Raw genomic sequence first — 57,671 nt, 5'->3', positions numbered from 1 at the left:
AGCGTTTCGGCGGGTTCATCGGCAACTTCATGGGCGACGGTCTGCTGATCTACTTTGGCTATCCTCTGGCCAATGAAGATGACCCGCAGCGCGCAATTCGGGCCAGCCTCAGCATCATCGCTGCCGTCGAGGCATTGAACAATGAACGCTCAGCACCTGTTGCTTGGCTGACCGTCCGGATTGGCATCAACACTGGGTTGGTGGTGACCGCAGATATCGGATCAGGCGAGCAACGAGAGAAAATGGCGATTGTTGGAGATACGCCCAACATCGCGGCTCGACTTCAGAGTCTGGCCGAACCCGGCACGGTTTTGATTGGCAACAAGACTCACCGTTTGGTTGAAGGCCTTTTTGTCTGTGATCCACTGGGACCAAGGGAACTCAAAGGGTTTTCCGTCCCCATGGACGTCTACCGTGTGCTCCAAAGTACCGACGCAAGAAGCCGCTTTGAGGTAACGCTGCAGCGCGGTTTGACACCGATCGCTGGCCGAACCGAAGAGATCGGCCTGTTGGTGAGTCGCTGGCAACAAGCTAAGGCCAAAGAGGGTCAGTTGGTGCTTATCTCGGGCGAACCCGGCGTAGGCAAATCCCGTGTTGTAGAGGCCCTTCAATCGTTTGTCGCCGAAGACGGTGGCCCGATGGTCAATCTTGTCTGCTCTAGTTACCGCAAAGACACGCCGTTTTATCCAGTCATCGATTTTCTGGAAAGAGCGCTCGGGGCCCAGATCAGCAGCAAGCCTGAGAAGGTACTCGATAATCTAGATGTGTTTCTTTCTGATCTGGGCTTAGGGACCGATTCAAACGCGTCTCTCATTGCCTCTATGCTGAGCCTGCCCACAGCAGGGCGGTATCAGACTGTGTCGATGACACTGGAAGATCAAAAGAAAAGCATCCTGAAAACTCTGGTCACAATCGCCAAAGCGCTTTCCGCGCAGGCACCGCTTTTGATCGTGGTGGAAGACCTGCAATGGGCGGACCATTCCACGCGGGAATTCCTTGATCTGTTGGTTGATGAGGTCAGGACCCGGCCCGTTCTTCTTGTTTCTGCGTTCCGCGCTGATTTTGAACCGCCTTGGTCACGCGATCCCAATGTGACAATTCTCAGGCTCAGACGCCTGAGCCGCCCCGAAAGCATTGACCTCATTGATGGCGTGACCCGAGGCCGTGCGCTTCCTGCTGAGGTCCGTGACCACATTCTGGATAAAACGGACGGTATCCCGCTCTTTATTGAGGAACTGACCAAACTGGTTCTTGAAATGGACCTATTGGAGTTGCGTGATGACAAGTATGTATTGACCGGACCACTCCGCGCCACGGCCATTCCCGACTCCTTGCAGGATTCCTTGACGGCGCGCCTGGATCATCTCGCGGCATCAAAAGAGGTCGCTCAACTGGCGTCGGTTGTCGGTAGAACCTTCGGCCATACGCTGCTTCTGGCCGTGTCTCAGATGAGTGAGAAAGTGCTCGATGTAGCGCTGACACGCTTGGTTGTCGCCGAGTTGCTTTACCGCCGGGGCCTGGCGCCTGATGTGGTGTATGAATTCAAGCACGCGCTGGTACGTGATGCCGCATATCAAGGACTGTTGCGGAGTAAGCGCCTGCAATTGCACGAAGAAATCGCAGGGATCGTCGAAGACAAGTTCCCACAAATGGCTGAGCGGAGCCCGGAATTGCTGGCCTATCATTACCGTGAAGCTGGCGATGTTGAAAAGGCCATTCCCTATTTCTTCAAAGCGGGGGATGAGGCCGCTGGCCGGTATGCCTCCGCTGAGGCGTCAGCGCATTACCAATCTGCGCGCGACATGGCAAAAGCGATGGGCGACCCTGAGAAATCTGCACGCTGCCAGATCAAGGCCATTCTGAAACTCGCCAACGTCGCCTTCACCCGTGATCAACTAGAGAACAACCTAGGCAATCTGGATCAAGCGAATGAGCTGGCAGAAAAGATTGGGCACCGGGTTCGCCTGTGCCAAATCCGCTATTGGATTGGCCGGACATACTATGTGATGGGACGCTTCAAGCTGGCCACGGATTATGCGCGCATGGCGCTCGATATTGCGGATACGCTAGGGGGCGATGACAGGATAAAGACAGGCCCGGTCAATTTGCTGGCGCGTGTGCATTGCCTGTTGGGTGAACCGGTTGATGCGATTAGCTACGCAACACGCAGCGTCAAGCAGATGCACGAGGCGGGCGACAGCTTGGAAGAAGCGGCCGTATCTGGCGTGCTGGCCTTTGCCCACGCGCAACACGGCGAACACGCCGAGGCACTGGCGGCTGCAAACCACGGTGTGGAGCTGGCCGAGCAAGTCGGCCATTTGCCGACAACAGCGGCCTGTTTCATGTTCCGCGGTGTGGTCAATGGATGGTTTGGCAAATTGGCGGATGCTGACCTTGATTTTGAACAGGGGCTTTATGTTTGCGAAAAATCTGGCGATGTTTTCCGCAAGTACTTGACCTTGGGGTGGCAAGGCGAAGCGCGTCTGATCGCCGGAGACATCCAAGCCGCACGCAACAGTCTTGAGCAATGTCTGACCCTTGGAAATGGGTTGGGAACGGTGTTTCACCGCGGTGCTTTTGAGGCGTTCCTTGCAAAGGCGATGCTGGAACAAGGCGATGTGGACGCAGCCTTAACAACAAGCGAAGCAGCGGTTGCGACCGCGACCCAATCTAGTGAAACATGGCCGCTCTCGATTGCGTTGCGGATAGAAGCCGAAATTCAGTTAGGGCTCGCGAAACCCGACCTGAAACGCGCGCAACAATCGATCGAAACCGCGATCAAAATTCAACAAAAACGCCAATGTGGATGTGATCTGGCCTGGTCGCATCTGATACAGGGTCACGTTTTGGCAGCCGAAGGCGAGCTTGAAGCCGCAGATGCGCTGTATGCAAAGACGGTTCTTAGGTTCAACGGTTTTGGGATCGAGCGCGGTGCCAAACTGGCCGAGGAAGCGCGTGCATCGCTGGGGCTTCATAAATAAAGTTGATGGTGCGAGCGCATGACGCTTTGTTCTGGCATTCGCGTGTTCCGGGCTAAACTGTTCTGGTGACCGACGACGTTTCCCAAGTTTACCCAAAAGGAGCATACGGCAGCGTATGTAGTTTCGAAGCCGACGATTGTTTGCCGCGATAGATCCCAGATGCCACTAGGCACCACACACTCGATAGCGGAACTTGCAGCCCTCGTATCATGACCGCCAAAGCGCGTTTCGTTCGTGCTGTGCGATGCTGTGAGATAGTCCCGAAAACTGCGCGATGAGGTGTTTTTCCAGCCGGCGTACCGCAGGCGTCGCTTGCTGGCCGTTACGTGTCAGCAGCCCAAGATCACGCGCAGGGTGTTTGATCCGGATCGACAGCGGATGTAGTTTTTTCGTATGCCTTTGCATGAACACCACTGAATGGGGCAAGATGGTGATGGCTTGTGACCCCTCTAGAACATTGAGGATTGAAGTCAGCGATCCGCCGGAGAAACTAACCTTAATATCGCTGATCCCAATCTCGTCTAAAACCCGGCGTAAATCAGCGTGCAAGGGGCTGTCCGCAGGTGGTGCGATCCAGGGGTAGGGCGCAATATCATCAAGTATCAGGGATTTTTTGCGCGCAAGTGGATGGGCTGAACTGCATGCAATCACATTTCGGCCGGGCAGCAGTTTTCGAAAACTAAAACCTTCGGGAACCTGATCTGTGGTGACAGGGCAGATTGCGATATCAATCTGATCGAGGCTCAATTCATTCAAAAGTGCGTCAAGATATCCATAGGATTGATCGACCCGCAAATCAGGAAATTCTGCCTGAAAGCTCGCAATGGTCTGGGAAATCACACCGTCCATGAACACGGGCGATCCAGCGACCCGCAAAATGCCCGCTTGGCCCTTTGAATGGCTAAGCGCCGTTCTTCCCGCAGCCTCAGACGCCGACGCAATGACACGACCCTCAACCGCTAGAGCTCGGCCAAGAGCCGTGGGTTGCAAGGGACGTTTGCCCTTTTCAAAAAGCGGCGCGCCGATCCGTGCCTCTAATAGGGCCAGCGACCGCGAGAGACTTGGTTGGGACTTGCCCAGCCGTGCAGCGCCTTCGGTTAAACCGCCCGCGTCGACGATGGCAGTTAGGATTTGGAGGTGTCTTGGATCAATTAGCATAACAATAGGTTATATTATGAGCTGAAATCTCAATCAACATGGCAAATAACTTTGATACCCTTCAATTGAGGGAGAAGAAGGTCTGCTTTCACCAGATAGCGCCTTTCAACCGCGGCATGATTAAGCACGTGGCACTCCTGTCGGTTTAAACCCTAGGGGGACGCTTGATGGCAGATATCACAATTGACGTATTGATCATTGGAACCGGGCCAGCCGGGTCTGCATCCGCTGCTCTTTTATCGACTTACGGCATCGAGAATATGGTCCTCAACCGCTACCGCTGGCTCGCCAATACGCCGCGCGCGCATATTACCAATCAACGCACCATGGAGGTGCTGCGCGACCTCGGCCGTGACGTCGAAGGCGAAGCCTATCTTCATGCCACAGAGCAAGAGTTGATGGGCGAAAACGTCTTTTGTGAAAGCCTCGCGGGCGAAGAGATCGGGCGCATGAAAAGCTGGGGCACGCATCCGCTGTCAAAGGCCGAACATATCATGAGCAGCCCGACGCTGATGAATGATTTGCCCCAAACCTTTATGGAGCCCATTTTGTTCAAGACGGCATGCAGCCGTGGCACACAGGCGCGGATGAGCACGGAATACAAATCTCACGTGCAAGACAACAGTGGGGTCACGACAACCTGTCTGGACCGCCTGACAGGCAAAGAAGTAACAATCCGCTCTAAATACCTGATTGGGGCCGATGGCGGCAATTCTCTGGTTGCAGAGCATGAAAACCTACCGATTGAAGGCAAGATGGCTGTTGGCGGCTCGATGAATATTCTGTTTCGGGCAGACCTTTCCAAATACGTCGCACACCGGCCAAGCGTGCTCTACTGGGTGATGCAACCTGGCGCGAATGTCGGTGGCATTGGCATGGGTTTGGTGCGGATGATCCGGCCTTGGAACGAATGGCTAATCGTTTGGGGCTACGACATAAATCAACCCGCCCCTGAGGTTGACGAAAAGATGGCCACAGATGTGGCGCGCCAATTGGTTGGCGATCCAGAGCTTGAGATTGAATTGATCAGCGCCAATACTTGGACTGTAAATGACGCCTATGCGACCCAGCTGTCCAAGGGGCGCGTCTTTATCATGGGGGACGCAGCGCACCGCCATCCGCCGTCGAATGGGCTTGGGTCAAACACATCTATTCAGGATGCCTTCAACCTATGTTGGAAGCTGGCGTCGGTGCTAAAAGGGCAGGCGGGTGAGGGGTTGCTTGAAAGCTACGATCTTGAGCGCGCGCCCATCGCCAAACAAATAGTCACCCGCGCCAATCAGTCCATCAGTGAATTTGGGCCGATTTTTGAAGCGCTCGGCATGACTGGCGGCAGCGACATTGCGACCATCAAGGCCAATATGGATGCGCGCTGCGGAACTGGGCCTGAGGCTGAGACGCAGCGTGCCGCCCTAAATGCCGCGATTGCGTTCAAGAAATACGAATTTGATGCCCATGGCGTTGAAATGAACCAGCGGTACCGCTCGGACGCCATTGTTACGGATCGCCAGATTGAACCCGATTTCGCCCTAGATTCCGATTTGCACTATCAGCCCACCACGTGGCCAGGCGCGCGCATTCCCCATTCTTGGATCTTTGATGCCCAAGGTGGAAAACACTCAACACTGGATCTGTCGGGTAATGGCAAGTTCACATTGCTGACTGGTCTTGGGGGGGAAGCGTGGTGTGACGCAGCAAAGGCCGTTGGAGTAGAACTGGGCCTTGAAATTGTCTGCCATCTGATTGGTCCACGCCAAGAGTTTGTTGACCACACAGGCGATTGGGCGCGCGCGCGCGACGTCAGCGATTCAGGCTGCATTCTGGTTCGGCCAGACCAACATGTGTGTTGGCGCCATGACACCGTTGTGGCGGATCCAGCAGCTGAATTGGCGCGCGCACTCAAAACTATTCTGGCGCTTTAGGGGAATTGTGATGGGCGACAGACCCCAAGGGTATTTCACCGAAGAAAATTCCACAGATGTGGTTACATCGCAGATTGCGGACACCACTGAGCCGCGACTGGCTGAGGTGATGGGGGCGATCACGCGCCACCTCCATGCCGCAGTGAAAGAAATCGAACCAACCCAAGAAGAGTGGCTTCAAGCAATCAAATTCCTGACGAAGACGGGCCATAAATCCGACGATTGGCGGCAGGAGTTCATTCTGTTGTCCGATATCATGGGCGTGTCGATGCTCGTCGATGCCATCAACAACCGCAAACCGTCAGGCGCATCAGAAAGTACGGTTCTGGGTCCATTTCATGTCCCCGATGTTCCTCAATCGCCGATGGGGGCCAACATCTGTCTGGATGGCAAAGGTCATCCGATGCTGATCAAGGGGCGGATTTTGGACATTGAGGGCGCACCTATCGACGGCTGCAAAATCGACGTTTGGCAAACCAATGATGATGGATTCTATGACGTTCAACAAAAAGGCATTCAACCAGACTTCAACTTGCGAGGTGTCTTTCAAACGGGTGCCGACGGTGTTTATCACTTCTGGGGCGCTAAACCGCGGTTCTATCCGATCCCTGATGATGGTCCGGTTGGGCAGTTGCTAGGCGCGCTTGGCAGGCATCCATTCCGGCCTGCGCATTTGCATTACATCCTAGAGGCTCAAGGGTTTGAAACGCTGGTCACTCATATTTTTGACCCCGATGATGAATACATCCACTCAGATGCCGTGTTCGGCGTGAAAGAGAGCTTGCTTGCGAAATTTGATCTGATCAAAGATCCAAAGCGGATCGCTGCAGAACAGGCAGACGGGCCGTTCTACGAAGTCATCCATGATTTTGTATTGGCGGATACGGCTTGAAACGTTTTTGCAGAGCTCAGGCCTGCGCCATCAATTTGACGATGTGCTGGGAGGTGTTGAGCAGTGCGGTTTCGACCTTTGGGCGTATCGCCTCGAACCGGGTTGTCGGCACCGGGACGGAGATTGCATGAACGTCTCCTGCATAATCGCGAAAGGCAAAACCGATCGCCGAGATGCCCGGTGTGTGCTGGTCCAGATCAAACGCCAATCCGATGTCACGGACCAAGCCAAGGGTGCCCATGAACCGAACCAAATCGCCCTCCATCCCGCGGCGATCCCATTCGTCTTTTATCAGCTGTTCGGCCTTTGCGGGTTCCAGCATCGCCAAGCAGGCCTTTCCATTCGCCGTTGTTGTCAGCGGAAAAACTTCACCCACAGAAGACACCGTGCGCAGCCTATGCGTGCCCGGCACCTGGTCAAGAAAGATCATTCCAGCGCCGCGCATCACAGACAGATCCGCCGTCTCTCCGGTGTCTTGGGTCAATTCCATAAGCAACAGCCGACAGGTTTCGACAATATTGTAACGGGTTGCTTCAGCCAGCGCAGAAACTTCAGGACCGAGCCGAAATCCGCGGCCACTGGGGTCCGCGATGACCAATCGCTCGGCCTGCAGCGCGCCGACGATTCTTTGTACCGTCGAGCGCGGCAGCGCCACGATGTCGGAAATCTGTCCAAGGCTCAGCCCCGATTGATCAAGCTTGAGCGCGCGCAAGACATCAGCCGCACGCGCAATCACCTGAATGCCGGATCGGTTCGATTTGTCCAAAGTATCAGCCATTTAACAGGTACCTTTGTCTTGGATAGATGGGGGCCTTTGATCCATAAAACCACATATGCCAGTGTATCGCAATGTGGGTCACATAAATCGCATTGCGGTTTTTCATTGACGCAACACCAAATGACATGCCCCACTACAGGCAACAACAGACATTTGGGAGGAACGCGACATGGTTGAAATCCGTGGGATCGAATTTCAGGGCAACTTGGACAATGACATGGGGCTGGAGTTTGTGAACCTCAGCCATAGGTTTGGATATCAATGTCCAAACTGGCCCTATTTCGACGACGTTGCCATCGAACGAAAGCACTACATGGCCAAGTCTGGCGTATTAAGCCAGACGATCACCACGACCATGCACGTGACCACACACATCGATGCCCCAGCGCATGTTGTGCAAGGCACACCCTTCATTGACGAGGTGCCATTGCCGCATTTCTTTGGGTCGGGGCTTGTTGTCTCAATTCCTAAGAAGAAGTGGGAAAAAATTACTGGCGAGGATCTTGAGAAAGCCTGTGGTCACGCGATCCGTAAGGGTGATGTTCTGATCATCAACACCGGTTGGCACAAGCAATATGAAGACGGTGACTATTTCGCCTATTGCCCTGGCCTCGTGCCGTCGGCGGCGCATTGGATGGTCGAAAAAGGCGTGAAGGTTGTCGGCCATGACACGCAAGCCAACGACCACCCGTTGGCAACGGCGATCGGACCACAACGTAACGGGCCGATCATGCCACATCTTGAAAAAGAGTATCTGGAATGGTCTGGCGGCGTGCCGTGGGACGTTGATTTCCCTGAGTGGGAGCCAGTTCATAACATCCTATTCTCAAACGGTATCTTGGGTATCGAAAACGTTGGTGGGGACTTGGATTCCGTCACGGGTAAGCGGGTTACTTTCGCATTTTTCCCATGGAATTGGGACCGCGGCGATGGCTGCATCATCCGCCTGGTTGCGATGAGTGACAAGAAGCAGGCCTACCGGATTGAACCCGGAGAGGCGTTCTGATGCATCTCAAGCGCTTTGCCCAAGCAGACACCTATGATGCCCCAAACCATTGGGGTGTCACAGGATTGCGGTTGCAGGGCTTCGAAGATGGTGGTCCCGAAAATCAGTGGGTGGGGTTCAGTCAATTCCTGCCCGGTGGTGGTGCCGGTCCCGATAGCACTCCATTCGAGAAAGTTTATGTCGTTCTTGAAGGCGAGATGTCGGTGGAGGTTGATGGCGTTGAAACGGTCTTGGGACCGATGGACAGCTGCACAATTCCGCCCGGAGAAGAGCGCCGAATTGAGAACAAAACCAATCACATTTGCAAAATGCTTGTCGTGATCCCCTATCCGGGCGGAAAGCGGCCGGAGGTAACACCATGAGCAGTCTTGATAATCCGATGGCCATGTTTGATGTCGCTGGAAAAGTGGCGCTGATTACGGGTGCGTCAGGGGCCTTTGGCGCGGTTGCGGCACGGTGCTTGTCTGGTGCCGGATGCAAAGTTGTTTTGGCGGCGGGGAATGCCGATACCATGGCCGAGGTTGCCGCCACCTGCAAAGGTCAGACGCACCAAATCAACGCACGCCCCTCAGATGAGGCAGCTTGTGACGCAATGGTCGCGGATGCCGTCGCGGCCTTTGGCTCTATTGATATTCTGGTTGTGGCCTCTGGCATGAACAAAGTGGCGAAGATCGACGACATGGCCCCAGAGACATTCGAAGGGGTGATGGACGCCAATGTCACCCAAAGCTGGCTGATCGCCCGCGCCGTGACCAAACAAATGAAAAGCCAAGGTGGCGGAGGGAAGATCGTCTTGGTTTCCTCGGCACGTGGGCTTTTGGGTCATCCGGCAGGCTACACTGCTTATTGTGCGTCCAAGGCAGCCGTAGATGGCTTAACCAAAGCACTGGGCTGCGAATTGGGACCGTCGGGCATCACCGTGAATGCCATTGCGCCGACCGTTTTCCGCTCTCCGCTGACCGCATGGATGTTTGAGGAAACCGAGGAGGCAACAGCCGTCCGCAACGGATTTTTGGCGCGCGTCCCCAAGGGGCGGCTAGGGGAGCCAGAAGATTTGGCTGGGCCGCTGTTATTCTTGGCATCCAAAGCATCTGATTTCTACACCGGCCATATTCTATATGCCGATGGCGGATACACCGCAGGATGAGCAGCCAGCGTCCCATCGCAGTGATTGGTGCAGGCCTCATGGGCCACGGCATTGCATTGACGTTTGCGCGTGCCGGTCACCAGGTAAACCTGACTGATCCGACCAAAGACGTGCTTGCCACGGCCAAGGCGCGCATCACGCAAAGCCTCGAATTGCTCGGCGCGCAATCTAGCGAGATCGAGCAAAGCGTTGCACGGATTGCCCTGTTTTCCGATTTGCCGGACGCGGTAACAGATGCTTCCGTTGTTTTTGAGGCCGCGCCAGAAAAGCTTGAGCTCAAGCAGAGCATTTTTTCGCAACTCGAAGAACACGCGCCCGCAGATGCCATTTTGGCGTCAAATACATCGGTCATCCAAATCAGCAAGATCATGGGCAACCTCAAGACGCGCCACCGTGCGCTTGGTACGCATTGGTGGAACCCGCCTCATATGATCCCGCTGGTTGAGGTCGTCAAAACTCAGTGGACTGACCCGGATACAGCGCAGCAGATGCATGATCTGCTAGGGCAGGCGGGCAAGACCCCTGTGATGGTTGAAAAGGATGTTCCGGGTTTCATAGGCAACCGCTTGCAACATGCGCTCTGGCGCGAAGCAATCAGCCTAGTTGAAAACGGTATTTGCTCGGCGCAAGCCGTCGATGATGTGGTCAAAGCCAGTTTTGGCCGACGGTTGGCTGTTCTTGGCCCGCTTGAAAACGCCGACTTGGTTGGGCTTGAGCTGACGCAGGACATTCACAAACAGGTCTTGTTCGATCTGGAAACCAGCCCCGAACCTTCACCGCACCTTCAAGAGCTTTTGAACGAGGGGCGCACCGGCATGGCTGCGGGGCGCGGCCTGCGGGAATGGAAAGAGGGTGACTTAGACGCGACCAAAGCACGGGTTGCTGATCACTTGAGAAAACTTGAAACAATTTTGCCAAAATAGGCACATCAAAGCCCGAAAATACGGGCATTTCTGGGAGGAAAAACATGAAACGCAAATCCACACTTATGATGCCAACCCGGCGCACGTTTTTGGCCGGTACTGCGGCAACCGTTGCAGCGCCCGCCATCCTGACCGGCACGCGCGCTTATGCTCAGAGTAAGACGTTGAAGCTTGGCTTCGTGAGCCCAAAGACCGGCCCGCTCGCAGGTTTCGCTGAGGCCGATGATTACATCATCGAAAACATCAAAAAGACCTTTGCGGGTGGCCTGCAAAACAACGGATCTGACTGGAACGTCGAGATCCACTACCGCGACAGCCAATCCAACCCCAACCGCGCAGCCGAGGTTGCCGCCGATCTGATCTTGGGCGAAGAAGTCGACATCATGTTGGCCGCAGCAACCCCTGACACGACCAACCCGGTCGCCGATCAGTGCGAAATCAACGAGGTGCCCTGCATCACCACCGATGCGCCGTGGCAGCCTTATTTCTTTGGCCGTGGTGGCAACCCTGCTGAAGGGTTCCAAAGCACGTACCACTTTTTCTGGGGTCTTGAGGACGTAATTGGCGTCTTCCTCGACATGTGGGGCCAAAGCGGTGTGGCCAAGAAAGTCGGTGGTCTGTTTCCAAACGATGCAGATGGCAACGCTTGGGGCGATGCCAAACTGGGTCTGCCGTCGGCATTGGGTGCTGCGGGCTATGAGCTGATCGATCCGGGCCGCTACCAACCTTTATCAGATGATTTCTCGAACCAGATTGCGGCGTTCCGTGATGCAGGTTGCGAGATCGTGACAGGCGTTATGATCCCGCCAGACTTCGCAACATTCTGGGCGCAGGCCGCACAGCAAGGGTTCAACCCCAAGGTCGCGACAATCGGCAAAGCCATTTTGTTCCCGTCGGTTGTAGAAAGCCTTGGAGAGCGCGGCGACGGGCTAACTTCAGAAGTGTGGTGGTCGCCGAACCATCCGTTCAACTCATCATTGACGCAGGCTTCTGCAAAGGATCTCGCGGACGGGTACACCGCCGCCACGGGTCGTCCATGGACCCAGCCAATCGGGTTCAAACATGCGCTGTTTGAAGTGGCCGCAGATGTCATCAGCCGTGCGGAGGACCTTGAGGATCCACAAGCGATCACGGCTGCGATTGCTGCGACTAATCTCGATACGATTGTGGGCAATGTGAACTGGTCTAACGGGCCAGTTCCCAATGTCACAAAGACACCTCTGGTTGGCGGGCAATGGCAGCGTGACGGCGACACCCTGGACCTCAAGATCGTGGCGAATGCTCAGCAGCCCGACATTCCTTTGACGGGTGAGTTGAAGCTGTTGAACTAATCAACACGGTGCTGCACCCATGTTTTATTGGGTGCAGCCTGCGTTTCCGTGAGGTCTTATGACACCAATTCTGCAACTCGAAGGCCTGTCCAAAAGCTTTGGTGCGATCACCGTCGCTGATGGGTTAAGCTATGATCTCGCTCCTGGTGAGGCGCTTGGCATTATCGGCCCCAATGGGGCTGGCAAGACGACGATGTTTAACCTCATCACGGGCACGCTGCCCTCAGACAGTGGGCGTATCATTTTTCAGGGAGAGGATTTCACCCGGCATTCAGCAGCAAAGCGGTGCCGCGCTGGAATGGCACGTAGTTTTCAGGTGCCACAGCCATTTTCGGGCCTCAGCGTATTTGAGAATGCGATGATCGCCGCGACCCAAGCCGCAGGCCTAAAGGGGCGGGCAGCCGAAGAAAAATGCCTTGCCGTGTTGGATCAAACTGGCCTCTTGAGCAAAGCGAACAAAAGGGCTGGCAGCTTGACGCTGTTGGACCGCAAACGGTTGGAATTGACCCGCGCGCTCTGTGCCAACCCAAAACTGCTGATGTTGGACGAAATCGCAGGTGGGCTGACCGAGGCGGAATGTGTGAGCCTGATCCAGACGATAAAAGACATTCATGCATCGGGTGTTTCGATCATTTGGATCGAACATGTGGTGCACGCACTTTTGGCCGTAGTTGACCGCCTGATAGTGATCGATTTTGGTGAGAAGATCGCCGAGGGAGACCCGGCAATGATCATGGCAAGCCCAGAGGTTCAGGAAATCTATCTGGGGATTGAAATCGATGCTTGATCCGATTTTGAACATTCGTGCGTTGAATTCCTACTATGGTGATTTTCAGGCGCTCTATGATGTGGATATCACGCTGGCAGAAGGTGAAGTGCTGGCCATCATCGGGGCCAATGGTGCCGGGAAAACGACGCTGATGCGCTCAATCTCAGGGTTGATGCGCAATGAGGCGGAACAAATTACCTACCGAAATAAATCTATTGGTGCGCTACGGGCTGATGAAGTGGCCACGTTCGGGATTGCGTTGGTGCCAGAGGGGCGACAGCTTTTCCCGTCATTATCAGTCGAAGAGAACCTCTTGATTGGCGGACGCATGAGGCGCAAAGGGCCTTGGTCGCTGAATGAGGTGTTCAACCTGTTTCCAGTCCTCAAAGAACGCCGCGCCGCACCTTCCACCGCGCTCTCAGGCGGGCAACAACAAATGGTTGCGATCGGACGGGCACTCATGGCGAACCCCGATCTCATTTTGTTTGACGAGATCAGCCTTGGCTTGGCACCGGTGATCATCAAATCGATTTACGAAGCCTTGCCGGGCATTGTTGGCACCGGAATGTCCGCGATGATTGTTGAGCAAGACATCAGCAAAGCCTTGTCTGTGTCTGATCGTCTCTATTGCCTTCAAGAGGGGCGCATTGCCCTTGAGGGCGCGTCTAATAGTGTCAGCCGCGAGCAAATCAGCGCTGCCTACTTTGGGGTGGTATAATGGATTGGGTAAACGCATTCGTCCAAGGCACGTTGCTGGGCGGTTTATATGCATTATTTGCTGCTGGGTTGTCGCTCATTTTTGGGATCATGCGGCTGGTGAATATCGCGCATGGTGATCTGATCGTATTGGCATCGTATTTGGGATTGGTTGTAGTGACGGCGACGGGCATGCACCCGCTGCTTGCCCTGATTGTCGCCTTGCCGGTGATGGCGCTGCTCGGCTACGTGCTACAACGCGGCATTCTGAACCAAACGCTTGGTGACGATCTGCTGCCGCCGTTGTTAGTCACATTCGGGCTGTCCGTGATCATCCAGAACGCTTTGCTCCAAGGATTTACCGCCGATCCGCAAAAGATGAACGCAGGCAGCATTGAAACCGCCAGCGTCGCGGTGGGCGGTTTGCAATTAGGCGTGTTGCCGTTGCTGACGCTTGCCACTGCCGTTGTCGTGATCGCTGGCTTGCAATGGATGTTTTACAACACCGCGTTGGGGCGTGCTTTTCGTGCCGTTTCCGACAATCAGGAAATTGCGCAATTGATGGGCCTGAACCGGCGGCATATCTTTGGCCTCGCCATGGGGTTGGCGCTGGCGGTGACGGCCATTGCCGGCATCTTTTTGGGCATCAGAACCAGTTTTGACCCCTCCGCAGGTGCGGGCAGGCTGATATTTGGGTTTGAGGCCGTGATCATCGGCGGGCTTGGAAACCTTTGGGGAACTCTGGCGGGTGGCATTATCCTTGGTGTGGCCCAGACACTCGGGGCCAAGATCGACCCCGGGTATCAGATCCTCGCCGGTCATGTCGCGTTCTTGATTGTATTGGCAGTACGGCCGCAAGGCCTTTTCCCGAGGGTGAGCGGATGAGAGTTACTCGGACGTCTACAGCGGCACGCGCCGCCGCGGTGATAGGGCTAATCTGCCTGATTGGCCTGGCCGCAGCACCATATTGGGCGGGCCGCGCTGACATGCGGCTTCTCAGCGAAATATTCCTTTATCTGGCGCTTGCCAGCTTGTGGAACCTTATGGCGGGTTACGCAGGGCTCGTGTCCGTGGGGCAGCAGGCCTTTGTCGGATTTGGCGGATATATGCTTTTTGCCCTGACCATCTTTGCAGGTCTGTCCCCCATTGTTGCCATCGCCGGGGCTGCGGTGCTGGGCGGCCTGATCGCTGTCCCTGTCGCGGTGTTGATTTTTCGCCTGCGCGGCGCCTATTTCGCGATTGGCACATGGGTCATGGCCGAAGTATTTCGCCTGTCCTTTGCACAGATATCGGCCTTGGGAGGCGGCTCAGGGTCTTCGCTTCCGGTAGGGATTGTACGGTCCATGGCCGATGGCCGCGCCGCGCGCGAAGCCCTAACTTATTGGTTAGCCCTTGGTATTGTCGTTGTGGTGATTGCTGCGGTCTACCTATTTTTGCGGTCGCGCCAAGGCCTTGCCCTGACGGCGATTCGCGACAATGAGCTGGCGGCGGGATCGCTGGGCATCGACATTTGGCGCACCAAGTTCGTGGTGTATATTGTGACCGCCGCATTGACCTCGATGGTTGGCGCACTGATCTTTTTGCAAAAACTGCGGATATCACCGGACGCTGCATTTTCAGTCAATGATTGGACTGCATTCGTCATCTTTATCGTTGTGATCGGCGGCATCGGAACCCTGGAAGGGCCAATCATTGGCACGCTGGTGTTCTTTGCTTTGCGCGAAACACTTGCCGATCTTGGATCGGTCTATTTGGTGGTATTGGGCGTTGTTGCGATTGTGATCATGCTCAAGGCGCCCAAGGGCATCTGGGGCCTGATCCGCGCCCGTTTCGATCTTGAGCTTTTCCCCCTCAGTTACCGCGTTCGATTTGAGAACGACGACACAGGAGCCCAGTAATGGCCAAACAGCAGAAAACCATCATCACCTGCGCTGTAACAGGTGCAATTCACACGCCCACAATGTCAGATGCGTTGCCCTACACCTATGATGATATCGCGCGCCAGGCGATTGACGCCGCCGAAGCAGGGGCCTCGATCTTGCATCTTCATGCGCGCGACAATGAGACGGGTGCACCTTCCGTGAACCCCGATGATTTCGCTCCATTTCTGCCTCGGATCAAACAAGCCACCGATGCTGTTGTGAACATCTCGACAGGTGGGTCACTGACCCTGTCGATCCAGGACCGGATTACGCCTGCCAAGACTTTCAGCCCAGAAATGTGTTCGATGAACATGGGATCGATGAACTTTTCGTTTCATCCTCTGGCGGGTCGACACAAAGACTGGAAATTTGATTGGGAGGAGGACTATGTCGCGGGTTCAGACGGCAATATTTTTCGCAACACCTTCCGCGACATCAAGGAGGCCGCGGAAACCTTGGCCCCTCATGACATCAAATTCGAACATGAATGTTATGATGTAGGGCATTTGTATAATCTGAAATTTTGCATGGATATCGGGCTGTTCAAGGCACCGATATTTATCCAGTTCATTTTTGGCATTCTAGGTGGCATTGGTCCTGAAATTGACAACCTGATCTTTATGAAGCGCACTGCGGACCGGCTGTTTGGCGAAGACTACCGGTGGTCGGTGTTGGGGGCAGGTGGTGCGCAAATGGGTTTGGCGACAACGGCATCCCAAATGGGGGGCAACGTCCGGGTCGGGCTTGAAGACAGCCTGCTGATAAGGCGAGGGCAGTTGGCCGAAAGCAACGCGCAGCAAGTCGCAAAGATCAGACGCATCGTTGAGGATTTAGGTTGTGCGGTCGCAACTCCCGACGAGGCCCGAGAGATCCTCGACCTTAAGGGCGGAGATCGGGTGAATTTCTGACAAATGCTCTGTGGATCAGCGTCTTTTGGCGTTACTCTTATCGGCACGCCCAATCTTTACCGTCTTGCATCCCAGGGGTGAAAAAAGACCAGTCCTATATGCCAGCGAAAATCCGTTTTAACCCGAGCGTTTGCGGGCTAGAACAGGGTTAGGGTTCAGGAGGGTTTTTACCTCTGGAACACTAACAGGATATTAACCGTTCAATCAGTGATTGAATGCATCCTTGAACCAATATCGTTCATCTCGGCAAATTAGGTCGGTCTGGAGCAGTAATTCACAGAAAAAACATGATCTTAACGAATTCTCAGCTAAATTTGCGCATGAAATTGCTTTGGTTCCCCTTAAAGTTGAAACGACGCTCATCTTTAGGAGGATATGACCATGGCAGCCGGAAATCGGGTCTCACGTAACGCACCAACCGTTGATATTATTGCGCTCAAGTACATTAGGATTGTGCTGGCTTCATATATATTGGCGATCGGGCTAGGGCTCATTAACGGCTTTGATGCCAATGCATATTTCAGCGGCTTCCTGTCTCATCCAACATCACTATATGTCAGCAAGGTCTTCGTATCTTTCTGCGCCCTGATGTTGTTCTTTGGTTTCTTCCTGAGGCTTGTTTCTCTTTCTCTTGCCATCGTGATCCTTGCATCAAGCATTCAGGTAAATTTGATTGTTCCCATCCAAGGTTCCGTAGATGCTTTTTGGGCTGATCTGGTACTTATTTGCGGTCTGTTGGCTTGCTACTGCCCTCTGTCGGCACGACAGCTCAGCAAACAAGCCGTGGTCAAGAGCGGTCCGAGTACGAGCGCCGCACCGAAGGGTAATGGACAAAAGATAGCACCACGTCGCGTAACAACGTCACAGACGACCGGTGCAAATCTGGGGAGCTTGCCCAAAGCCGTTCAACGACCTGTCTTGGCCGCATATCCGTCAAAGCAGCAAGATGCATTGATGGAGCGTTTTGCCAGCTTGGTACCACCTCAACGTCCGGCGAAAGACGACGTTATTAATATCTTTGCGTAACGCGAGGCGACGGCGAGGGGCCTAAAACCCTAACGGCTAACGTACTTTCGCCCAAAAAGATGCTTTGCGCTCGTGCTGGGCTTGTAAGTTTTGCAGGTAGTGATCGTGGTCAAGATACGTACCGTAGGTCTCGATCTGAGCGTCGAGTGCTGCGCAATCCGCTAGATGTTCTGCAGCATGGCCATACCGTGAAGACCGACTTTGACCAAGCGTGTCATCGATCATTGCCCTCCACAAAAGCACAGCAGCGCGCGGATGTCTGGCGCGCAGGGCCTCGGCCGCCACTGTTAACAAAGCGTATTGATCGCCGTTTATCTCAATTGTGCGGGTTTCGACCAGCCGAACGGCAGTGAGCAAATCTGGCCAGTTCACACAGAAGTTCAGAGCTGCTGAAAACCGCGGAAATGCAAAGGCGTAATTTCTGGCGCGATCCTCCGCTTCGACATCCTCAAAGTCTGGCAGAAGTTTTAGGTAGTCACGCAAGTGCTGCGTATCGAGCGTTTCAGCAAAACACTCCCAACGATGCGCTTGCGCCTCGCCATCACGTCCCAGGGCTGTAAGGCAGCTGATATAGGCCACATCCCATGCCTCTTGCCCTGAACGATCCGTGTCTTGGTCTGCATCCAGCAATATATTCAACCCATTCTCAGCCCGATCATCTGCAAGCAAGAGCAATGCAACTTCAGCAGCGATATCCGGATGCGCAATGTCATTGGCCGAATATTGCGCAATATAAGCATCTGTATCGCCTTGGATGGCAGCGATTTCTTGCAGGCACCGTTTGACGAATTTTTCTTTGCGGTCAGCCGCATAGCTATTGCCGCCCCGCAGTTGGCGCAAAAACTGGATTGCCTCGTGATCTTCGGCGGGCGCGTCCAAAGGTCTAGCCGCATGTTCAAGCACATGTGCCTTGAGGAGCGCCAAACCAGCTTTGCCAAGAGCCGGTGCCATCACCCCAATGATGCCGTTCCACTGCCCATAACCATTGTCGTTCAACGCGGTCCAAACACGGTCGGCGAGCGCTTTTGGATCAACAAGCGCGCTTGGGGCAATAGTGCCAAATTGCGCAAATGCCGCGCGAAAGACACCACCTACATCGCCTTTGCTGTCATCAACCCGGTCATATACCGCCGGGGCAATTTCAATAAACTGCCACAAAAGATCAAAGGCGATGCTTGGGTCAGCCGGCGCGATCTTGTCGACGATCATCGCGACTTGTGTGTTGAGGTCTTTGATCAGGCCCTTGCGCCGGCGCCACCCGACGAAACTGGTCGATTTGCTGATCGACGCCAGCCGCTTACGCACATCATGAGCCAGCTCCGAAGGGCCTAAGCTATGGCTGAGTTCCAGGCGCAAGCGACGCTTGATATCAGCACTGCCGCTGCTGACTTCCATAAGGAGTGCCGCCAACTGCGCCGCCCCCAAGGCCTCGAGGTTGGTCGTATTTAGGGTCTTTTTAGACATAGGAGTGTTTTGGCATTTGAATCTCATGAAGGGAAGCGGGACCTAGTAAGATAGGTACTCGCAAAGAGAAGGTTTCATTGTTTGGTCGTCCATTTCCGGCATCGAAAACTCTATCGTTTTGGAGAGCCACGATTTTTTACGTCTGTCGCGATTGGAAGGCAGATGCCTCAATAGGATGGGGAAACGTTGGTAAAGCGTCCCAATTTTCAACTCCGACATCCAAGCAAGTTCCGAAAGTGTGATGTGCACAAAGCCTCGGTAATCCCCCCATTTATGGGGTCGTTTGAAACTAGAATTAAGCGACCATTTGGTACTGGTTCAGTTTCATAGCGGGTGTGATGCCGCCGATGCCCATGTTGGGTCTGTCGTTGTTATAAGTCCATAGCCATTTCGTGGCGTGATCTTGCACCTCCTGAATGTTGTGAAAGATGTGGGTTCCAAGCCATTCGTTGCGCACAGTTCGATTGTATCGCTCGATATATGCGTTCTGTTGCGGCTTCCCCGGTTGGATGTAGCTGAGCGTTATGTGGTGCTTGCTGGCCCAGTCGATAAGCTTGCCGCTTAGATATTCTGGGCCGTTATCCACGCGCATCATCGCAGGCTTTCCACGCCAGGCGATAATCTGGTTCAGGCTGCGCACGACCCGCGCCGCTGGCAGTGAGAAGTCCACATCTATGGCCAAGCCTTCGTGGTTAAAGTCATCGATGATATTCAGCGTGCGGAACGTTTTCCCGTTCCACAGCTGATCAGACATAAAATTCATAGACCACACTTGGTTTGGTCGATCCAGCACTGACAACGGCTCAGGGCGCTCGCGTTTTAAGCGTTTTCGGGGCTTAATGCGCAGGTTCAGCTCCAGTTCACAATAAATCCAACGAACCCGTTTGTCGTTCCATTTGAAGCCCTTAATGTTGCGCAAATACAGGTAGCACAATCCAAATCCCCAGTTCTTGCGGGCCTTGGTCAACGCGATTAGCCAACCCTCGATTTCTTCATTCTCGTCAGCCAACAGCGGCACATACCGAAAGCACCGCTGGCTGATCGCGAATGCACGGCACGCCAAAGCAACGCTAACGCCGCGTACATTGACTGCATGTTGGGCCATCTCTCGTCGGAAAGACGGCCTCGTTACTTTTTTGCAAGGGCCTCCTTCACCAATTCATTTTGCATCGCGATATCTGCATACATCCGTTTCAGACGCGCATTCTCGGCCTGCAATTGCTTCATCTCAGAAATGAGCGATGCATCCATTCCCCCATATTTTGAACGCTACTGGTAAAACGCAGCGCTGCTCATTCCATGGGTGCGACACAATTCAGATACAGGCACACCATTCTCAGCTTCTTTCAAAACTGCAACAATCTGGGCCTCTGAATAACGTGATTTCTTCATCGTGAATCTCCTTGGCTGATCTTGCCGCAAAAATTCTAGCTTTCAATACAACCATTTTTCGGGGGGATTACCCCTCCTTCTTACTGGCAGGGGGCAAGGCATCGAGAGTCCTTCGTTTTTTTTGAACAATTGCACCGACCAAAAGTGTGATTGTTAACACGGTCTTTAGGAGTTTTGGGCGACACCAAGAGAGGAGATGATTAAGTGGAATTTATGCGGTTATTCTCAGATAACAACGAATGTAATTTTGCGGTCTGCAAATGAGTGCAACACTTCAGAGTGCGCGAAAAACTGTAGTCATCGTGGACGATTCAAAAACGATGCGGCTTTGGCTACGGTCGGTTCTTGATCAGGATCCAAGGCTTGAGGTCATCGGCGAAGCAGCGGATGCCTTAGAAGCGCGCCAAATGATCCGCACTCAATCACCAGATGTCATAACCTTGGATGTTGAAATGCCGGGAATGGATGGTTTGGAGTTTCTTGAGTTGCTGATGCGTTTGCGGCCGATGCCGGTTGTTATGGTGTCTGGTGCTACGGCCCAGGGGTCTGAAACCGCAGTTACGGCCCTAGCATTAGGGGCGGTTGATTGCCTGCTCAAGCCTACCAAAATTGCAGACCCGAGAACATGTGATGACATTCAGCGACGGGTACGTTCCGCCGCGTGTAGCAACGTTCAACAACACGCGCACCAAAGGTACCGCCAAAAAACAACGATGCCGTTGAATTTGGAAGGCCAGACTGCGCCTATAATCTTGATTGGGGCTTCGACCGGTGGTGTCGCAGCCCTTGAAACAGTGTTGACAGCACTTGACCCGAACGGGCCACCGGTTGTCATCGTCCAACACATGCCGCAAAATTTCTTGGCTAGTTTTTCTCGCAGGCTTTCGGGACTCTTGAAGCAGCGTGTTAGGTTTGCAGAAGACAGAATGCTATTGGAATGCGGAGACATTGTGATCGCCCCCGAGAAGGGTTGGCATACTGAAATTACGCGTTGGTGCGGAAATTGGCAGACGGTGCTGCAACCTAACGCAAAAAAGACACCACATTGTCCGTCTGTTGACGCGCTCTTTTCGTCCGCTGTGAGCCATGGTCATGATGTCATTGCGGCGCTGTTGACAGGCTTGGGGCGTGACGGTGCGGAAGGACTGCATTCACTACGCTGCTCAGGGGCCAGAACACTCGCACAAGATAAGGAAAGTTGTGTAATATATGGGATGCCACGTGTTGCTAAGGAACTAGGTGCAGTTGAACAAATGCTGACGCTGCGCGATATTCCCGGAGCAATCAATATTGCCGCGCGGACACATGCGCGGGCGCGATTGAAGCTCTAAAGGATGATTTAGCCTGAACTAAATACGGTTTGGGTGAGTTTTCTACCTCCAGCTCCTCAAACAGAGCATAAAGTGATAGTCGGCTGGGCCGGTCGTTAGGCGGTTGCCAAGACAAGCACATTTTTTCCAGTGGGACGCAGCATTTCGATCGAAAAGCCACCAACTGAACTTTCTAAGCAACAAAGCTATGGTTATACTCGCTCCCAGGCCTTCAAATTGGCTTCTCAAAAGAGATCAAGATCTCCGTTTTGTTTGCCTATAGATGGATACTCTTCACCAGACAAAGCTGCGTGGGAGCTGTCAAGTTTGAGTTGTTGAAAAAGCAGGGTTTTGAAGTCATTCTCAATTTGCCTCTCTTGCGACAATAAATGCGCAGCTATTGACATATCCTCTAACGATTGCCTTAGAAAATCCAGAGTTTGGACTTCGCAAATTTGACTACTGACAGCTTCCGCAAGGAAGGATTGATTTCCAATGGCGTGTTCAACTTCAAATATCCGACCTGCGAGAAAATTGAGATGTGTAGACAACCGCTCCAATATTTGGCAGCGTTGCTGATGCCTTTCACCATCCGTTATTGGTACCTGTTTTATTGGAATCTTTTCGCGATCGCATTCAAGCGATTTCTTAAGAGGAACTCTAAGGTCACACCGTTTGCTACTTTTTGTCATTTTAACCTACCTTCGGGATATCCAGCCATAATTTTCTCCGAGCGGTCAGGAGCTTTTCCGTAGATATTCGCCCCATTTCTGCTGTCCACAACCGATGTGTCAAAGTCATAATTGTGGAGTGATTGGGGGTAACCGCGGAATTAGGTTCATCGTAGGTAATTTGTATGCCTTTGAAACGTCTGGAAACAAAATCGATCCAAGACACAGGTGATCGTGCTAAGTTTTGTTCGCGAATGGCCAAAAAACTAAAAATTGATTTCGCTAAATTGACCTCCCTATTAAGGGCAAACGCTGAAATCCACCGAATCTTGTGTACATTTTACTTCTGGCTTCGCTCGTAGCAAGTCGCAGATTTTGCTCGGAAACCAAACTCTTCCGGCCCTGCAATGCGTTCGGAATGACCGATAAGTAGAATCCCGTCGGGCGAGAGAAGGTTATGAAATCGGTGCCAAAGACGTAACTGGGTCGGCCCATCAAAGTAAATCACAACGTTTCGGCAAAAAATGACATCAAAACTGCCGCGCATGGGCCAAGATCCCAGAAGATTCAGTTCTTTGTAAGAGATCATACTTTTCAGCCAGGAGGATGCTGAAAAACCTAGGGCGGAATCGTCTGAGATGGGCGTAAAATACCGATCTAACATGGGTTTTGGCACGCCATTTAGCATGCGTTCGGGGTAAAAACCATTTTGAGCGAAGGCGATTACTTCAGGATCGATGTCGGTTGCAAGGATGCGGACGTCGAGCTCCGATAGCTCCGGTGCTCGGTTCAACATCGACATGGCTATTGAAAGCGCCTCTTGACCATTGGCACATCCAGCGGACCAGATACGCATTCGCCCACCTGCTCGCAAAATTGGGAGGTAGAGCGAAATAATCTCCCCACTCAAGAGATCGAAGTGGTGCGGCTCTCGAAAAAAATGAGATACGTTGGTGGTTAGCGCTGAGATGAATTTTCGCCGCTCACTGACACCTCGGTCAGATTGCAATAAAGCACTGTAGCTTCCAAAGTCGGGTAGACTTAGAGCCTGCAATCGGTGTTGCAAACGGGACTGAACCATCCTCTTCTTTTCCGGAGCCAAAGTAAGTCCGCTTTCTCGATAGGCTAGCGCGACAATGAACTCAAAGCTCTGCTCATCTAAAATGTTAGTTTCATCCTGCATTGGTATTACGCCGCTGCGACATTGTTTAGTATTGTGATCTCGGCAAGATCAAGAACCCGGATCAGCCTTTCGTCAATCAAGCATAGAGCGGAAACAACCCCCAATATTGCGTTACCAGTCATATCTGGCGGTAGTTGTAGGGCATTTGCCTCGACAGAGATGATGTCTGAGACCGCATCAACGAGTAACCCAATCATCGCACCGGCTTGTTTTACGACAATAATTACGTTGCGACTATTTTGGGTATGGGTATCCAAGCCCAGCCGCTCTGAAAGATCCATGACCGGCAATACAGTTCCACGCAGGTTCATCACGCCCTTCATGCAGCGGGGTGCATGTGGCATCGGCGTAGTGCGCGCCCACCCTCTGATCTCGCGGACTGACATGATGTCCAGGGCATATTCCTGGTCTGCAAGCTTGAAAGTGAGCAATTCAATGGCCTGAAACTCTGCCTGATCATCCATGACTTATTGTCCTACTGCCAATGGCACCATTGGGGTCCCCATTGCGTTTGTAACGACGTCGGCTGGGTCAAGGATCAACGCGATTTGCCCATCACCAAGGATGGTTGCCGCAGCGATCCCAGGGGCACGAAGAAAGCTATCGTCGAGCCCCTTAATAACCACTTGCCGTTGATCAAGAATATCGTCAATAAGTAGCGCTGAACGCGCGCCGGTGTCATGATTGATGAGCAATACGATCGCATCCTCGTAGTCGGTCGTCTTGCCACGATACCCAAGTTCGGCACCTAAATCGAAGAGTGGAACGCAGCCCCCACGCGTCCGGAGAATTTCAACTCCGGAGCCTATCTTTTCTACGGAACTGGCCGAAAGGGACAAGGTTTCGACCACTGAATTTACCGGTAAAACAAGTGTTTCATCCGCAACTTTGATGATCATGCCATCCATAACTGCAAGCGTGAGAGGCAGGGAGATCGAGAAAGTTGTGCCCTTGCCAATCTCTGATGTCGTTGCAACACGCCCGCCAAGTTCTTGGATCGCCGCGCGCACAACGTCCATACCGACCCCACGACCTGACACATCGCTGACCGTGTTGGAGGTGGAAAAACCTGGTAGGAACAACAGGTTGTCAATCTCAGCATCAGTCAAGAGTATTTCCGGCGTCAACAACCCTTTCTTGATAGCCACCTCGCGAATTTTATCACGGTCGAAACCTGCACCATCATCGGAGACTTCGATGACGACCCGACCGGATCGGTGAGCAGCACTCAGACGTATTTTGCCTTGCGCCAAACGTTGCGCAGCCGTTTCCAAACCATGATCTACGGCATTTCGAATCATATGGGTCAGCGGGTCGGCGAGCCGCTCAATCATGGTCTTGTCGATCTCAGTCGCTTCTCCGTTAGTGACGAAATCGACGTCCTTACCGAGTGCATTTGAAGTCTCGCGCACGATCCGCGCCATGCGTCGGAACAAAGGTTTGACCGGTTGGGCGCGGATCATCATCACGCTGTCCTGGATGTCGCGGGTGAGGCGCTGGAATTCGTCTAGACCGTTCATCAAATCGGAATGCGCAGAAAGTCCAATGCGTTCTAGGCTTTCAGTCAGCATGGCTTGATTGATGACCAGTTCACCAACGAGATTGATCAGGCGCTCAATTCGATCGAGGTCAACGCGGATTACCGTTTTGGGACTCGTGGTATCATCGTGTTGGTCGGGTTGAGATGGATGCGGTTGTGGTGGGACAATAGCCTCTATTTTGGCGGAAGGGTCCTCTAGCAGGGAATCTTCAATTCCGTCGTTTTGATCCAGGTCGAATGACGCGAAAAACGCAATGTCATCGTCTTGAACATTGAAGTCACACAAACGGTCTTCAGTGTCCGTAGCCAAAGTAAGGCCTTTGGAAGGGTCTTCGATCCCTTCATTTTCGATGGTCGCTGCTGAGCCTAGAGCCGCAAGATCAGCAACAAGCGTTTCTGCCGCAACGGGAAGGTCGGAATTATCACGACTGCTTTGTACCAAATCAGTGAGATGATCGGCGGCATGCAGAAATACTTTTGCGGTCTTAATGTCCAATTTTCCGTCACCACTACGCAAAACATCAAGGGCCGTTTCAAACACATGAGAAAACCGTACCAAACCGTCCAGACCGAATGCGCCAGCGCCGCCTTTGATCGAATGAACAGCCCGAAACATGACGTGAATTGTTTCGTCGGTGTGGGTCCCGCTCTCGACGCTATCAAGTGCGTCCTGCAACGCCTCAAGAAGCTCTTCGCACTCTAGGAAGAACGAGACCATTATGACCGCCATGGGATCCGTACTGGGGCTCATCTGTATTTCTAACCCGCGACCATTTGCAGGGCTTTGACCAGTTTTGCTGGATCAAATGGTTTGACGATCCACCCTGTGGCACCTGCTTGGCGGGCGCGTGTCTTCAACTCTGTTCCGGCTTCGGTAGTCAAAACCAATATTGGAGTCTTGCGGTAGTTTTCCTGACCGCGAACAACGTCGATAAATCCAAATCCGTCCATGCGCGGCATGTTGATATCTGTGATGATGGCGTCGGGTGTAATACCCTCGAGAACCTGAATGCCATGAAGTCCATCATCGGCGGTGTGCACCGTAAACCCGGCATTTTGAAGGGCGAGGCGGATCATGTCGCGCATGGTTCGGCTGTCATCAACCGCGAGGATGTTAAGGCTCATGATTCCTCCTTTACTGAAAATCGACAAAAGAGAGGGCAAGGGGCAATGTCGGAATTGAAAAGGGGTTCAGGCACAGGATTCTATTGCGCACGAGGAAATAAAGATGGTCATCACTGGCTCCGTCTCAACTGAATATCGATTGGTCCATGTTTAGAGCACGTTGCGTTAATACCGCGTTACCTTGCCTCAGTTTGTGAAAGTGCCCTCGGCCCCGCAGTGCCAAACGAAAAGGGCCCCGGGTTATCAACCCAGAGCCCTCCAATATCGCTATGTCATGTGATTTTAGCGGCGGCGTCCGCCAACACGACCGGCGCGGCCACGACCTTCTTGCCCGGCCTTGGGCGCAATTTTATTGAATTTGATCCAATCAGATCCATGAGGATCGCGGTCGAACAGGAAATTCGCCGCCCGGATTGCTTCCATCTCTTTGCCCGCCTTTACCTTGGTCGACCCAAGGCCAAAGAGCGTCACGAAGGTCTCGTCATCAATGTCTTCTGGCAGGATGATCCCAGCAGCAGCAATCTCGAGTTTTTTCTCAGCGATCTTGGTCTGATTTACGGGCATGGCGACTGGGTTCATAATTGCGGACGTCATGCCTGCGCCCATCGCCATTGGCAAAAAGGCGTTATTGATCCCATGCCGGTTGGGCAAACCAAAGCTGATGTTGGAAGCCCCACAAGTGGTGTTCACGCCCAGTTCTTCACGCAAGCGACGCACAAGGGTAAAGACCTGATGTCCTGCGGTGGCCATGGCTCCAATAGGCATCACCAGCGGGTCGACAACAATGTCATGGGCGGGAATGCCAAAATCTGCAGCCCGCTCGACAATCTTTTTGGCGACGGCAAAGCGGACATCTGGATCCTCAGAAATACCGGTATCGTCATTCGAGATGGCAACAACCGGCACGTTGTATTTCTTGACCAGTGGCAGCACCAATTCCAGCCGATCTTCTTCACCCGTGACCGAATTCAAAAGCGGACGGCCTTCGCACGCCTCCAGACCGTTTTCCAACGCACCGGGCACCGAACTGTCGATGCAGATTGGGACATCAACAGCCGCTTGCACGATCCTGATCATTTCCGGCATCAACATCGGCTCAACAAAGTTATTGTCGGCATAGCGCGGGTCTTTGGCCATTTTGTTAGAGAACACGGCCCCCGAATTGACGTCCAGAATATTAGCTCCGGCTGCCACCTGTGCAATCGCGTCAGCTTCGACGCGACTGAAATCTCCGCGCTCCAGTTCTTCGGCCAGGATCTTGCGGCCTGTGGGATTGATCCGTTCTCCGATGACGCAGAAGGGTTGATCAAAGCCGATAATGGCTGTTTTTGTTTTAGATTCGACGACGGTTCTGGTCATTCAAAGGTGTCCTCAGGAGGCGTTGGCAGGAACAGCAGACGAGCCGCCGTGGGTGTTTGCCCATGTGGCATTTGTCTTGATCCCGCCGAGGGGAAAGAAATGCACATGGCTGATATTAAACTCAGGATTTGCGGCCTTGTGCGCGGCCAGCTCCGCTATCACATCGTTGGGCTCGTAAGGCAACAGCAGCTTGGTCACGTCCATGGCCCGCTTTTGCAGAACTTTCAGCGATGGGCCGACGCCACAGGCGATAGCGAACTTGATCAACGTTTGCAGCTTGGCGGGGCCCGCAATGCCTATGTGGACAGGCAGGGTGATACCAGCGTCGACCAATCCATCGGCCCATTTGATGATCGGGCCTGCTTCAAACGCAAATTGCGTGGCGATGGCCATTTTGGCGTCCGTCCGGGTCTGAAAGGCGTTTTTCCACTCGAGCGCGGCGTCAACATTTACCGTGCCGCTTGCATCAATATCGCGGTTACCCTCGGGGTGGCCAGCAACGTGCAGCCGTTCAAATCCGGCCTCGTCAAAAAGCCCAGTTTCCATCAGTTGCATTGAATCGCTGAAATCACCGTGAGGTGTCGTTACGCCGCCAGCAAGCAACAACGCCTGACGCACGTCCGCTTCACCCTGATAGCGCGCGATCCAGTCTGCAAGCGTGGCGCGGTCCTTGATGATACGGGCAGGAAAATGTGGCATCACTTTGAAACCATCCGCATTCAGACGTGCCGCAGTCGCCACCATTTCATCTATGGGCGTGCCCTCGATATGGGCGATGTAGACGCGGGTGCCTTTTGGCAGGATATCGCGAAAGTTCTCGACCTTCTCAGCGGTGCGCGCCATCACCTCAATCGAGAAGTCCTTGAGTAAGGTTTCGATCTCTGGGTTCACCAGATCAGGTACCGTCTCTTTTTTGCGGAAGTTCAGCAGGGCCATGATGCAGCTCCAATCGTGGAAAAAGCGGGGAGGGGTCAAGCGGGTGCCTGCGCCCAGCCGTTGTTAGCAATCAGCGCTTTGATGCGCTCGCGGTCGTATTCGGCGTCAAGGCGGGCAGCTTCGGCATCCGCGGCGGCGTCATCTGTGCCGTCAACGGTATACGCCGGCGCTTTGCGCCATTCAGCAAGGTAGGCATCGGTATCTTCGGCCCCAACTTTCATAGCGGCGCGGTCGATGGCTTGTTCAAAACGCTCGGGCAAAGGGCGTTTGGCCGCGCGACGGCCCTTGCCGACAATGACCTGTGCCGGAATATCTCGCCAATAGACCACGATAACTTCTGCCATTTTGATTCCCCTAACGCTTGCGTTCCAGCCCTGTCTAGTTGAACGCAAGCTCAGGCCAAAGCCGGTTTTCGACCGATGTAGCGCTGGGAGCGACGCAGGCATGCTGGACCCCGGGCGCTAAACGGGTAATGCTAGGCCAATATGCGACGCAAATCAGACAGGCCCGTCCCAATGGCAATCGAAGTAGCAGCCCACAAGATCGCCTATATGGCCTTGCCCAAGGCGGCGTGTAGTTCAGTCAAATCTGCATTGGCTCACCTTGATCCAAGTGTGGACTTGTCCAAAACCGAAGGCTTTGAGCCGGCGTTCGGCCGCTGGCATGCGATTTATCCGACCATGCGGTTTCGGCCGCATCGCTGGGAAAAATACGACGAGGGCTGGTGGCGTTTTTGCGTCGTACGGGACCCGGCCAAGCGGCTCATGTCATGCTATACCAACCGCGTGGTTCAGCTACGTGAGCTGCACAATAGCAAAAAACTGCGACGTGGCGAAGTAGACCTACCGATGGACCCGGACCCGGATTTCTTCTTCTCCAATCTGATGGCCTATAAAGATGCAGCGTCGTCGATAAAGCACCACGTTCTGCCCGCACAGCTGTTCCTTGGCCCACCACCGATGAAATACGACCGCATCTATATGGTGGCCGAATTAGGCCAACTGGCCAAGGATCTGGCCAAGCGCACGGGTACCGAAGTCACAATGGCGCGCGAGAATACAAGCGGCGGTGGTTTGGCCGTGACGGACCTAAAGCCAGCTACGCAAGATGCGCTGCGGCCCTATCTTGCCCGTGAGTATGATTACTTTGGCAAGTGGTACGAAAATCCTCTGGACTAAGGGGCGGTTTAAACGCCAGGGCCGCCACTGCTTGTGCTTGCGCCGCGCGAGCTCAGGGTTTAGCGTTATCTCAACTCGTTATGAAAGGCGCAACCGATGGCGCCAAAGCGCTCCAACGGTGCGGGCGCGCTCAAACATGATACGGCTCTGAGCCCCGCGCCAGTTCCGCCCGGATCGAACGACCTCTATGCGGCCCTTGATCTGGGTACAAATAGTTGCCGAATGTTGATCGCCCAGCCCAAGGGAAGCGGTTTTCATGTGGTCGACAGCTTTTCTAAGTCCGTCCAGTTGGGCGCGGGGCTGGAAAAAACCGGGCGTTTGTCGCGCGCATCGATGGCGCGCACCATTCAAGCACTCAGAATTTGCCAACAAAAACTGCGGCGTAACAAGGTTAGACGGATGCGGCTTGTCGCGACCGAAGCGTGCCGCCGTGCGGCCAATGGTGCCGAGTTCATGAACCGTGTGCACCGCGAAACCGGCCTGCGTCTTGATATCATCAAACCAGAAGAAGAAGCGCAGTTGGCCGCAATCTCTTGTGCGCCGTTGGTCAATCGCAAGACCGAAAATCTGCTGGTGGTGGACATAGGCGGCGGCTCGACCGAACTTGTGTGGATTGACCTGTCGAAAGTCCCCAAAAAGGACCGTGCCCAATCGATTATGCGTCTGCACACCGGGTTCATCCAAGCAAAATCCGATATCCCGGCGGCACGGGTTGTGGATTGGATCAGCGTTCCTTTAGGGGTTGCGACCTTGCGCGATCAATTCTCAGATGTTGAGGATGATGCCGCAAGATTTGCATTGATGAGCTGGTTCTTTGAAGAAAACCTGACCGATTTCACACCATACCAATCCACACAGCCGCAAGAACGGTTTCAGATTGTCGGAACATCTGGCACCGTGACCACTGTTGCAGCAAGCTATTTGGGTCTGCGCCGCTACGACCGCACCAAGGTTGACGGGCTAAGCATGACCACCACGCAGATTGACAAGGTGATCCATTCCTATCTGGCCATGGGGCCCGATGGGCGGCGGACAGATCCGCGTATTGGACAGGATCGCTCAGCTTTGATCATGTCGGGTGCTGCGATCTTGCAGGCCTTGATGCGGTGCTGGCCCACCGACCGGCTCAGTGTCGCGGATCGAGGCCTGCGCGAGGGGCTGCTTTATGCACAGATGAGTGCGGACGGTGTGTTGGAAAAAGGCAACTTCTGAAGAGAAGTTCCTCGCCGATTACACCACAGATGCATCCGTGTCGTTCCAAGTGATTTTCTTAGTTGTGCTGGATTGCGGCTCAACTGCAGACTGGTAAAGGTCCGGGAATGTGAACAACGGCGCAGATGTTGGGTCCTCATCTTGGCTTGGTTTGTGTCGTTGCAAAGCTTAATCGCACTCAAACAGATTAGGGATGGCTAACGAGGCCCACCTCGGAGGCGTTATTGTATTTGGTTCAGCGTGCGTGCTTGCGGTTGGCTGCCCCTTCGTGGCAAGAGCAGGGCTACGCTCACAGCGATCGACAGGCGGTAGATATGGCCAAAACACCGGACGGCAAGAATACATCAGGACGCGGTCAGCGTGACCTGAAGGTAAAGGTCAAGTCGGCCCGGGGCCGCAAGCTAAGCTCGACGCGCTGGCTGCAGCGCCAGTTGAATGATCCCTATGTTAAACGCGCCAAAGCCGAAGGCTATCGCGGTCGCGCTGCATTCAAGATCATGGAACTGGACGACAAGTACAGATTTTTGGTGCCTGGTGCGCGCATCGTTGATCTGGGCGCAGCCCCCGGTGGCTGGTGTCAGGTCGCTGTTCCCCGCGTCAATGCGCTGGCAGAGCGGACAGATAAAGCCGTGGGCACAATTTTGGGCGTCGATCTTCAAGAGATGGAGCCGATTGCAGGCTGTGTCCTCTATCAGCTTGATTTCATGGAAGATGATGCGGACCTCAAGGTCAAAGAATGGCTGGGCGGCAAGGCCGACGTGGTCATGTCAGATATGGCTGCATCGTCTTCTGGCCACAAACAAACAGATCACATGCGGATTATCGCGTTGTGCGAAGCAGCAGCGTATTTTTCGTTTGATGTGTTAGATGAAGGCGGCACTTTTGTTGCTAAGGTCCTAGCTGGTGGTGCGGAAGGTGAGCTGCAAAAGCTCTTGAAGCGACGCTTTACCAAGGTCGTGAATTTCAAGCCACCTGCCAGCCGCTCGGACAGTTCAGAGAAATTCGTAGTGGCAACCGGCTTCAAAAGCGAAGTCGAGGACGACGCTTAATGAGGGGCGCTAGACGGTTGAGCAGTAAACCCTAACGAGCCTATGGCCGTGGCCTGAAAACGCTGCATCGCTGCATCGTCACGTGCATCTTTGGCCGCCATATCAACGCGCCGGCTGGTGGTTTGGGCCCGATTCTTCTGATGTAACAGTTCGAATACTCGAAAACGGCCAGGATTTGGCTGTGCGGCATCTGACATGGTCTGGCGCTCCTGAAGTTGTCTTGGACGTCAGAGGTAACGCGGCATTGGGGCAGCCAAGCGGCGACAAACAGGCCATTTTCGCGCGCGCCTTGCGTTTATGCGCCCTTGGCTCTGGCGCGCGGGGATGATTTGATACGCGCAGAAATAATGGAGCCGCCGATGAAACCGTCTAGCTATTACGCCCCGCAAGGCGGCCACCCTGATCAGACCCAGCTCTTGACCGACCGCGCTGTCTTTACGGACGCCTATGCCGTGCTACCCAAGGGCACGATGCGCGATATTGTGACCAGCTTTTTGCCGCATTGGAATGACACACGCCTGTGGGTTATTGCGCGCCCAATGAGTGGCTTTGCCGAAACGTTTTCGCAATACATCATGGAAGTCAGCCCCGGCGGCGGCAGCACACGGCCCGAAGATGACCCGACAGCGCAAGGGGTGATGTTTGTGGTTGAGGGTGGCTTTACCCTGACGATCGCGGGCGAGAGCCATAAGATGCTGCCCGGTGGCTATGCGTATCTACCTGCAGGGGTGGCTTGGAAGCTCAACAATGACAGTGGGGCCATTACGCGGTTTCACTGGATCCGCAAACGCTATGACGCGGTCGAAGGATTGGACCATCCAGGGCCGTTGGTGTTGAACGAGCATGACATCGCACCAACCGTGATGCCTGATACTAACGGTGTGTGGGCCACAACGCGGTTTGTGGACCCATCCGATCTGCGCCACGATATGCACGTCACAATCGTAACGCTACAGCCAGGCGGCGTAATCCCGTTTCTTGAAACCCATGTGATGGAACACGGACTTTATGTGTTGGAAGGCAAAGCTGTCTACCGGCTCAATCAAGACTGGGTTGAGGTCGAGGCGGGGGACTATATGTGGCTGCGCGCGTTCTGCCCGCAGGCCTGTTACGCGGGCGGGCCGGGGCCGTTTCGCTATCTGCTTTATAAGGACGTAAACCGTCATATGAAGCTGGGTTAAGGGGCCGCGCAAACGGCCCCCTCGTGTTCGTTAGTGCACTTAGCCCTTAAGCGACCCTTTGCCTGTACCTGACATGCCACCGGAGACTTCTTCGGTGGCTTCGCCCGACAACTCTTCGGGCAGCACAAGATTGAGGACAATCGCAATCAACGCTGCTGGCAGAAGGCCAGACGTCATCAGGATGCGCAGGGTATCAGGCAGGTACTGAACCGCTTTGGGATCAAGCTGCAGACCGAGGCCAATCGACAGGGCAATCGCAAAGATCACCATGTTGCGACGGTTCCAGTTCACGTCCGACAGCATCGAGATACCAGCAGCGACAACCATACCGAACATCACGATCACACCGCCACCAAGGACTTCGATTGGGATGGTGCGGATCACAGCACCAACCTTGGGGACCAATCCGCAGATGATCAAGAAAATCGCACCGATGGTCACTACATGGCGGCTCATCACGCCAGTCATGGCGATCAAGCCCACGTTCTGGCTGAACGAGGTGTTTGGAAAACCCCCAAAAACGCCGGCGATGGACGTACCCAGACCGTCAGCGTAAGTGGCACCGGTGATTTCAGTATCAGTAGCTTCGCGTCCGGCACCGCCTTTGGTGATACCCGATACGTCGCCCACGGTTTCGACCGAGGAGACAAAAGCCATCAAACAGAAACCAATCACAGCTGCAAAGCTGAACTCGAACCCGTATTTGAAGGGCATTGGCAATGCTACAGTCGCGGCACGTGACCAGCTGGTGCCGATACCTTCAATCGTGACCATGCCCATCGCGATGGCATAGAAATAGCCCACGATGATGCCTATCACGACAGCAGAGACCGACAGCATACCTTTGGCAAAGAACTTGAGACCAAGAGTGACAAAGATCACGACAAGGGCTGCAGACCAGTTCAACAGGCTCCCGTATTCGGGTTTATCAATGGCAGGTACGCCGCCCGCTGCATACTGGATGCCAACCTTGACCAGCGCCAATCCGATCATCGTGACCACAAGGCCGGTGACCAATGGGGGTAGGGCAAAGCGGATTTTACCAATAAACGTGCCGAGGATCATGTGGAAAAGACCACCGATCAACACACCACCGAATAGCGCGGGCAGGGCTTCGACGCCTTTTCCCGCCACGAGCGGCACCATGATGGGAATGAACGCGAACGATGTCCCTTGCACAATGGGCAAGCGTGCACCAACGGGGCCCATACCAATGGTCTGGAACAATGTGGCGATACCGGCAAACAGCATCGACATCTGGATCAGATAGGTCATATCTGGAAAGCCCTGCGCGCCGGCATCCGAGCCAAATCCAAATCCTGCGGCCCCCGAGATAATGATTGCGGGGGTCACGTTTGAGACGAACATGGCTAGAACATGCTGGATGCCCAAAGGGATGGCCCGGTGGAGGGCAGGGGTGTAATTGGGGTCGCGCAGTTGTTCTGCGGTTCCCAGTGAAGTGTCGGCCATTCTTGTAACTCCGTTGGTTGTTTTTTCGTTTTTTATTGTTTTAGCAGATCAAATGCCTGCGTTGATAGTTAATGGGGTATCAAACCAGTGTTCTTGTAGGTTTGCGCCGCCTCCAATGCGGTCCACGACGGTAAAGAGCCCCGGTGCGTGTAACGGACAAAGGACGCCGTGCCAAACCCCGCGATGATAATTCACCCCTTGGCCGGGTGCAGCAAGGAACACCTGTGGCTTTGCAGGTGCGCCATTGTGATCAGTCGCAACTATCACCAGCCAATGGTTTTGGTGCATCGGAACAAAGGCTTGGGAGCCATCCGGGTGCCGCTCCATCATATCTAGCGTTATGGGAAAACTGCGGGGTTCTGCATCGAATATGCTGAGGCCTGCGCGCCCATCGGCAAAGTCTAACTGCGCGCGGTCATGATGACGGCCACACAGGCCTTGGTTGATGATCTTATCGGCAGTGCCAGTCGCCTCGAGCACGTCGCCGAAGGGTGCGAAATCGGCGGCGATTAGAGCTTGTGGCGTAAGAAGTCGGGTCATGGCAGTAGGTCTTGCAAGCGCAGCGCTGCAATCCGTTCAACCTGGCGGCAGGCCTCCTGAAATTCAACATCTTGAGCGTTGTCGATGCGACGACCAAAGGCCCGCAGAATGCCCGCTTTATCATGATCACGGACCGCAATGATGAAAGGAAAGCCGTGTTTGGCCACATATGCGTCGTTCATCTGGGTAAATTGCGTGCGCTCCGCATCTGTTAGAGCATCAAGGCCAGCCCCGGCTTGTTCTGCGCTGCTGTGCTCCGTCAGCCGTTTTGCTTGCGCGAGTTTGCCAGCGAGATCTGGGTGCGCGGTTAGAACGCCAAGGCGCAGATCTTTGCGAGCGGATCGGAAAACCCGCGCCAGCGCATTGTGAAGCCCGATTGCAGTGTCATGCGCGCGACCAAGCTCAAGCGCATGTGCGCCTTCTGCGATCCACGCGGAATGTTCAAAAATACCGCCATAGGCTGCGACGAAGTCAGCCTGCAACATTTCACTAGGGCGCGTAAAGCGTTGGGCTGGATGGATTTTTGCCCAGTGGTCCGCAATTTGTTCGCGGGTGGCGAACCATACACCTTCGTGGCTGCGTGCGAATTCGAGAAAGGCGCGCAAAGCTTCAACCCGACCGGGCCGCCCGATCAGGCGGCAATGCAGACCGATGGACATCATCTTTGCCTGACCTTCTGCACCTTCGCGGTAAAGGGCGGTAAAGCTGTCCTTGAGGTAGTCCAAAAACTGCGAGCCTGAGTTGAACCCTTGGGGTGTGGCAAAGCGCATGTCGTTGGCATCAAGTGTGTAAGGGACAACCAATTGGTCGCAGTCGCCAAATTCCATCCAATAGGGCAGATCATCGGCATAGCTGTCGGCAACATAAGCAAACTGCCCTGTTTCGGCGGCCAGTCGCAGGGTGTTTTCAGAGCAACGCCCCGTGTACCAACCGCGCGGTGGCGTGCCGGTTACTTCGGTATGTAAGCGGATGGCTTCGGCCATATCGGCGGCCTCATCCTCGGGCGTGGCGTCTTTGTATTCGATCCATTTCAGACCGTGGCTGGCGATTTCCCAGCCTGCGTCTTGCATTGCGGCAACCTGAGACGGCGCGCGGGCGAGTGCGGTGGCCACGCCGTAGACAGTCAGAGGAACATCGCGCAGCAATCGATGTAGGCGCCAGAACCCAGCACGCGCACCGTATTCGTAAATGGATTCCATATTCCAATGCCGCTGACCGGGCCAAGCGGCGGCCCCGACAATCTCTGACAGAAAGGCTTCTGATGCAGCGTCGCCGTGCAGGATGTTGTTTTCACTAGCCTCTTCGTAGTTGAGAACAATTTGAACAGCGATGCGCGCGCCGCCGGGCCACTGTGGATCGGGTGGCGTCTCGCCATAGCCCTGCATGTCGCGTGGATATCTGTTCATGGTGTGCTCCTGTCCGTCTTGATCCTGATAAAGCAGAAGATTACGGCCCGGATACAAGTTGTTTTTGCTGTTACCTGTAAAAATCAAAGGCGGATCACCGTTTTGCGGCTGTTTGCCCACGGATAATGAAGTTAAACTATTTTCAATAAATTCGCGACAAAGGAAACGACAACCATGAACGACATTGCCATCATGTGGGATTGGATCGGTTTCGCCGTCCGTTGGGTTCATGTGATCACCGCTATGGCCTGGATCGGGGCCTCATTTTATTTCATCGCTCTTGATCTGGGGCTGAAGAAGGTACCGCATCTGCCTGTTGGTGCTTCGGGTGAGGAATGGCAGGTCCACGGTGGTGGGTTTTACCATATCCAGAAGTACCTCGTTGCTCCTGAAAACATGCCTGAGCACCTAATTTGGCATAAATGGCAAAGCTACAGCACATGGTTGTCGGGTGCGGCATTGCTGATGATCGTCTATTGGGCGGGTGCTGAACTATATCTGATCGATCCGGAAAAGGCTGCTTTGGGTACGTTTCAGGCGATCTTGATCTCGGCGGGTTCTTTGACCGTTGGGTGGATCATTTATGACGCCCTGTGCAAGTCTCGTTTGGGCGCGCAACCAACGATGTTGATGGTGCTGTTGTTTGTGCTCCTGGTCGTGATGGCTTGGGGCTATGACCAGATCTTCACGGGCCGCTCGGCGCTGCTGCACTTGGGGGCGTTTACCGCCACTATTATGACAGCGAATGTGTTCTTCATCATTATGCCAAACCAGCGGATTGTCGTTGCAGACCTAAAGGCCGGGCGCACGCCAGATGGGAAATACGGCAAAATCGCCAAGCTACGCAGCACGCATAACAACTACCTTACGCTGCCGGTGATTTTCCTGATGCTGTCCAATCATTATCCACTGGCTTTTGCGAGTGAATACAATTGGATCATCGCTGCATTAGTGTTTTTGATGGGTGTCACGATCCGGCACTATTTCAACACGATGCACAGCACGGGGCGTGGGCCGCATTGGACGTGGCTGGCCACTGCACTGCTGTTTGTTGCGATCATGTGGTTGTCGACTGCACCGCTGCGGCTTGGCGATCCAGAGGCCCAGGTGATGAGCTCCGTAGATCATGTGTTTGCGGATGCAGCAGGGTTTGAAGAAGTGAGCAACATCGTTCCTGGACGCTGTTCGATGTGTCACAACCGCGAGCCATATTATGAGGGTATCCGTCACGCTCCAAAGGCTATCGTCTTGGAAACACCTGAAGATATCGCGCGTGCGGCCCGTCAGATCTATTTGCAGGCCGGCGTAACGCATGCGATGCCGCCCGCGAATGTGTCTGGGATGCTCGACGAAGAGCGGCGCGCCATCATCACATGGTACCGCGACGCGACCAAAGATAAGCCGTTTTACCTGTCCTGGCGGTAAAGGTGCCTCTTAATTCCCCTTGAAGTTGAGTTAAATTCAAGTTTTTCTTCCTGAGGTATAGTTCGCTTTGGCGAATCTTATCACAGGTATAGTCGATGAACTTTCTGCATTTTCCGATCATCCACAAAATGCTGCCGCCTGTGGGCGTTCTTTTGGTATCTGTTCTATTTGCTAACTTTGCCCATTCAGAACCATACAGATTGGTGCCCGGCGACCGGATCGAGGTGCGCCATACTGGGGTAGATGAACCTGCAGAAATTGGCGTCAACCTTGATGGGCAGATCCGGTTAAGCAATGTAGGCGGCATCCGCGTCGTCGACCAAACACTGGACCAAGTTGAAGCAACCATTGAGACCGCGATTGAGGGCGCAGAGCTATTTGTCGACCCGCAGGTCAGCGTCGTTGTAATGCAATATGCGCCGATCGTGGTTGTTGGGGATGTCGCACAGCCGGGGCGGTTTGAGTATCTGCCGGGGTTAAGTGTGGCGGGTGCGTTGGCCTTGTCTGGGGGATCACAAGCACAAGGGGTAACCCTGTTCGAGGTTGAGCGCGTGCGCGTTGAGACCGAAGGACAGCTGCGATTGCTGAACCTTGAGATTGCAGCAGCCGTGGTCCGGATGGCGCGGGTGGATGCGGCGTTGGCGAGGCAGAATGTTGTTGCCCTTTCTGCGGGTTTGCGGCGGCGCATTCCTGCACCCGAGGCCATCGCCCTCGATGTGCTCTTGGAAAACGAAGCCGCTTATCTGGCGAATGATCGCAAACGTGTGGCCGAGTTATCAGCGTTTTGGGCCGAAGAGATCGCCGCCATCGAAGCGCAGCGGAAATTGTTCGCGGACCGAATTTTTGTTCAACGCGCTATCGTACAAAGTGCAGCCGAAGGTTTGAAAGCCGCACGTGAACTTGAGGCGCGTGGGCTGCAGACATCAACACGGCTCGCAACGGTCGAGCAGCGCGACGCGGATGCCCAAACCCGAGCGCTTGATCTTCAATCGGCATTAATCACGGCGACGCAAGCCATCTCGAATGCGCAACGTGAGCAAACGCTGTTTCTGAGCACGGCGATGGGTGACAATCTGGCCGCGCGACAGGCTGTTCAAGTTGAGATCGAAGGGCTTAGTTTGCGGTATGGCCGTGCGCTCGAACGGCTCGGCTTGTTGACTGGTGGCAATATTGGGGCGTTGCTGATGTCAGGTACAGTTGATGTCACCTTCACCTTGCAAAGCCCGCGTTTGGGGCGTGCGGACCGGCTCGAGTTAAGCGAGACGACGCTGCTTTTGCCCGGAGATACCTTGATCGTAAATGTCACATCTGTTGGGTCTGATGCGGATGGGTGATATGAGTGACGGCAGGCGGGTGGCGATTATCCACTACTGGTTGGTGGGTCTGCGCGGCGGCGAGAAAGTCCTTGAGCAGCTGTGCCGCATGTTTCCACAAGCCGATATTTATACTCATGTGGCTGATCCCGCAAAGCTGTCTGCGACCCTGACACGGCACAAGATCATTGAAACGCGCATCGGTCGGTTACCATTGGCGCGCAAGATGTATCAAAAATACCTGCCGCTGATGCCGCGCGCGCTCGAAGAGTTGGATCTGTCTGGATATGACTTGGTAATCTCCTCCGAAGCCGGACCAGCCAAAGGGGTTATCGTGCCGCCTGACGCGCCGCATCTGTGCTATTGTCATTCGCCAATGCGATATCTGTGGGACCAGTACCATGTTTACCGCAACGGAGCGGGATTACTGACACGCAGCATGATGCCGGTTTTTGCGCCATCGCTACGGCAGTGGGATGTCACGAGTGCCGCACGTGTCGATGGGTTCGCCGCGAATTCAAATCATGTGGCGGCGCGGATTAAGAAGTACTGGCGCAGGGAATCCGATGTGGTTGCACCTCCGGTGGTGGTCGACGCGTTCGCGCCCGCACTACGGTCAGAGCTTGGGGGGTATTACCTGTGGGCGGGCGAGTTGGCACCCTACAAGAGGCCGGATTTGGCGGTCAAAGCTTTTGCGCGGTTGAACCTGCCATTGGTGGTGATCGGCGGGCCAGAAAAGACGGTGCGGAAACTCCAAGGAGTTGCAGGGCCGAATACGACTTTCCTGAACAAGGTGTCGTTTGAAACGCTGAAATACCACATGTCGCGTTGTAAGGCGTTGATTTTCCCTGGAGAAGAGGATTTCGGGATTGTACCCGTCGAGGTCATGGCTTCTGGTCGCCCTGTGATAGCCTATGGGCGCGGCGGCATCTTGGATACGGTAGTTGATGGCGAAACCGGGCTCTTTTTTCGCGAACAAAGCGTTGAGGCATTGGTTGACGCGGTCGAGCGGTTTGAGGGATCTGAGCTGAGCACTGCGGGCCCAGATGCCTGCGTCGCACGTGCCGGATTATTTGGGGTGGATAGGTTTGAGGCGGGCATTTTGCGCAACCTCAAAGCAATTGGTGCCTAAACGGCTAGTTGCGATCAGATTGCCCCCGCGAGGCCCACACAAAGCCAAGAGCGACGAAGGCACCAACACCGCCATAAATCGGAATGAGCCAAAGCCATGACAGGTGCAGAGCCAAGACGCTCCAAGTTGCGGCGGCAAAGGCGAAAGGAACAGCGAGCAAGGCAGCGCCTATCCCGCGCAACCGCCATGGACGCGGCTGCCCGTGCATTGGTTGAGCCGTTTTCGACGCAAGATCAACTGTATTTGATCGGTTGGATGCCAAGGCGAAATTTCCTTTAAAGCGTATGTCCTTAATACTCGGCTTCCACCTGGATTTGCTAGGGGAATTTGTAGGTTATCCTTAAGAAAACGTTCCGCGCAGTCATCAACGCACTGATCTTAAGTCACTTTCATTTCGCCGTGTTGCGCATTTTGAACGACCTACGTGCGCAGGAATAATTGATCGTTAGAGAGTGTTGCGTAGTTTTTGCCGGAAACCAAATCCGGGGAAATCAATTATGCTTCAGACCATTTCTGTTGCGGTGCAACCAACTGTTCAGTCGTCCGAAATCCACTTCTTTGCCGGCGAGGCATTGCGGTTTGAAATCGATGATCAAACATCAAGCGCTGAGATCATTATCACGATGGCACTAGAGCCAGATGAAGATCCCTTGATTGAAGTCTCTGGACTGGGGCCATTTGTGATCTCGGCCGAAACATTGGAAAGTTTGCCCGAAGGTCAGACCTGCCGGTACAACATTTGGCTGCGGGACGGCGGGGATCCTGAGTTGGCGCAATACGGAAGCATCATGGCCCGTGCGTCCATAGCGCCCTCGGACCCCGGATCACCTAACAGTCCGACTGTGGCTCCGGGTGGGTTGAGCGACGTAACCGTCGACGTTGCTGCGCCGGTTTTTGAGGACCTGTCGCTTGGGTTTATCGGGGATGACCTTGTTTTTGAACGGGTGCCGGGCTCAATCGATCTTCCCAACGGGATCAGTTTGTCGAGCACGGGGCTGTTGTCTGGCGCGAGTACCCAAGAGGGAAATTTTATGGTTGCCGTACGGGCCAGCAATGCGGGGGGGCATGTTGATGCGCAATTTGCGCTCAACGCGGTGGCGATTGTGCCAATGGTTGCGTTTAATGCAGGGCCCGCGTCGCCCCGGTTGTTTATCGATGGCGACAGCGTGATGGCCTATATGCCTGGCACGCGGTCGATTCTGGAACAGAGGCTTGGTGGCTTGGTGAGGTTTCCACAAGACTACCAACAGGCCGTTGGAGGCGAAGCGGCAACTGCTATCCTTGCAGGCCTGCCTGGGGTTCTGAGCCGGATCGCTCCCAATGAGACAATTGTCTTGATGGGACCGATTGGGGCAAATCAATCCACACAAGATGACAGTTTCGTTGAAATCATCGCACGGCTAGAGGCCATCTATGGCCAGTTGCGTGCCGCTGGGGCCGTCGTGGTCGCGGTGCCAACGTTGCCGGACGAGAGCAGCTACGGCAACGACGCCGAAAAGGATGCGTTGTCGGCATGGGCGGGCGCGTATCAGCGTGGCGGTACGGTGTCTTATCTGGGAACGGATTATGTTGTTGCGCCGCATGCTGGGTTTTATGCCATTGATATTGGGGAGGCGAACCGTGCGCTGACAGGGGCGGCAGCCTTTGGCTCAGACGCGTTCAACCCCTATACGATGAAGAATGATCAGAGCCATCCAAATGATCTTGGTTCCAGATGGCTATCTGGGAAAATACTGGAGGTGTTTGAGGCGCTGATATCTGGCAATGTACTGGACACCGCGAATAATATTCTGGGTGCTGACGGGGTATTTGGAGGCAGCCGGATGGCCGTCGCTGCTGGGATCACCGGGGCTATCCCAAGCAATTGGGACGTCACGCGAACCGGTTCAGCGGATTGGGCAATGTCCAAAAATGCGAGCGGCGAACTGGTCGCGATGATTACAAATGCAGCCGAACCAACAACCCTAAATGTAATCCACCGCGATACACTGATAGCGGCCAGCGCGGGGGATGTGTACGGTTTAGCGGCTGAAGTTGAACTTGTTGCAGGCTCAACCGGGTTGCGGTGTGTTTATGTGGCGGGGGTCGGCCAAGCGTCGACCATCACCGCCAACAGCCTTTATATGCCCGAGCCGGGAATATTGCAGGTGCGAACAGCCGAGACGCCATTCGCAACCGCAACGCCCGAGGTTGATGTACGGGTTTCCGTGAGCGTCGACGTGGGGGCTTCGGTCACGGTTATCTTCAAACGTGCTGCAGTGTTTTTTGTGGAAAATCAGACCGCGCCGCTTGCGATCACGGGTACGCCAATCACCGCATTAACGATGGGTAATCCTTATAGCTTTGCGCCGCAGGTGGCTGGAGGGGGTGCCCCATATGCCTTTGATATCATGGGAGGGGTACTGCCGCAGGGCGTTGGGTTAAACCCTACAACGGGTGAGATTAGTGGCACCCCGGCGGCGCAAGAAACGCAAAACGCCATATCTTTGCGGGTGACCGACACCGCTGGGGACACGGCGATCTTACCAGAATTTGCACTGACGGTCGTTGATGCAAGTGTTCCTGAGAATACCGGCCTGCCGGTTATCGACAACACCGCACCACTGGTTGGCGATACGCTTGCGGTATCAACGGGCAGTTGGTCAAACGCCCCAACCGGATACGCGTATCAATGGTTGTCTTCAGGAACCGTTATGCCTGGCGAAACTGGCACGAACCTAACTGTTGGCGCAGCAGCTATTGGTGAGGTTCTGAGCGTGCAGGTGGTGGCATCAAATGGGAATGGCAACAGCATCCCAGTGTTGACTGCGCAAACAAGCGCTGTTGAAGACGCGCCACTTCCGGGTGCGATTGCCGGATGGGACAGCACCATCAATTCCCCCGCACCCGAACAGGTTGCATATAGCGACAACGATCGCACGATATCGGCCAATGCCAACATAAGCGGAGCCAGACACTCACGCGGCGTCGATCCCTTGGGCGGCAAGGTTTACTTTGAACTGGAAGCCGTGAACGGCCTAAACATCGCGGGCGTCTCAAATGATGCCGTGAACTATATCAGCGGTGGGCCCAATCACACGGCGCGGTGCTATTGGTCTGGCGTCTTGTTCATACATGGCGGCGGAACCACCAATATGGGTCCGGGTAACGTCGTATCCGACGGGGATATAGTTCAATTCGCCGTGGACGTGCCGAACAAACTGTTGTGGGCGCGGCGCAATGGATCAGGGACTTGGAACGCCAATGCAAGTGCAGACCCAACGACAGGAACGGGAGGCCTTGATATCTCAGGAATGCCCGCAGTGGTGCATCCTTACGTGCAATTGAAGAACGACACCGCAGCGGAGGTCATTTTGCACGGAACAGCGGATAGGTTTGCCTTTGCAGCGCCAGTGGGTTTCACCGCAATTGCCTAAGCCGGCTGGGGGTGCTCGGCCTGCGCAAGTTCGGCCAAATACCCCACAAGTGTTTCAGCAGCGGCGGCCCAGGTAAACTGGGCCGCCCGTGCTATTCCAGCCTGTGACAAGGAAAACCTAATCGCGGGGTCGTATGTGATAGTACTAAGTGCCGCAGTCCACCCCATTTGGTCATAGGGGTCTAGCAAGATGGCTGCAGTTCCGCAGATTTCAGGGATCGCGCCACCGGTTGATGCGATGACAGGGCAGCCGCAGGCCATTGCCTCTAGGGGCGGCAAGCCAAAGCCTTCGGTCAGTGACGGAAAAGCAAGAGCCGTTGCGTTTTCGTAAAGAGCTCGGAGTTCACTATCGCTAACCCGGCCCAATATTTTCACATTGTCGGATGCACTAATTCCTTGGCCGGCGAAGACGGCTGCATCGCCACCACCTGCAATCACCAAAGGCTGAGATGTATCCGTGCGAGCCTGTGCCGCTTTGACAAGGAATGCGAGGTTCTTATGTGGTGCAGAGCTGCCGATGGCGAGGATGTATCCCTGCGGCATTAACTTAAAACGGGGCAGGGTGGCGGCGTCCGCTGTGACACGCAAAATGTGATCTGCGCCGTTATGAACAACACGCGCTTTGCCCGGTGGAACAACGCCAAAGGCCTCCAGCTCCCTTTTTGAATGTTCTGAAACCGTCAGCACCAGCGCTGCGTTTCGCGCCAAAAGAGGCTGTGCAATGCTGTACCACCTGCGAAATGCGCGCGAATAGGACTGCGGCTCTCGAAACACCTGCGCGTCGTGCATCATGACGATCTGCTTGCGACGCAGCACCGGCCCCATATTGCACAGGCTCAATAGCCAGTCTTGCGGGTTGGTTTGCAGCAACGCGGTTTGTTCCCAAAGCTGACCCCTTAGGCGCGACACCGAAACTTCGGTTGCTTTCATCAGTACGTCCGGTCGATCTTGTTGGTCGACAACGACGCCTGCGGGATGGGTCGCGCTCAACACTCCCGGCAATTCACACGCTAACAAGGCTGCGGCCAACTCTGTCGCCACTCGGTCTACGCCGGTTGCTTTGCGCATGAGGAACCGGCCATTTAGGAGTAAATTTGGCAATAAGACTCTCTGACGTGTTGGGAAAATGTGGGTGCCGTGCCGCAGCACCATAGGTCGTGGCATTTGAATTTAGGCAAACTTGGCGCGGCACCCTTTGGTGAGCCGCGGTTTCTGCCGTTGTTTCTGGATACCTCGAAAATTGCTTACAAAATATTAACGTTTTGGAAGCAAATCTAATTTGAGATTTGAAACATGTCAGAAGGTTGACCCATTCAATGCGCGAAATCTATTTTTATACATGTCGCCAGCCGGTTGCGCGATGTACTTGCCAGTCATTGAGGCTGCGTCAGGACGCAGGTCTTGATGAACGCTAAAATCACACCCATCGTTTTATGTGGCGGATCCGGGACGCGGCTCTGGCCGTTGTCGCGCAGGAGCTACCCAAAACAGTTCGCAAAACTCACTGAAGAAGAGAGCCTTTTTCAAGCCACCGTGCGACGTGTGCAGGGTGGAGACAGCGCGATCAACTTTGAACCACCCGTCGTAGTCACCAATGCGGATTTTCGGTTTATCGTGACCGAACAGATGCAATCAGTGGGTGTCGAGCCGGGCCCAATTATGATCGAACCCGCGGCCCGCAACACGGGCCCCGCAGTTTTAGTCGCAGCGCAGTTCCTGTGGGCACAGGACCCCGATGCAATCATGCTTGTGGTACCCTCAGATCATCTCATCCCCGATACCGAAGCGTTTCACGCGGCCCTTGGACGCGGAATTGAAGCGGTCGCTGCGGGCAAGTTGGTTTTGTTTGGCATTCAGCCTGATCGGGCAGAAACCGGCTATGGATATCTTGAGTTAGAAAACCCAGCGGGTCCGGATGCGCCAGCGGTGACTTTGCGGAGCTTTGTGGAAAAACCCGATAAAAAACGGGCCGAGCAGATGTTGGCCAGTGGTGCGTTTCTTTGGAACGCCGGCATTTTTCTGTTTCGCGCGAAGGACATCATCGCCGCTTTTCAAAAACACGCGCCCACCCTTATGGCTCCGGTCACAGATGCCCTTGCAGGTGCCCAAAACGATCTTGGGTTTTTGCGGTTGGATCCAGCCGCTTGGGATCTCGCACCGGACATTTCGCTCGATTACGCGGTCATGGAAAAGGCCAGCGATCTTGCAGTGGTTTGTTATGGTGCGGATTGGTCCGATCTTGGGGGCTGGGACGCGATCTGGCGGGTGTCGAACCAAGACACTGATGGGAATGCAGTCAGTGTCGGAGCAACAGCAATTGATTGTCAAAACAGCCTATTACGCTCCGAGTCTCAATCAGTTGAATTGGTTGGCATTGGGTTAACGGACATTATTGCTGTTGCGATGAATGACGCGGTCTTGGTTGCAACCAAGGACCGTGCGCAAGACGTCAAACTGGCCGTTGAGGCGCTCAAAGCGAAAGCCGTCACGCAGGCCGAAACCTTTCCCAAAGATCACCGGCCATGGGGTTGGTTCGAAAGTCTGGTTGTGGGCCCACGGTTCCAGGTAAAACGTATCGTTGTGCATCCCGGCGCGTCACTGTCGTTGCAATCGCATTTTCACCGCTCAGAGCATTGGATTGTGGTTGAGGGCACGGCCGAAGTTACTGTCGATGATACCGTGCGGTTGGTGACCGAAAACGAGTCTATTTATGTCCCACTTGGGTCGGTCCACCGCATGGTGAACCCCGGCAAAGTTCCTATGGTTTTAATCGAAGTTCAAACAGGTTCTTATGTCGGTGAAGACGACATTGTGCGCTACGAGGACGTTTACGCACGTGGACAGGGTGCCAAGGGGTGAAGGGCTGAAACCCGCAATGTACCCCATTGATAGCACGGGTCGTGATGCCCGGCTGGACATCGCGCGCGGCATTGCGATTTTGTTGGTCGTGGTGGGCCACGCGATGGATGGTGCGCAAAATCTTGCAGGTTGGAACCGACCGATGACGGCGCTATTGGTCTTCATTTACACGTTTCATGTCGCGTCATTCTTTGCCGTTTCAGGCTTTTTGTCGCGCAGCTTGATGGAAAGAAGCTGGCCTGAATTCATGCGCATTCTTGGGGTGCGGATCGTGTGGCCCTATGCCCTGTGGGGCACAATATTGATGGGCATTCATTTTGGCCTCTCGCAATATACCAACACCAAACTCCTAAGCTTTGCACCATGGACCCTGTTGTGGAAGCCCGCGTCTGTCACGTGGTTTCTATATGCCTTGTTTCTGGCGATGATCTTGCTGAAGGCGCTAACCGGACGACCTGTTTGGATCATTCTTGCGACTGGTGTTGGACTGGTCGTTGCGAGTTACACCATTCCTAGCCCACTGTATCTGCGCTTTATCGGTGTGTTCGTATTGGCCAGCCAGCTTGATCAAACGCTGCTCGACCGGCTCTTGACGCGCAACATGCTGCGCATTTGCGGGATCACGATGCTCGGAACAGCCGCCTTTGCATGGCAGAATGCAGCAATGTCGACCACCGGCTTTCCCGGGTTGAAATTCGTGTTTCTGCCTGCGCTATTTGCGGGTCCCTTGTTGCTTCTTGGCCTATGCGATTGGATGGAAAGGCGTCAGGTAAGCCGCAAGATTTGCGCGATACTCGCTTTGCTCGGGCGCCGGAGCATGCCGATTTTCCTGACCCACATCCTGTTTACAGCAGGTGCACGGATTACACTGACCGCACTGGGCATTGAAAGCATCAGTTTAGTCATCCTGTTAGGCGTTACTGCGGGCGTTGGCATCCCGCTTGCGGCCTCAGAAATAGCGCGGCGGACGCGCGTATCGGTTATCTTGGGTTGGCGGTGATGCGGCAGCTTTTTATCAACGGACGGTTTCTGGCCGGCGCAGTAACAGCAGTCAATACCGTCGCGCTTGATTTGAGTTGTGCGCTCGCAAAGGCGACCCAAAATGGTACAGCGGGTTGGAATGTAACGCTGGCGGTCCCACCTGATCTGCAGGAACAGGCCTGTGCCACCGGCCTTGCTGTCAAGGTCGTCGGCAGGCGCAACGGCATCCTTTGGGAACAAACAGAACTGCTGCATCTGGCACGTCAGGGCGTGATCGCGGGATTTTTCAACACGGTGCCCATGAGGGGCAAAGGCCATGTAACGATGCTGCATGATGCTCAAGTTTTTACGACCCCGGGTTCGTACAAGGCGGCGACGCGGATGTGGCGCCAAACACTTGCGCGTCGGGCTGCGGCCTCAGGGAATTATGTGCTGACCGTATCAGAGCATTCAAAACAGGCGCTGCTAGGCGTCGGGCTTGGGGCAGCCGACCAGATTGGCGTAGTGCCCAACGGGCTGGGGCAGGTGGGTCACACGATCCCGGATGCGGCAATCCTCAAACGCCTGAGCCTGACCAAGGGCGCGCGGTGGTCTGTGGCTTTGGCAACGGTCTTGCCGCACAAAAACATTCGACTGCTCCTCCAGGCCTTTGCCGATCCAGCGCTACAGGATCACAAGCTGATCCTTGTGGGCCGTTCAGATGCCCAAGACTTTGCTGCTGCAGGCATGTCTGTAAGCCCCAATGTCATCTTCGCGGGGTTTGTTTCGGACGCAGAGCTCGCAGCGCTTTACCGCGGTGCGTCATCGGTATGTGTACCCTCTACCCAAGAGGGCTTTGGCCTGCCTGCGCTGGAGGGAATGGCGCAAGGCGCTCCAGTCCTTGCGGCAGATTGTGCGGCGTTGCCTGAAGTCCTGGGGGGTGCAGGTTGGATATTGCCCCATGATCAAAGTACCGCATGGGTGCAAGCGTTGGGTGTCTTGAGCACGGATCCCGGTCGACGCGCGGCCCTTTCTGCAGCCGGACGTGCTAGAGCGGCCCAATTTACATGGGGTGCCGCCGCCGCACGCACCCTGGAGCATCTGGACCGGTGGTTCCCTGGGGCGGAGGCTTAGCCTGAAAACACCTGCAAGCTGAATACCTTGGTCCGCATGGCCGCAAATAGGGCAGGAACCGCAAGCGCCGCGGCCAATAGAAATCCGGCAGCCAATTGCCAAGCTCCAGAGGGCATATGCGCTGGCAGCAATGACCAGCCAAAAACCAAAGCCCCGGCGTAAAAACACAGCAGGATCAGCGCGATGCATGCGCGCTGTAAGGCAAAAGCCACGTTCACATGCCCCCAACGTCCGATGACCCAGATCGCCGCCAATGACATCGCCAGTGACACGGCGGCCTGCGCACCAGCCAGCGCTTCAAATCCATAGGGGGAAACCAACAAGATGACGCCAACCATCACCAAGGTCCAAAATAGGTTGTGATACAGCGCGACCTTTGTAGTGCCTCGCGCGGCAAAAACCGGGTCGATCAAATTGGTACCCGCAAGGGCCGCAGCCCGAAATGCCAATGCATAAACCGCGCCAAGCGCCATGAGATATTCAGGCTTGAACAGAGCGTCGATCGCGCTGCCACCCAGAACGACAACCACAATGGCAAATCCTCCCATCAAGAACACCATCGCCCCAAGGAACCGAGCAAATATAGGTGCAAGTGGCGCATCATTGCGCGCAGCTTCGCCAAAGGACTTCAGCGCATAGGTTCGCAATGGCTGACCGATGATATCAACGCTCGCCATCGCGATGCGGTTTGCAAACCGGTAAAGACCGGATTCAGCTGTGGAAAATAGAAAAGCCAACACCAGATCAGTACCAAAGTTTGAAAAGAAGCTGAGAAATCGCGATCCATAAAGCCCGCTGGCATAAGACGCCGCCCGGCGCGCCATAGATGGATCAAAGGTTGCACGGGGCCAAAACGGCACGCCCCAACCAAAAAGCACCAACCCCAGCACGATCCGAATGGCGCGGTACGCTACCAGCGCAAACAGCGACTGCCACCAGATCAGAATGATCGCGCCGGCGATCATCCCGCCCAGATTTGAGACGATCAGAATGGAAAAATAACGCCGCATCTGCCCGGTACGCGTCAACACCGCCGAGGCCCAGCCAATCGCGGAAGCAAATGGTTGCATAAGACCCAAAAGCCGCAACACCAGCTCAAGCTCTGGGGCATTAAACACACGTGCAAGTGGCCCTGACGCAACAATCAAAGTCGCGCCGCCGAACGTCCCGATCCCTAACATGATCCAGAACATTGTCGACAGAACCGCGGTTTCGTCCTCCTTGGAGTTCACAATAAAATGGAAAAATCCGGTGTAGCTCAGCATCACCACGCCTTCGACAAAAACGATCGCCAGGGTGTAGATCCCGTAATCTGAAGCGCTCAGAAAGCCCGCAGCAAGGAGCGTGATGACAAAGGATGCAATCTGTTGCGAGGTGAGCCCCGGCACTGAAATCGCAGCATCGATGCCGCCGCTGGCCGGCGAGCCTTCAACGTGTGGCGCCTTCAAAAGACGCACTTTCGGCCAGAAAACCGGTGATATTTTTGTTGGATCAACATAGGTCTACTAAATTAATAGCTGTATTTTATATCAAAATACAACTTTAGCTTGTTATTCGTAGAGCAACATTGTTCCTTTGTTTCCAAGAACAAGGCCAGCCCACGGCCCAAACCCTGCCGATATGTGATGAATTCAGGAGAAAACGACCCCGTGAACGAGTTCATAAGCCGCAGGAAAATTGAGGCACCGGCAGGGGCTGGCCTTAAGGCGAGCCGTCCCTCAACAGTGCATGCATCCCAAGATGCGGACCGCGCGGACTTGGGGCGGATCATGCGGGCTGCGTGGCGACACAAATGGTTTGTGCTGGCCTGCACTGTCGCCACGGCGGTTGTGTTCTTTGTTCTCACGTCGATGCAGCCGACGCGCTACACGGCCGTCTCAACGATCATGCTCGATCCGCGTGAACAACAGGTGATCGCCGCGCAGGACGAAGTTGTGTCTGATCTAAAGCTCAACAATTCCATCCTGGAAAGCGAAGTCGCGGTTCTGCGGTCCTCCACGATGATGGGATTGGTTGTGGATCAGATCGGCATCGCGCGCTTTGCAACGATTGATCCTGCCACGCAACAACCGGGCGCTCTTGAGCGTGTCAAAGGGGCCATCAAATTTATTCTCGGGCAAGATGCCGCACCAGAAATGGGGTTACTGTCTCCAGAAATGCGGCAAAAAAACCGAATTGTGAGTGTGTTGCGACAAGGGGTGTCGATCAACCGACTGGGGGATTCCTACGTCATCCAGATCAGCGTGCAGTCAACAGATCAGGCGCTTTCAGCTGAGGTCGCCAACGCGCTGGCCGCCGTTTATATTAAGGGACAGTTGAAAGACCGCGAACAGACTGCTGAAGCGGCAACGGCGTGGTTGGCTGCACAAGTGTCCGAGCGCCGCGATGCGTTGCAATCTGCGGAGCATGCAGTTGAGGGGTATGAACGTCTTCAGCTTGGGCAAACAGGCACCTCCATAGAGGCGGTCCAGCAGCAATTATTGGAGCTGAACAAGGCCCTTGCGCTGGCGCAATCTGACCGTGCGACCCAAGAGGCTCGGCTAAGTCAGATTGTTGCGCAGATCGCTGAACGCGGCCCGCTGGCGGTGGCAGAAGCAGAAAGCACAGGCTACCTGACCACCTTGCGCGAAGAGCGCGACAAGCTTGCACAGCGCGATGCCGGTCTGGCGTCGTCTTTGCAAACGGGACATCCTGATCGGCGCAATATCGCATCCGAGCTTGCGCGTTATGACAAGGTCATCACCCAAGAAGTCAGCAATGTCGTTCAGGCGCACCGAAATGAAATTGATGTCCTGAATGTGCGTGTGGCCTCGCTTGGCCGCAGCGTCGCAGCCTTAGAAGAACAAACCACCGAGATTTCAGCATCCTCGCGCCAATTACGCCAGCTTGAGGGTGAGGCGGATGTGGCCCGACAGAGTTATCAAGACCTACTGACGCGATTGGGCGAAACGCGCGCGCAAGTTGAGCTGCAGCGAGCCGAAGCCAAGATCGTGAACCCAGCTCAAATCCCAACGGGTCCGTCGGCGCCGCGCCCAATGCTGATGGGCGCGTTCGGCGCGACACTGGGCCTGACCGGCAGCCTCATCGTCGGGCTCATGTTTCAGATGCTGGGGGCAGGTTTTTTACAAACCGCGCAACTGGAGCAAGTGACGGGATTACGGGTCTATGCCACCTTGCCACGCGATAAACTGGCCAAACCACGCCAAGTTCTCGATCTTATTGGCAACCCGGCCTATTCGCTATTGGCAGAACGGATCCGACAATTGCGCGGCGTTCTGATGTCGAGCTTGCCTGCCCGAAGCCGCAGTATCCTGTTGCTGTCCTCGGTGCCTGATGAAGGGAAGACCACGACGGCGCTGGCCCTTGCTCATTTCTATGCAAAAAGTGGCGCGCGCACGGTGTTGCTTGATCTTGATACGCGGCGCTCAAGCTTGCGTCATGCGCTGAACGCCGACGCTCCGTACGAGTTGTTTGATCACCTTAACGGCGATGTTGAACTCAGCTGCGTGATATCGCGCCCTGAGGGCGAGGGATTTCATTTCATCAGTGCCGGCAAAGAGGCGACGTTTCCCATCGATGAAATCTCAAGCGGCCGGATCAAGGGCATGATAGGCAACCTCAAGTTGGAATATGATGTTGTGATTATTGACGCCCCGCCCGTCTTGTCGGTGTCAGATGGCCTGCTGATCGCGCCTCTCGCGGATGCGGTGCTTTACCTCGTGCGCTGGCGCAGCACACCGCGCAAAGCGGTCCTTGATGGGTTGTCCGCACTCGCGAATGTGCGAGTTGCCCCCAAAGGCCTGGTCCTGAGCATGGCCGATATGACCGCTGAACCTGGTGGATATGCCCAAGATTACAGCTATTATTGAACAACTTTCGGTTGAGGTCAGTTTAAGCGGTCCAGATTAAAAGAATTTTAAGAGTTTAAGCAAAATACTTGTTTAAAATTCTTGATAGGACGCCGGGATGACAGATCAATCGAGTACCACCCCCAAGGCAGATGCGTTGTTTTTGGTGCCGCGCGCTGCTCGCATCGCACAGAGCTATCGTGGTGCGCCCAAACGGGTCTTGGATGTGGTGCTGTCGATCGTCCTTTTGCCAATCATTCTGCCGGTCATCTTGATTTTTTACGTGGCAGTGCGGCTTGAAGGTGGCTCTGGTTTCTTTGGGCACCGCCGGATTGGCCGCAAAGGGCAGGTGTTCACTTGTTGGAAAATCCGCACGATGGTTCCTGATGCCGACAAGAAGTTGACAGATCTTCTACGCCAGAGCCCCGCCGCGCGGCGCGCGTGGGATAAAGACAGCAAGCTCCAGAATGATCCGCGCGTCACAAAGCTCGGCGTATTTTTGCGCGAAACGTCCTTGGACGAATTGCCACAGATTTGGAACGTCCTTCGCGGAGAAATGAGCTTGATTGGGCCACGACCCGTTACCGCACCTGAGCTCGAACGCTACGGAACTCACCAACGTGCATATCTGTCTTTGCGGCCCGGCGTGACCGGTTTGTGGCAAGTGTCGGGGCGCAATGACGTGAGCTACGATATGCGGGTGGAGATGGACGCACGCTATGCCCGCGACGTGTCATTCACGTCAGATGTCCGCATCCTGTTCCAAACGGCAGGGGCCGTAACAAACAGAACAGGCTGCTGACCCGACATGCCAATGCGCATCGCCGCTGTTATTTGTTCAATCGACCGACCTGCCGCCATCTCTCGTGTGTTGCCCGCGATAAAACGTCAGTCAAAGGCACCAACCACGGTGCTTTTGGTCGTGACGCGGCCCAAAGACCTGCCGCAAAATTTGGCCCGAGACCACCCAGACGTACAGGTGGTGTTCAGTGATAAAGGCCTACCAAAACAGCGCAACTGCGGCTTGGATTATGTCCAAGACGACTGCGATGCGGTGTTTTTCATAGATGATGACTATCTACCGGCTTCAGACGCGCTTGCCGGTATCGAGCGCAGCTTTGCCGCGTTTCCCGATGCATCTGGTCTCTCGGGGCATTTGCTGGCCGATGGAATTAACGGCCGCGGCCTGAGTTTCAAAGAGGCGGAGACACTGATTGAACATGATGAACAGGGCAGGGTGTCTGCCGGCCCTAAGCCGATCACCGCGACAAAAAACGAAGTTGGTCTTTATGGATGCAACATGGCGTACCGCACCAAAGCAATTGGTGCTCTGCGCTTTGATGAACGTCTGCCGCTTTACGGCTGGCAAGAAGATGTGGATTTTGCCAGTCGCTTGCCCGGCGAAAAACTGACATCGGATGCTGTGATTGGGGTCCATTGCGGCGTTAAATCTGGGCGTGAAACCAGCGGTCAAATGCTGGGCTATAGTCAGATTGCGAACGTGTTCTATCTGGTTCGCAAAGGCTCGCTGCCACGCCGCTTTGGGGCTCGCTTGATGATGTGCAATGTGCTTGCCAATCACACCAAGATATTGCGGTCTGAGGCTTGGATCGATCGGCGCGCAAGGGCGCGGGGCAACCGCATTGCGATCTGGGATGTGATTGTCGGGCGCGCCACACCAGAGCGTATACTGGAATTGTAGTTTGAGGCGTTAATGGACGGTCAAAATCTGTTCTACATGGCGGCGTGGAGAGGTCGCAACCGTCAGGTTTTTGGGCAAATGGCCCACGGCAATAAACACGATGACATTTTCGGACGCTGGAATGTCGACGTGCTTGCGCAAGGCAATATCGCGACTGGCATCCACACTCCAATTCAGCATGCAGGTGCCTAAACCCTTGGAATGCAGCGCATAGACCAAGGACATCGCAAACAACCCACCGTCAATCCAACATTGATACCGCTCGGCACTGCTCAGAAAACTACTTAGGTCCGAAGTTACAATCAGCAGCTCAGGAATTTGCGCGCCAAAGCCTCGGTTGCCGCCTTGGATTTCAAGCGCTTTTTGTTTCAAATCAGGGTCGGTGATGTGGTGCAGGCGGGCGGATTGGCGATTGCAAACCGAAGGCGACTTGGCTGCGATCAAGGTGGCATCATGGATCAGCTTTGCATCTACAGACGTATCAGAAAACTGACGAACGGAATGGCGCGACAGGGCAAGGGCGCGAAACGCCTCGGCAAATTCATCCGACCTTTCGGTGTTTAGCTGAGTAATTCCACCAAGCGCGCTGCACAATTCAGAATTGTCCAGAAAGCCATCGACAACATCCGAGCGTATCGCGTGGGCTCTATTAAAATTACGGTAATGCTCTAGAACGCTCCGCGCCCAGATTGTCGCGAATTCGGAACCAAGTTGGGTTTCAAAAGCACGCGTGTTTGTCATTAACCGCTGCAGCATGTCTTGGCCAAAGCCCGGCCTTGGGTCTGGCAAGGCCATCCCCTTTTCGATGCGGTGGGTGTCCATCATAATATGCGCACGCAATACATCCGGGTCATCTGCATTCCGCACGGCACCTGAGTGGCGCAGGTAGCGTAGCAAGTCGAAACCGCTGTTACGCAAGGTCTTAAGCATGACCTTCATGCAGATGTGGGTTCCTCAAAATTTTGCAAAGCCAATGCTTTGATCGCATCAATGCGGGTGGCGATCTTGGCCTGCTCAGCGGGCAATTCATCCAAGAAACACTCGATCCCTGCGGCAACTTTATCGGGGTTTTCCAAGATATCAGCCGCCGTGGACAAGCCAGTTGTCTCTAGGCCAAGCAGCATCAAGAGCCCCTCCATCTTGTCCTTATAATCGATGCCATAAACAGGTGTGCCTGCTCCGATGCTGGCAATCATGAGGTGCATCCGCCCCGACACCACAGCATCCAGAGACTTAACCAGTCCCTTGATTTCGGGTGCACTCAACTGTTCGCTGGGCTGACAAAGTCGAGCGCCCAGATCGGATTTAAGCGCGTCAAAAAGGGGATCCAATCCCAAAGCATCCGAAGACGCACCCCGTTGATCATGGCTAAGCAACAACAGGGAAAGGTTCTCATTGGCCGCGAGGTCTTTGTGGATCATCGCAAAGGTATCAACGAGTTTGGGAAACTGCGCGCGATCTGACAGCTCAAGCAACAAGGGATGGAAGTTGACCGCAACAACGCGGTGCCCTGATGCCTTTTGCTGTGCGATCCAACCAAGCGTCGGCTCCATCCGCGCGGTTGTTTGCGCAGGCAGCAAGAAAGCAACATCTGCCACTTGACGAGCAGGCACGTTGGTCTGATCGCGAAACCGCTCAAAGGACAAAGGGTCGCGCAGATTGATCTGAATGGAAGGGTGCAGATCCGCAAAGATGCGCTGAACGCCGGCATCAAAAGCCTTGCTGACGCTGAAACCCGTGACATACCCCGCAGCACCCAGCCGGGCTGCCAAATCCAACACCATAAGCTGTTGGCCAGAAAACGAAGGATCGTAACTGCCGTCCAGGCCATCGGCGCCCATCAAAATTGCGGTGGCAAACCTATGGGATTTGAGGACGCCGTGAACATGCGGCATGGACATATCCTTGCCCATCATTCGAAGCGGTTGGGCGCCCAACCCTGTCGCAGCCCTATCCGCATCGGCGTTCGCCGTCGCAAAATAGAACGCATGGCCGGGTCGTTTCTTGCGCCAATATGCCATGATGGAGCCGATCATCGCTTGATCCCCCACAGACGTTGTCAGGGCATAGGGATCCGAAGGGATGATTAGGATGCTCTTTGAAGGCGCAACCGGGGCACAGATTGCCTTTAGCTGATCCCATTCACGGCGCGATTTGCGCAGACGGTTCTCGAGCACGAGCTGACGGACACCAAAGTTACGCCATACATATTTCAGGGCTTTTCGAGGGAAGTCCTGACCAGGTTGCCGGAATGGGGATTGAATTGGACTGGCGGCTGAGGTCATCGATATCAGGTCTCTGTCATTGGGTGCTTGGGGTGAGGTTAGATACCATAAATACACCCTAAACGTGCAGTAAGATAGATACTATCTCGCCCAGAGGGAATATAAGGCGAGCGGTACCCTTCTTAGATCGGTTTGATGCGGTTTCGACCAAAAAAGGGAGACCGCGATGTAGCGCTTTGAGTTGTTTGCACATGTCGCAAAAGACCAACTGCAATGCCCGCCATTGCGAAAAACGGGGCTTCGAGATTGGGGTAGGGTTTCGTGATAAGCGATTGCAATAGGATTGCAAGGCAGCCCGCCTGAAGCGCCGCCGCGGTCTCAACCTTCGCTGTGGCGCTATGTGGGCCGTTGGGTCGGGCCGTTGTGACTGCTGCGATGAACCACACAAAAACCCCAGTCCCGATCAAGCCCAGACTGCCCAAGCATGACACAAGCCAGCTTGATGCGCGCACGCTGCCTAGGCCGGCACCAAATCCGTAAGTGTCACGAAAGTTTCGGAGCGCCTGAAGGTTCCATACCAATCGCTCCACGCCGGAATCACTGGCGATTTTGGTCACGAACATCCCATCGATCATGGCACGCAGGTTGGGCAACAAACCGTAAGCTGCCAACAAGACCCCCAAGACCAGCGGTAGGGTGGCCCCCAGCACAACAAACGCTGTCATCGGCTTTTTCTCGCGCAGCGCAGCCCCGAAATGCCAAACAACAAACAAGGCCGTAAAGGTGCCCATTGTCGCATAGGCCGATGTCGAGGTTGACCGCAGCAACAAGACTGAAGTGATCAGCAGCATGGCCCCTGCAAGACGCGACCGTTTGGCGCCAAACCACAGGCGCAACCAATAGCCATAAAGCCCGATTGTATAAAAGCTGAACGACGACGGTTCGGGAAATCCACCGACCAGCCGTTTGACACCAAAAATCTGCTGATTGTCCAACATCAGAAATTGCGCTGTACGCAACGGGTCCAGCAAATCTGGCAGACCCAACTCATAGGATACCAAATCCACGATCGACAGAACCAAATGCACCAAGGATGCGACGACAACTGCGCGCTGCACCTGCTGTTCCGAGCCATCGAGCCGAAAGACCGTGGCCAGAACGACAAAGGCAGACGCAGCAAGTC

General features: G+C 54.6%; 49 protein-coding genes and 1 pseudogene (1 of these 50 only partly in view). 29 read left to right on the top strand and 21 right to left on the bottom strand.

Features of this window, described 5'->3' with window-relative positions; genetic code table 11:
- On the top strand, positions 1 to 2,981 hold the 3' portion of the coding sequence (locus C1J03_RS12330; protein WP_114886864.1) for an adenylate/guanylate cyclase domain-containing protein. 361 nt of this gene lie to the left of the window's left edge; the window shows 2,981 of its 3,342 coding nt (coding positions 362–3,342); the start codon falls outside the window, past its left edge; its stop codon occupies positions 2,979 to 2,981.
- A 207-nt stretch (positions 2,982 to 3,188) separates the two neighbouring features.
- Here C1J03_RS12330 and C1J03_RS12325 read toward each other — a convergent pair whose 3' ends face one another.
- Positions 3,189 to 4,139 carry a LysR family transcriptional regulator gene (locus C1J03_RS12325; RefSeq protein WP_114886863.1) on the bottom strand — a complete coding sequence of 317 codons (951 nt, stop codon included), beginning with the start codon at positions 4,137 to 4,139 and terminating at the stop codon, positions 3,189 to 3,191.
- 167 nt (positions 4,140 to 4,306) lie between these two features.
- On the opposite strand from C1J03_RS12325, the gene C1J03_RS12320 reads away from it, so the two are divergent.
- Both C1J03_RS12320 and C1J03_RS12315 read left to right on the top strand, forming a co-directional pair.
- Positions 4,307 to 6,061 (top strand): FAD-dependent oxidoreductase, encoded by a 1,755-nt coding sequence (locus C1J03_RS12320; RefSeq protein WP_114886862.1) that lies wholly within the window; start codon positions 4,307 to 4,309, stop codon positions 6,059 to 6,061.
- Positions 6,062 to 6,071: 10 nt separating this feature from the next.
- Positions 6,072 to 6,953 (top strand): intradiol ring-cleavage dioxygenase, encoded by an 882-nt coding sequence (locus C1J03_RS12315; protein ID WP_114886861.1) that lies wholly within the window; start codon positions 6,072 to 6,074, stop codon positions 6,951 to 6,953.
- A 16-nt stretch (positions 6,954 to 6,969) separates the two neighbouring features.
- Here C1J03_RS12315 and C1J03_RS12310 read toward each other — a convergent pair whose 3' ends face one another.
- The gene (locus tag C1J03_RS12310; protein ID WP_114886860.1) at positions 6,970 to 7,731 is read right to left on the bottom strand and encodes an IclR family transcriptional regulator; all 762 of its coding nucleotides are present in this window, start codon (positions 7,729 to 7,731) and stop codon (positions 6,970 to 6,972) included.
- Positions 7,732 to 7,900: 169 nt separating this feature from the next.
- Here C1J03_RS12310 and C1J03_RS12305 point away from each other — a divergent pair, with 169 nt between their 5' ends.
- The 11 genes from C1J03_RS12305 (at position 7,901) to C1J03_RS12255 (ending at position 17,459) form a co-directional block, all read left to right on the top strand.
- Complete coding sequence (locus C1J03_RS12305) at positions 7,901 to 8,737, top strand: cyclase family protein (RefSeq protein ID WP_162798528.1); 837 nt, start codon at positions 7,901 to 7,903, stop codon at positions 8,735 to 8,737.
- Entirely contained in the window at positions 8,737 to 9,099 is a 363-nt protein-coding gene (locus C1J03_RS12300) for a cupin domain-containing protein (RefSeq protein ID WP_114886859.1), read from the top strand. The genes C1J03_RS12305 and C1J03_RS12300 overlap by 1 nt, the downstream gene beginning before the upstream one ends.
- Positions 9,096 to 9,884 (top strand): SDR family NAD(P)-dependent oxidoreductase, encoded by a 789-nt coding sequence (locus C1J03_RS12295; protein ID WP_114886858.1) that lies wholly within the window; start codon positions 9,096 to 9,098, stop codon positions 9,882 to 9,884. The genes C1J03_RS12300 and C1J03_RS12295 overlap by 4 nt, the downstream gene beginning before the upstream one ends.
- On the top strand, positions 9,881 to 10,807 hold the full coding sequence (locus C1J03_RS12290) for a 3-hydroxyacyl-CoA dehydrogenase family protein (RefSeq protein WP_114886857.1): 927 nt from the start codon (positions 9,881 to 9,883) through the stop codon (positions 10,805 to 10,807). The genes C1J03_RS12295 and C1J03_RS12290 overlap by 4 nt, the downstream gene beginning before the upstream one ends.
- 44 nt (positions 10,808 to 10,851) lie before the next feature.
- Positions 10,852 to 12,138: an ABC transporter substrate-binding protein gene (locus C1J03_RS12285; protein ID WP_254694033.1), complete on the top strand. Its 1,287-nt coding sequence runs from the start codon at positions 10,852 to 10,854 to the stop codon at positions 12,136 to 12,138.
- Positions 12,139 to 12,196: 58 nt separating this feature from the next.
- Positions 12,197 to 12,925 carry an ABC transporter ATP-binding protein gene (locus C1J03_RS12280; RefSeq protein ID WP_114886856.1) on the top strand — a complete coding sequence of 243 codons (729 nt, stop codon included), beginning with the start codon at positions 12,197 to 12,199 and terminating at the stop codon, positions 12,923 to 12,925.
- Entirely contained in the window at positions 12,918 to 13,625 is a 708-nt protein-coding gene (locus tag C1J03_RS12275) for an ABC transporter ATP-binding protein (RefSeq protein ID WP_114886855.1), read from the top strand. Before C1J03_RS12280 ends, C1J03_RS12275 begins: the two co-directional genes overlap by 8 nt.
- On the top strand, positions 13,625 to 14,488 hold the full coding sequence (locus C1J03_RS12270) for a branched-chain amino acid ABC transporter permease (RefSeq protein ID WP_114886854.1): 864 nt from the start codon (positions 13,625 to 13,627) through the stop codon (positions 14,486 to 14,488). Before C1J03_RS12275 ends, C1J03_RS12270 begins: the two co-directional genes overlap by 1 nt.
- Positions 14,485 to 15,501, top strand: a complete 1,017-nt coding sequence (locus C1J03_RS12265; protein ID WP_114886853.1) for a branched-chain amino acid ABC transporter permease — start codon at positions 14,485 to 14,487, stop codon at positions 15,499 to 15,501. The genes C1J03_RS12270 and C1J03_RS12265 overlap by 4 nt, the downstream gene beginning before the upstream one ends.
- The gene (locus C1J03_RS12260; protein WP_114886852.1) at positions 15,501 to 16,433 is read left to right on the top strand and encodes a 3-keto-5-aminohexanoate cleavage protein; all 933 of its coding nucleotides are present in this window, start codon (positions 15,501 to 15,503) and stop codon (positions 16,431 to 16,433) included. Before C1J03_RS12265 ends, C1J03_RS12260 begins: the two co-directional genes overlap by 1 nt.
- Positions 16,434 to 16,814: 381 nt before the next feature.
- Positions 16,815 to 17,459, top strand: a complete 645-nt coding sequence (locus C1J03_RS12255) for a hypothetical protein (protein WP_114886851.1) — start codon at positions 16,815 to 16,817, stop codon at positions 17,457 to 17,459.
- 36 nt (positions 17,460 to 17,495) lie between these two features.
- On the opposite strand, the gene C1J03_RS12250 is transcribed toward C1J03_RS12255, so the two are convergent.
- Positions 17,496 to 18,923: a DUF6880 family protein gene (locus C1J03_RS12250; protein WP_114886850.1), complete on the bottom strand. Its 1,428-nt coding sequence runs from the start codon at positions 18,921 to 18,923 to the stop codon at positions 17,496 to 17,498.
- Positions 18,924 to 19,218: 295 nt separating this feature from the next.
- A pseudogene (locus tag C1J03_RS12245) lies at positions 19,219 to 20,315 on the bottom strand (IS3 family transposase).
- Positions 20,316 to 20,575: 260 nt separating this feature from the next.
- Here C1J03_RS12245 and cheB point away from each other — a divergent pair.
- Positions 20,576 to 21,646 carry a chemotaxis-specific protein-glutamate methyltransferase CheB gene (gene cheB, locus C1J03_RS12240; protein WP_114886849.1) on the top strand — a complete coding sequence of 357 codons (1,071 nt, stop codon included), beginning with the start codon at positions 20,576 to 20,578 and terminating at the stop codon, positions 21,644 to 21,646.
- Between the two features lie 224 nt (positions 21,647 to 21,870).
- Here the strand turns inward: cheB and C1J03_RS12235 are convergent, their stop codons facing one another.
- The 8 genes from C1J03_RS12235 to C1J03_RS12200 all read right to left on the bottom strand — a co-directional run bounded on the left by C1J03_RS12235 (position 21,871) and on the right by C1J03_RS12200 (position 28,783).
- Entirely contained in the window at positions 21,871 to 22,317 is a 447-nt protein-coding gene (locus C1J03_RS12235) for a hypothetical protein (RefSeq protein ID WP_114886848.1), read from the bottom strand.
- 319 nt (positions 22,318 to 22,636) lie between these two features.
- Positions 22,637 to 23,479, bottom strand: coding sequence for a CheR family methyltransferase (locus tag C1J03_RS12230; protein ID WP_114886847.1), 843 nt, complete (start codon positions 23,477 to 23,479; stop codon positions 22,637 to 22,639).
- Between the two features lie 5 nt (positions 23,480 to 23,484).
- A complete protein-coding gene (locus tag C1J03_RS12225; protein WP_114886846.1) occupies positions 23,485 to 23,943 on the bottom strand; it encodes a chemotaxis protein CheW in 459 nt (152 codons plus the stop codon).
- Between the two features lie 3 nt (positions 23,944 to 23,946).
- Positions 23,947 to 25,770, bottom strand: coding sequence for a chemotaxis protein CheA (locus C1J03_RS12220; RefSeq protein ID WP_254694032.1), 1,824 nt, complete (start codon positions 25,768 to 25,770; stop codon positions 23,947 to 23,949).
- An 8-nt stretch (positions 25,771 to 25,778) separates the two neighbouring features.
- Positions 25,779 to 26,144, bottom strand: a complete 366-nt coding sequence (locus tag C1J03_RS12215) for a response regulator (protein WP_114886845.1) — start codon at positions 26,142 to 26,144, stop codon at positions 25,779 to 25,781.
- 282 nt (positions 26,145 to 26,426) lie between these two features.
- Positions 26,427 to 27,503, bottom strand: coding sequence for a methyltetrahydrofolate cobalamin methyltransferase (locus C1J03_RS12210; protein ID WP_114886844.1), 1,077 nt, complete (start codon positions 27,501 to 27,503; stop codon positions 26,427 to 26,429).
- A 12-nt stretch (positions 27,504 to 27,515) separates the two neighbouring features.
- Positions 27,516 to 28,439, bottom strand: coding sequence for a methylenetetrahydrofolate reductase (locus C1J03_RS12205; RefSeq protein ID WP_114886843.1), 924 nt, complete (start codon positions 28,437 to 28,439; stop codon positions 27,516 to 27,518).
- A 35-nt stretch (positions 28,440 to 28,474) separates the two neighbouring features.
- Positions 28,475 to 28,783: a virulence factor gene (locus C1J03_RS12200; RefSeq protein WP_114886842.1), complete on the bottom strand. Its 309-nt coding sequence runs from the start codon at positions 28,781 to 28,783 to the stop codon at positions 28,475 to 28,477.
- A 171-nt stretch (positions 28,784 to 28,954) separates the two neighbouring features.
- Between C1J03_RS12200 and C1J03_RS12195 the strand changes: the two genes are divergently transcribed.
- The 4 genes from C1J03_RS12195 (at position 28,955) to C1J03_RS12175 (ending at position 33,059) form a co-directional block, all read left to right on the top strand.
- A complete protein-coding gene (locus tag C1J03_RS12195) occupies positions 28,955 to 29,617 on the top strand; it encodes a sulfotransferase family 2 domain-containing protein (RefSeq protein WP_114886841.1) in 663 nt (220 codons plus the stop codon).
- Positions 29,618 to 29,713: 96 nt separating this feature from the next.
- Positions 29,714 to 30,829, top strand: coding sequence for a Ppx/GppA phosphatase family protein (locus C1J03_RS12190; protein ID WP_114886840.1), 1,116 nt, complete (start codon positions 29,714 to 29,716; stop codon positions 30,827 to 30,829).
- A gap of 314 nt (positions 30,830 to 31,143) precedes the next feature.
- Positions 31,144 to 31,878, top strand: a complete 735-nt coding sequence (locus tag C1J03_RS12185) for an RlmE family RNA methyltransferase (protein WP_114886839.1) — start codon at positions 31,144 to 31,146, stop codon at positions 31,876 to 31,878.
- A 359-nt stretch (positions 31,879 to 32,237) separates the two neighbouring features.
- Entirely contained in the window at positions 32,238 to 33,059 is an 822-nt protein-coding gene (locus C1J03_RS12175) for a bifunctional allantoicase/(S)-ureidoglycine aminohydrolase (protein WP_114888981.1), read from the top strand.
- Between the two features lie 39 nt (positions 33,060 to 33,098).
- Here the strand turns inward: C1J03_RS12175 and C1J03_RS12170 are convergent, their stop codons facing one another.
- The 3 genes from C1J03_RS12170 to puuE are packed head-to-tail and all read right to left on the bottom strand — an operon-like array spanning position 33,099 to position 36,475.
- Positions 33,099 to 34,529: a uracil-xanthine permease family protein gene (locus tag C1J03_RS12170; protein ID WP_114886837.1), complete on the bottom strand. Its 1,431-nt coding sequence runs from the start codon at positions 34,527 to 34,529 to the stop codon at positions 33,099 to 33,101.
- Between the two features lie 48 nt (positions 34,530 to 34,577).
- Positions 34,578 to 35,069: an ureidoglycolate lyase gene (locus tag C1J03_RS12165; protein ID WP_114886836.1), complete on the bottom strand. Its 492-nt coding sequence runs from the start codon at positions 35,067 to 35,069 to the stop codon at positions 34,578 to 34,580.
- Positions 35,066 to 36,475, bottom strand: a complete 1,410-nt coding sequence (gene puuE / locus C1J03_RS12160) for an allantoinase PuuE (protein WP_114888980.1) — start codon at positions 36,473 to 36,475, stop codon at positions 35,066 to 35,068. Before puuE ends, C1J03_RS12165 begins: the two co-directional genes overlap by 4 nt.
- A 174-nt stretch (positions 36,476 to 36,649) precedes the next feature.
- Between puuE and C1J03_RS12155 the strand changes: the two genes are divergently transcribed.
- The 3 genes from C1J03_RS12155 to C1J03_RS12145 all read left to right on the top strand — a co-directional run bounded on the left by C1J03_RS12155 (position 36,650) and on the right by C1J03_RS12145 (position 40,345).
- Positions 36,650 to 37,900: a urate hydroxylase PuuD gene (locus C1J03_RS12155; protein WP_114886835.1), complete on the top strand. Its 1,251-nt coding sequence runs from the start codon at positions 36,650 to 36,652 to the stop codon at positions 37,898 to 37,900.
- 95 nt (positions 37,901 to 37,995) lie between these two features.
- Positions 37,996 to 39,234: a polysaccharide biosynthesis/export family protein gene (locus C1J03_RS12150; protein ID WP_114886834.1), complete on the top strand. Its 1,239-nt coding sequence runs from the start codon at positions 37,996 to 37,998 to the stop codon at positions 39,232 to 39,234.
- Entirely contained in the window at positions 39,200 to 40,345 is a 1,146-nt protein-coding gene (locus C1J03_RS12145; RefSeq protein WP_216825853.1) for a glycosyltransferase, read from the top strand. Before C1J03_RS12150 ends, C1J03_RS12145 begins: the two co-directional genes overlap by 35 nt.
- Before the next feature lie 4 nt (positions 40,346 to 40,349).
- Here C1J03_RS12145 and C1J03_RS12140 read toward each other — a convergent pair whose 3' ends face one another.
- Positions 40,350 to 40,607: a hypothetical protein gene (locus C1J03_RS12140; RefSeq protein ID WP_114886833.1), complete on the bottom strand. Its 258-nt coding sequence runs from the start codon at positions 40,605 to 40,607 to the stop codon at positions 40,350 to 40,352.
- 235 nt (positions 40,608 to 40,842) lie between these two features.
- On the opposite strand from C1J03_RS12140, the gene C1J03_RS12135 reads away from it, so the two are divergent.
- Positions 40,843 to 43,761, top strand: coding sequence for a putative Ig domain-containing protein (locus C1J03_RS12135; protein ID WP_114886832.1), 2,919 nt, complete (start codon positions 40,843 to 40,845; stop codon positions 43,759 to 43,761).
- On the opposite strand, the gene C1J03_RS12130 is transcribed toward C1J03_RS12135, so the two are convergent.
- Positions 43,758 to 44,828, bottom strand: a complete 1,071-nt coding sequence (locus C1J03_RS12130; RefSeq protein WP_162798527.1) for a glycosyltransferase family 4 protein — start codon at positions 44,826 to 44,828, stop codon at positions 43,758 to 43,760. The genes C1J03_RS12135 and C1J03_RS12130 overlap by 4 nt on opposite strands.
- Positions 44,829 to 45,164: 336 nt before the next feature.
- Here C1J03_RS12130 and C1J03_RS12125 point away from each other — a divergent pair, with 336 nt between their 5' ends.
- Genes C1J03_RS12125 through C1J03_RS12115 form a run of 3 tightly spaced genes read left to right on the top strand, consistent with a single transcriptional unit; the run spans position 45,165 to position 48,713 of the window.
- Complete coding sequence (locus C1J03_RS12125; protein WP_114886830.1) at positions 45,165 to 46,619, top strand: mannose-1-phosphate guanylyltransferase/mannose-6-phosphate isomerase; 1,455 nt, start codon at positions 45,165 to 45,167, stop codon at positions 46,617 to 46,619.
- A gap of 16 nt (positions 46,620 to 46,635) precedes the next feature.
- Positions 46,636 to 47,619, top strand: coding sequence for an acyltransferase family protein (locus tag C1J03_RS12120; RefSeq protein WP_162798526.1), 984 nt, complete (start codon positions 46,636 to 46,638; stop codon positions 47,617 to 47,619).
- Positions 47,619 to 48,713 (top strand): glycosyltransferase family 4 protein, encoded by a 1,095-nt coding sequence (locus C1J03_RS12115; RefSeq protein ID WP_114886828.1) that lies wholly within the window; start codon positions 47,619 to 47,621, stop codon positions 48,711 to 48,713. Before C1J03_RS12120 ends, C1J03_RS12115 begins: the two co-directional genes overlap by 1 nt.
- Here the strand turns inward: C1J03_RS12115 and C1J03_RS12110 are convergent.
- A complete protein-coding gene (locus C1J03_RS12110) occupies positions 48,710 to 50,161 on the bottom strand; it encodes an oligosaccharide flippase family protein (protein ID WP_162798525.1) in 1,452 nt (483 codons plus the stop codon). The genes C1J03_RS12115 and C1J03_RS12110 overlap by 4 nt on opposite strands.
- Before the next feature lie 201 nt (positions 50,162 to 50,362).
- Between C1J03_RS12110 and C1J03_RS12105 the strand changes: the two genes are divergently transcribed.
- The 3 genes from C1J03_RS12105 to C1J03_RS12095 all read left to right on the top strand — a co-directional run bounded on the left by C1J03_RS12105 (position 50,363) and on the right by C1J03_RS12095 (position 54,263).
- Positions 50,363 to 52,582 (top strand): GumC family protein, encoded by a 2,220-nt coding sequence (locus tag C1J03_RS12105; protein ID WP_162798524.1) that lies wholly within the window; start codon positions 50,363 to 50,365, stop codon positions 52,580 to 52,582.
- 97 nt (positions 52,583 to 52,679) lie between these two features.
- The gene (locus tag C1J03_RS12100; RefSeq protein ID WP_114886824.1) at positions 52,680 to 53,363 is read left to right on the top strand and encodes a sugar transferase; all 684 of its coding nucleotides are present in this window, start codon (positions 52,680 to 52,682) and stop codon (positions 53,361 to 53,363) included.
- Positions 53,364 to 53,369: 6 nt separating this feature from the next.
- Positions 53,370 to 54,263, top strand: coding sequence for a glycosyltransferase family 2 protein (locus C1J03_RS12095; protein WP_114886822.1), 894 nt, complete (start codon positions 53,370 to 53,372; stop codon positions 54,261 to 54,263).
- Positions 54,264 to 54,272: 9 nt separating this feature from the next.
- On the opposite strand, the gene C1J03_RS12090 is transcribed toward C1J03_RS12095, so the two are convergent.
- From C1J03_RS12090 to C1J03_RS12080, 3 genes are all read right to left on the bottom strand, one after another.
- On the bottom strand, positions 54,273 to 55,202 hold the full coding sequence (locus C1J03_RS12090; RefSeq protein WP_216825852.1) for a nitroreductase family protein: 930 nt from the start codon (positions 55,200 to 55,202) through the stop codon (positions 54,273 to 54,275).
- A complete protein-coding gene (locus C1J03_RS12085) occupies positions 55,199 to 56,548 on the bottom strand; it encodes a polysaccharide pyruvyl transferase family protein (protein ID WP_114886820.1) in 1,350 nt (449 codons plus the stop codon). The genes C1J03_RS12090 and C1J03_RS12085 overlap by 4 nt, the downstream gene beginning before the upstream one ends.
- A gap of 122 nt (positions 56,549 to 56,670) precedes the next feature.
- Positions 56,671 to 57,606, bottom strand: a complete 936-nt coding sequence (locus C1J03_RS12080) for a hypothetical protein (RefSeq protein ID WP_114886818.1) — start codon at positions 57,604 to 57,606, stop codon at positions 56,671 to 56,673.
- Positions 57,607 to 57,671 lie beyond the last annotated feature (65 nt).

The organism is Sulfitobacter sp. SK012 (genome assembly GCF_003352085.1).
Taxonomy (GTDB): Bacteria; Pseudomonadota; Alphaproteobacteria; order Rhodobacterales; family Rhodobacteraceae; genus Sulfitobacter.
This window is presented reverse-complemented; position numbering and strand designations above follow the sequence as displayed.

What these genes read in the sequence shown, in the direction of transcription:
- C1J03_RS12190 (WP_114886840.1), top strand. Translation starts at nt 29,714, where the DNA reads ATGGCGCCAAAGCGCTCCAACGGTGCGGGCGCGCTCAAACATGATACG.
- C1J03_RS12205 (WP_114886843.1), bottom strand. Translation starts at nt 28,439, where the DNA reads ATGGCCCTGCTGAACTTCCGCAAAAAAGAGACGGTACCTGATCTGGTG.
- C1J03_RS12195 (WP_114886841.1), top strand. Translation starts at nt 28,955, where the DNA reads ATGGCAATCGAAGTAGCAGCCCACAAGATCGCCTATATGGCCTTGCCC.
- C1J03_RS12170 (WP_114886837.1), bottom strand. Translation starts at nt 34,529, where the DNA reads ATGGCCGACACTTCACTGGGAACCGCAGAACAACTGCGCGACCCCAAT.
- C1J03_RS12275 (WP_114886855.1), top strand. Translation starts at nt 12,918, where the DNA reads ATGCTTGATCCGATTTTGAACATTCGTGCGTTGAATTCCTACTATGGT.
- C1J03_RS12165 (WP_114886836.1), bottom strand. Translation starts at nt 35,069, where the DNA reads ATGACCCGACTTCTTACGCCACAAGCTCTAATCGCCGCCGATTTCGCA.
- C1J03_RS12220 (WP_254694032.1), bottom strand. Translation starts at nt 25,770, where the DNA reads ATGAGCCCCAGTACGGATCCCATGGCGGTCATAATGGTCTCGTTCTTC.
- C1J03_RS12325 (WP_114886863.1), bottom strand. Translation starts at nt 4,139, where the DNA reads ATGCTAATTGATCCAAGACACCTCCAAATCCTAACTGCCATCGTCGAC.
- C1J03_RS12175 (WP_114888981.1), top strand. Translation starts at nt 32,238, where the DNA reads ATGAAACCGTCTAGCTATTACGCCCCGCAAGGCGGCCACCCTGATCAG.
- C1J03_RS12115 (WP_114886828.1), top strand. Translation starts at nt 47,619, where the DNA reads ATGCGGCAGCTTTTTATCAACGGACGGTTTCTGGCCGGCGCAGTAACA.
- C1J03_RS12310 (WP_114886860.1), bottom strand. Translation starts at nt 7,731, where the DNA reads ATGGCTGATACTTTGGACAAATCGAACCGATCCGGCATTCAGGTGATT.
- C1J03_RS12125 (WP_114886830.1), top strand. Translation starts at nt 45,165, where the DNA reads ATGAACGCTAAAATCACACCCATCGTTTTATGTGGCGGATCCGGGACG.
- C1J03_RS12285 (WP_254694033.1), top strand. Translation starts at nt 10,852, where the DNA reads ATGAAACGCAAATCCACACTTATGATGCCAACCCGGCGCACGTTTTTG.
- puuE (WP_114888980.1), bottom strand. Translation starts at nt 36,475, where the DNA reads ATGAACAGATATCCACGCGACATGCAGGGCTATGGCGAGACGCCACCC.
- C1J03_RS12130 (WP_162798527.1), bottom strand. Translation starts at nt 44,828, where the DNA reads ATGCGCAAAGCAACCGGCGTAGACCGAGTGGCGACAGAGTTGGCCGCA.
- C1J03_RS12155 (WP_114886835.1), top strand. Translation starts at nt 36,650, where the DNA reads ATGAACGACATTGCCATCATGTGGGATTGGATCGGTTTCGCCGTCCGT.
- C1J03_RS12100 (WP_114886824.1), top strand. Translation starts at nt 52,680, where the DNA reads ATGACAGATCAATCGAGTACCACCCCCAAGGCAGATGCGTTGTTTTTG.
- C1J03_RS12145 (WP_216825853.1), top strand. Translation starts at nt 39,200, where the DNA reads ATGTCACATCTGTTGGGTCTGATGCGGATGGGTGATATGAGTGACGGC.
- C1J03_RS12265 (WP_114886853.1), top strand. Translation starts at nt 14,485, where the DNA reads ATGAGAGTTACTCGGACGTCTACAGCGGCACGCGCCGCCGCGGTGATA.
- C1J03_RS12085 (WP_114886820.1), bottom strand. Translation starts at nt 56,548, where the DNA reads ATGACCTCAGCCGCCAGTCCAATTCAATCCCCATTCCGGCAACCTGGT.
- C1J03_RS12200 (WP_114886842.1), bottom strand. Translation starts at nt 28,783, where the DNA reads ATGGCAGAAGTTATCGTGGTCTATTGGCGAGATATTCCGGCACAGGTC.
- C1J03_RS12185 (WP_114886839.1), top strand. Translation starts at nt 31,144, where the DNA reads ATGGCCAAAACACCGGACGGCAAGAATACATCAGGACGCGGTCAGCGT.
- C1J03_RS12235 (WP_114886848.1), bottom strand. Translation starts at nt 22,317, where the DNA reads ATGACAAAAAGTAGCAAACGGTGTGACCTTAGAGTTCCTCTTAAGAAA.
- cheB (WP_114886849.1), top strand. Translation starts at nt 20,576, where the DNA reads ATGAGTGCAACACTTCAGAGTGCGCGAAAAACTGTAGTCATCGTGGAC.
- C1J03_RS12250 (WP_114886850.1), bottom strand. Translation starts at nt 18,923, where the DNA reads ATGTCTAAAAAGACCCTAAATACGACCAACCTCGAGGCCTTGGGGGCG.
- C1J03_RS12290 (WP_114886857.1), top strand. Translation starts at nt 9,881, where the DNA reads ATGAGCAGCCAGCGTCCCATCGCAGTGATTGGTGCAGGCCTCATGGGC.
- C1J03_RS12280 (WP_114886856.1), top strand. Translation starts at nt 12,197, where the DNA reads ATGACACCAATTCTGCAACTCGAAGGCCTGTCCAAAAGCTTTGGTGCG.
- C1J03_RS12120 (WP_162798526.1), top strand. Translation starts at nt 46,636, where the DNA reads ATGTACCCCATTGATAGCACGGGTCGTGATGCCCGGCTGGACATCGCG.
- C1J03_RS12090 (WP_216825852.1), bottom strand. Translation starts at nt 55,202, where the DNA reads ATGAAGGTCATGCTTAAGACCTTGCGTAACAGCGGTTTCGACTTGCTA.
- C1J03_RS12135 (WP_114886832.1), top strand. Translation starts at nt 40,843, where the DNA reads ATGCTTCAGACCATTTCTGTTGCGGTGCAACCAACTGTTCAGTCGTCC.
- C1J03_RS12320 (WP_114886862.1), top strand. Translation starts at nt 4,307, where the DNA reads ATGGCAGATATCACAATTGACGTATTGATCATTGGAACCGGGCCAGCC.
- C1J03_RS12305 (WP_162798528.1), top strand. Translation starts at nt 7,901, where the DNA reads ATGGTTGAAATCCGTGGGATCGAATTTCAGGGCAACTTGGACAATGAC.
- C1J03_RS12295 (WP_114886858.1), top strand. Translation starts at nt 9,096, where the DNA reads ATGAGCAGTCTTGATAATCCGATGGCCATGTTTGATGTCGCTGGAAAA.
- C1J03_RS12095 (WP_114886822.1), top strand. Translation starts at nt 53,370, where the DNA reads ATGCCAATGCGCATCGCCGCTGTTATTTGTTCAATCGACCGACCTGCC.
- C1J03_RS12315 (WP_114886861.1), top strand. Translation starts at nt 6,072, where the DNA reads ATGGGCGACAGACCCCAAGGGTATTTCACCGAAGAAAATTCCACAGAT.
- C1J03_RS12260 (WP_114886852.1), top strand. Translation starts at nt 15,501, where the DNA reads ATGGCCAAACAGCAGAAAACCATCATCACCTGCGCTGTAACAGGTGCA.
- C1J03_RS12210 (WP_114886844.1), bottom strand. Translation starts at nt 27,503, where the DNA reads ATGACCAGAACCGTCGTCGAATCTAAAACAAAAACAGCCATTATCGGC.
- C1J03_RS12270 (WP_114886854.1), top strand. Translation starts at nt 13,625, where the DNA reads ATGGATTGGGTAAACGCATTCGTCCAAGGCACGTTGCTGGGCGGTTTA.
- C1J03_RS12230 (WP_114886847.1), bottom strand. Translation starts at nt 23,479, where the DNA reads ATGCAGGATGAAACTAACATTTTAGATGAGCAGAGCTTTGAGTTCATT.
- C1J03_RS12215 (WP_114886845.1), bottom strand. Translation starts at nt 26,144, where the DNA reads ATGAGCCTTAACATCCTCGCGGTTGATGACAGCCGAACCATGCGCGAC.
- C1J03_RS12150 (WP_114886834.1), top strand. Translation starts at nt 37,996, where the DNA reads ATGAACTTTCTGCATTTTCCGATCATCCACAAAATGCTGCCGCCTGTG.
- C1J03_RS12300 (WP_114886859.1), top strand. Translation starts at nt 8,737, where the DNA reads ATGCATCTCAAGCGCTTTGCCCAAGCAGACACCTATGATGCCCCAAAC.
- C1J03_RS12225 (WP_114886846.1), bottom strand. Translation starts at nt 23,943, where the DNA reads ATGGATGATCAGGCAGAGTTTCAGGCCATTGAATTGCTCACTTTCAAG.
- C1J03_RS12255 (WP_114886851.1), top strand. Translation starts at nt 16,815, where the DNA reads ATGGCAGCCGGAAATCGGGTCTCACGTAACGCACCAACCGTTGATATT.